This window comes from Streptomyces sp. V3I8, assembly GCF_030817535.1.
In the GTDB taxonomy this organism is placed as follows: Bacteria; Actinomycetota; Actinomycetes; order Streptomycetales; family Streptomycetaceae; genus Streptomyces.
This window is the reverse complement of sequence record NZ_JAUSZL010000002.1, coordinates 3,832,268-3,888,604: the sequence shown is the minus strand read 5'-3', so window position 1 is coordinate 3,888,604 and position 56,337 is coordinate 3,832,268. Positions and strand designations below refer to the sequence as shown.

Genomic DNA, 56,337 nt, shown 5'->3' with positions numbered 1-56,337 from the left:
CACCCGCCACCCGCCGCCCTCCCGCGCCGCGTACCGCAGCCGGTCGTGCAGCCGGTTCTCCCGCCCCTGCCAGAACTCCACCGCGACCGGCGCCACCCGGAACCCGCCCCAGTGCGGTGGCACGGGCACCTGCTCCCCCGCGGGATAGCGCGCCGCCAGCTCGGCGTAGGACGCCTCCAGCCCGGCCCGCGAGGCGACCACCGAGGACTGGGCGCTGGCCCACGCGCCCAGCTGCGAGCCGTGCGGCCGCGTACGGAAGTACGCCGCCGTCTCGTCCCGCCCCGTGCGCACCGCGGTCCCGGTGACGACGACCTGCCGCGCCACCGCATGCCAGGGGAACAGCAGCGACACGTGCGGATTCACCGCCAGCTCACGCGCCTTGCGGGACCCGTAGTTCGTGAAGAACACGAACCCCTGCTCGTCGAACTGCTTCAGCAGCACCGTGCGCGAGCTGGGCCGCCCGTCGGCGTCCGCGGTGGAGACGACCATCGCGTTCGGCTCGTACACCGCCCCCGCCGTCGCGGCCTGGGCGAACCACCGCCCGAACTGCTCCATGGGATGCCCGGCCAGCCCGGACTCGTCGAGGCCGTCGGCCCGGTACTGCTCGCGCATCGACGCGGGGTCGGGCCCGGGGGCGGGAAGGGGATCACGGTCGGTCACCCGGTCATCCTGCCGCATGACCGGGGGTGGCCGAGGGCAGTTGGCGGGCGTGGATTTCATCACTGCGTGGCACTGAGTGCCGCACGCCCTCCCCAAAGGTGGCACCAGGGGATATCGTCCTGCTTCCGAAACGGTCGGGTGACCGCCGGCCGCACGTCGCACACATCATGAGGAGCCGCCTGATGTCCGACTTCGTACCCGGACTCGAGGGAGTCGTCGCTTTCGAGACGGAGATCGCCGAACCGGACAAGGAGGGCGGCGCCCTGCGGTACCGGGGCGTCGACATCGAGGACCTGGTCGGCCACGTCTCCTTCGGCAACGTCTGGGGGCTGCTCGTCGACGGAGCGTTCAACCCCGGCCTGCCGCCCGCCGAGCCGTTCCCGATCCCCGTCCACTCCGGTGACATCCGTGTCGACGTCCAGTCCGCGCTCGCCATGCTCGCCCCCGTCTGGGGCCTCAAACCGCTCCTCGACATCGACGAGAAGCAGGCCCGCGCGGACCTCGCCCGCGCCGCCGTCATGGCCCTGTCGTACGTCGCCCAGTCCGCCCGCGGCCCGGGCCTGCCGATGGTCCCGCAGCGCGAGATCGACAAGGCACGGTCCGTCGTCGAACGCTTCATGATCCGCTGGCGCGGCGAGCCCGACCCCAAGCACGTGGCGGCGGTCGACGCCTACTGGACCAGCGCCGCCGAGCACGGCATGAACGCGTCCACGTTCACCGCCCGCGTCATCGCCTCCACCGGCGCCGACGTGTCGGCCGCCCTCTCCGGGGCCGTCGGCGCCATGTCGGGACCGCTGCACGGCGGCGCGCCCTCGCGGGTCCTCGGCATGATCGAGGAGATCGAACGCACCGGTGACGCCGACGCGTTCGTCAGGCGGGCCCTCGACAAGGGCGAGCGGCTGATGGGCTTCGGCCACCGGGTGTACCGCGCGGAGGACCCGCGCGCGCGGGTGCTGCGCCGCACCGCCCGCGAACTGGGCGCCCCCCGCTTCGAGGTCGCCGAGGCCCTGGAGAAGGCCGCCCTCGCCGAACTGCACGCCCGGCGCCCGGACCGCGTCCTGGCGACGAACGTCGAGTTCTGGGCCGCGATCGTCCTGGACTTCGCCGAGGTCCCGGCCCATATGTTCACCTCGATGTTCACGTGCGCCCGTACCGCCGGCTGGTCCGCGCACATCCTGGAGCAGAAGCGCACCGGACGCCTCGTACGGCCCTCCGCGCGCTACACCGGCCCCGGCGTCCGGGCCCCCCGCGAGATCGAGGGCTACGGGGACATCGCCCACTGACCCCGCTGCCTCCGTACCCGTACCCGTGCACGGAACGCGGACGACCCGCGTGCTCTGGTCCCCTCCGAGGAGGGAGCCGGCCGGACTCACCGGCGAGCACGCGGGTCGGGTGACTGCTGAAGATTGGGCCGGCCGCACGCTCGTCTCACGCGCTGGTCCGGCACCGCACTGTGTGTGGTGACGGGCCGCTAGCCCGCAGCCACCTCGCTGGTCCGGGTTTCAGACATGTACCCGATCACCTCCTTTCGGCGTGCGACCCACACTAAGAAGCATCACGCCGGCGCTCAAGTGATTTTCCGGGACGTCGACGCGTCGACGGGACCGGCGGGGGAACCGATCTTGTGGGACCGACGATTTCCGTAATCTTGCGGGAACCAGATGTGGGGTGTGTCACGTTCGAGTTGAATGACAGCCAGTGAGTGATTCGTAGTGAGTGGACAGACGCGCGGGCGCACCGCGCAGGACACGCCGACACGGCCTGCAGGGGGTGCCAGGTGAGTGCTTCGCGCCGTAGTGGGACCACGGACGAGCTCGGGCCTGACGAGCCGGAGCGGGACGGGGCCGATCTGCTGGCCGCTCTGCTCGACGGGATGGACGCGGCGCTGTGCGCGTTCGACGCCGACGGGGTGGTGACGCACTGGAACCGCGAGGCGGAGCGGATCCTCGGCTGGACCGCCGCCGAGGCGGTCGGGCGGCGCGGGTTCGCCGGCTGGGCCGTGCGGACCGCGGACGCCGAGGAGGTCGGGAGCCGGCTGCTGTCCGCGATGCAGGCGCCGGGACGGCAGGTCCACGAGTTCGCGCTGCTGACCAAGGACGGCGGGCGGGTGCTCGTACGGACCCAGTCGGCCGCCGTGCCGGGGCCCGACGGGAAGCCGGCCGGGGTGTACTGCGCCTTCAGCGAGGTGCACGCGCAGATCGACCTGGAGCGGTCGATCGCCCTGAGCGAGGCGCTGTTCGACGACGCCGCCTGGGGGGTCGTGCTCGTCGACGCCGACCTGCGGCCCGCCGTGGTCAACGCGCACGCGGCGCGGGCGCTCGGCTCGGGGCGCACGGCCCTGCTGGGGCGTCCGCTGGGCGAGCTGCTCGCGCAGGGCGTGGAGGAGCTGGAGGGCGCGCTCACGCACGTGCTCGCGGAGGGCGCGCCGCCGGCTCCCGCCGAGATGTGGGTGACCCTGCGGACCGCCGAGGGCGATCAGCGGCGCTGCTGGCGCAGCGGCTTCGTGCGGCTCGCCTCGCCGCTCGCGGAGGAGCCGGTTCCGCTCGGGGTGGCGTGGCTCTTCCAGGACGTGACGGAGAACAAGCAGACCGAGCAGGAGGCGGCGCTGCTGCGGTTCCGCACCAACCAGTTGCACCGGGCGGCGCGCGCGGCCGCCGAGTGCGAGGACCCCGCGGAGGCCGCCTCCGTCCATCTCGACTTCGCGCTCGCCGGGTTCGCCGACCATGCGCTGATCGACCGGGTGGCGGGCGGTTCGGTGGCCGACGGGGAGGGGCCCGTGCGGCTCGTGCGGGGCGCGGCGACGCCCTCCGGCGCGCCGGGGCCCAGTCTGCCCGCCGAGCGGGCCGGACTGCCCGTCCGGTACGCCGCGGGGCATCCGGCCTTCCAGTGTGTCGAGCGGATCGGATCTGTACGGGCCAGCGCGGGGACGACCGAGGGGGAGCGGACCCGGGAGTGGGCGGTCTCCCGGCAGTGGCCGGCGGACTCCGTGCACGCGCTGTGTGTGGTGCTGCGGAGCCGGGGGCGGACGCTGGGGGTCGTCACGTTCCTGCGCGGCGCGAGCCGTACGCAGTTCGAGCGGTTCGACGCGACGTACGCGGAGGACGTCGCCGTGCGGATCGCCGCGGCGCTGGACCTGGCGGGAGTGGCCGGGGCCCGGCGCCCTTAGCGGCGCGGGCTCAGCGCTGCCGGTAGAAGATGCGGTCGCCGTACCGCTCGAAGACGCGGTCGTTCCATTCCAGGCCGCCGTCCACGTTCCCGGAGCGCAGGAGCGGGGGCTCGATGCCGCGGTCCGCGAGGACGCCCGCCGCCGTGGCCATGACCGACTGGAGGACGGCCGAGGTCACGACCGTGGAGGCGGACGCGAAGGGCGCCGGGACGGTGTCGAGGGTGAGCTCCGCGTCGCCGATGGCGATCTTCGAGTCGAGGACGACGTCGCAGTGGTCCTTCAGGTAGGTCCCCGAAGCGTGCCGGGAGCCCGTCTCGGAGGCGTACGCGACCGACGTGACGCCGATGACCCTGAGGCCGAGGGCGCGGGCACTCATCGCCATCTCGACGGGGAGGGCGTTGCGCCCGGAGAGCGAGACGACCACCAGGAGGTCGCCGGCGCGGGCCGGGCTCGCGCCGAGGACCGCGCTCGCGAGGCCGTCGACCCGTTCCAGCGCGGAGCCCAGCGTGGCGGGCATGACGTCGACGCCGACCGCGCCCGGCACGGCGAGCAGGTTCATCAGCGCGAGACTGCCCGCGCGGTAGACGAGGTCCTGCGCGGCGAGCGACGAGTGGCCGGCGCCGAAGGCGAAGAGCCGCCCGCCGTCCGCGACCGTGTCGGCGATCATCGCCCCGGCGGCCTCGATCGGTCCGGACTCCTCGTCCCGCACCCGCTGCAGCAGGCCGATCGCGGCGTCGAAGTACTGCCGGGCCAACGTGCTGTCGCTCATCGGCGAAGTCCCTTCCGCTGTCGTGTCGCGGATCACGTTGCGGTCTGGACCACAGCTGTGTCAATACGCTCCGCAGGAGCGACACTGGGGGTGCGAGGGCCCCTTCTCCACCCGGTCGGGTGCCGGGCCCGGCCGGTCCCGCGGACACCCGTCGGCACGTGCTTTCCACCGCACGGCACGGTTGTCGGTGGTATGCGTCAGAATTGGTGCCAGGGCCAGCGCACACGCCGGTGAGCCACCCAGCCTCCGGCAGAGCTAATCGAGGGGCACGTATGTCCGGACTGATCGACACCACGGAGATGTATCTCCGCACCATCCTCGAGCTGGAGGAGGAAGGTGTGGTCCCCATGCGCGCCCGGATCGCCGAGCGCCTCGACCAGAGCGGACCGACCGTCAGCCAGACGGTGGCGCGGATGGAGCGCGACGGCCTGGTGGCCGTGGCCAGCGACCGTCACCTCGAGCTCACGGAGGAGGGCCGCCGGCTGGCCACGCGCGTCATGCGCAAGCACCGCCTCGCGGAGTGCCTGCTCGTCGACGTGATCGGCCTGGAGTGGGAGCAGGTGCACGCGGAGGCCTGCCGCTGGGAGCACGTGATGAGCGAGGCGGTCGAGCGCCGGGTGCTCGAACTGCTGCGCCACCCGACCGAGTCGCCGTACGGGAACCCGATCCCGGGCCTGGAGGAGCTGGGCGAGAACGGCGCGGACCCCTTCCTGGACGCCGGCATGGTGTCGCTGGCCGATCTGGACCCCGGTCTCGACGGCAAGACGGTCGTCATCCGGCGCATCGGCGAGCCGATCCAGACGGACGCGCAGCTGATGTACACGCTGCGGCGGGCGGGCGTGCAGCCGGGTTCGGTCGTCAGCGTGACGGAGTCCGCGGGCGGGGTGCTCGTGGGCAGCGGCGGGGAGGCCGCGGAGCTGGAGTCGGGCGTGGCGTCCCACGTGTTCGTGGCGAAGCGGTAGGACCACGGGCGAGGGCCACGGGCGAAGAGGATCACGACCGCGGCAGCGACGGCGGCAACTGACAGGGGTCTGTGCGCTGTGCGCACAGGTGGGGTGCCGGCCCGAAGACCGGTTCCCGGTCGTCGCGGGGGCGGCCGGGCGGTTCCGCGCGTGCCCGGCCGGGCGCCGTCGTGCGCGGCGGCGTGCCCGGGGCGTGTGCCTGCCCGCGCCCCCGACCAGGGCTTCTCGCGGCGGCCCCGCCCGGCTCCGGACCTCGTCGTCAACTGCCGCACCGGACGCCTCAGTTGTTCCCCTCCGGTGTTCCCGCAGAAACAAAGATTCAGTGCGTGGAATTGCAGCGGACGAGCCGTTCGCGTGCAAGGCTGTCGCGAGAGGCATATGACCTGAGGGCTCTTGACCGTGACGGCAGCGGCGCCGGCGCGCGGTCGGGGAGGGGGCGCAAGGATGTGCCGCGGACGTTCGGAGGGCCCCGGCGCCGTGTGGCGCCGGGGCCTGTCCTCCCCTGTGCTGACCCGGAGCCCCGAGCTCCCAGGGTCATCCCCTTCGGACCGTCATCCCCGAGCGGCCCGCCCCCCGTCGGAGATCTCCCCTCGGGGGCGGCGGCCAATCCTTGGGCGACGTCACTCGAAGGAGGGGTGTTACCGCCAAGGAACCCATTTTCGAATACGTATTCGATAGCGTGGGGGCGACGGGACGACCACGGAGTACGCGGGAACAACCAGCAGGAGCAGCGGGCCGGGCCGGCCGAGCGGATCAATGGGGGTGCCAGCGTATGGTGCGGCGCATCGACGTGACCGGTGCGGGCGGGGTGCGCCTCGCGGCCTGGGAGTTCGCCGATCCTCCCAAGGGCGATCCGGGCGCGGGCGCCACCGAGCGGGCGCCCGGTGTGCTCCTGCTGCACGGGCTCATGGGCCGCGCCTCGCACTGGGCGTCCACCGCCCGCTGGCTCGGCGAGCGGCACCGGGCGGTGGCGCTGGACCAGCGCGGCCACGGACAGAGCACGAAACCGCCGGAGTCGCAGTACACGCGCGAGGCGTACGTCGAGGACGCGGAGGCCGCGCTCGAGGAGCTGGAGCTCGCCCCGGCCGTCCTCGTCGGGCACGCCATGGGCGCCCTGACGGCCTGGCAGCTCGCGGCCAAGCGGCCCGACCTGGTGAGCGGGCTGGTCATCTGCGACATGCGGGCGTCGGCGCTCGGGTCCGCCTCCCAGCGGGAGTGGGAGCACTGGTTCAAGTCCTGGCCCGTCCCGTTCGCCACGCTCGCGGACGTGCGGAAGTGGTTCGGCGAGGACGACCCGTGGGTGGAGCGGCCCAATCCGTCGCGCGGGGAGTTCTACGCCGAGGTCATGGCCGAGTACGCGGACGGGTGGCGGCCCGTCTTCGAGCACGAGCAGATGCTCAAGTCCCGGGAGGCGTGGGTGTACGACGCGCACTGGGAGGAGCTGGCGCAGGTGCGCTGCCCCACGCTGGTCGTGCGCGGGCTCGACGGGGAGCTGGGGCGGGCGGAGGCGCAGGAGATGGTGCGGGTGCTGCCCGACGGGCAGTACGCGGAGGTGGTCGACGCGGGGCATCTCGTGCACTACGACCAGCCGGCGGCCTGGCGGGCCGCCGTCGAGCCGTTCCTGGACGGGGTGCTCCGCTGAGGCTGCCGTCGGGCGGGTCCGGTACGCGGGGCTACGCCTTGCTCACCGCTGCCAGGATCTCCGGGAGGCGGGCGGCCGTCCGGGGGGCCGCCAGGCGCAGGCCCGCGAGGGTGAGCGCGGCGCCGTAGGCCGTGCCCAGGGGGAGCAGGATCCAGCTCCAGGTCCCGCCGGTCGCGGTCGTGTCGAGGTAGATCGTGAGGGCGATGACCGGGGCGCACAGCAGGGCCGCCGAGACGATGCCGCCGAAGACCGAGATCCAGGCCAGCCCCGCCTGCCCGGGAGCCACGTTCTTGTAGCCGTCCTGCGGGATCGAGTACGGGAAGCGGGCGGAGGACCAGGCGCCGGTCGCCAGCATCGCGCCGAGCAGCGCGAAGGTGAGGCCGAGCGCCGCGGGCAGGGCCGCCCAGTCGCCGAGCAGCGCCGTCGTCAGGACGGTGACGAGGGTGGCGTACGGGAGGGTGATCAGCAGCAGGGCGAGGGCCCGGCCGCGCAGTTCGACGTACGCGTCCCTGGTCGAGGAGACCGTCATCGCGACCATCCAGAACGCCGACGTGTCCTGCCCGAACTGGTTGTACATCTGGATGCCGAGCATCCCCGCGGCGAAGCACGCGAAGTAGATCGAGCCGGTCCCCTGCAACGCGTTGAACACCGGCACGATCAGGCCGATCCCGAGCGACGTAGCCCACGCCGCCTTCGTCTTGGGATCCCGCCACACGTATCGCAGGCTCCGCTCCATCACCGTGCCCGTGCGGCCCGCCGGCAGCAGCCGGCCGAGGCCGAAGGAACGGCCGGCCCCGTCCCGTACGGGTTCGGCGGCTTGCAGCGTCGAACCGTCCGGCGAGGTCATCAGCCGGGTCAGGCCCCGTTGCCAGTAGCTCAGCAGCGCCGCGAGCGCCAGGCCGCTCAGGGCGAGCTGGAGGGCCCCGGCGGCGTACGAGCCGTGGCTGACGGAGTCCACGGCGCCCAGCGCGGACGCGGGCGGCACCCAGCGCAGTACGTCCGCCGCCGGGCCCAGCGTGGCCAGGCCCGACGAACCGAGCTTCTGCGCGCCGAAGTTGACGACCTGGGCGCCCACGGCGATCACCAGACCGCTCAGCACGGCGAGGTCACGGCCCTTGCGGCTGGTCAGCAGCCGGAGGTTGGCGGTCGCGACGGCCCGGGCGAGGGCCACGCAGACCAGGAGCGCGAGGACAGCCGCGACGACACCGGTGACGTACGCCGCCGGTCCGTGCGCCGTCGCGACGACCGAGCCGGCGAGCAGGAACAGCGCGAACAGCGGTCCGATGCCGACCAGGGACGCCAGCAGCAGCGCGCGCACGAGGGGGCGCGGGCGCAGCGGCAGCATCACCAGACGGGTCGGGTCGAGGGTCTCGTCGCCGCCGGGGAAGAAGAGCGGCATGACGGCCCAGCCGAGGGCCAGTACGGCCGTCAGCAGCACCGTGACGTTCACGGCGTGCGCATGGCCGCGCAGCGCGATCAGGCCGATGAGCTGCAGGGCGGCGAGGAGCAGCAGGAGGACGAGCGACGCGATGTACGCGGCCCGCCGCCCGGCGGACCGCCGCAGACCGTTGCGCAGCAGGGCCAGCTTCAGCCGTACGACGACGGGGGTGACGGACGCCGTGGCGGCCTGTGCGGTGTTCACCGGGCACCGCCGCCCAGCCAGTCGAGGTCGGAGGCGGCGCCGCGGCCGTTCGCACCGACGAGTTCCAGGAAGGCCTGCTGCAGGGAGGGCGCGGCGCCGCGGACCTCGGCGAGCGGGCCGTGGGCGCGGATGCGGCCCGCCGCCAGCACGGCGACCCAGTCGCAGAGCGACTCGACGAGTTCCATCACGTGGGAGGAGAAGACGACGGTCGCGCCGGAGGCGGTGTAGCGCTCCAGCACCCCGCGGATCGTCTGGGCGGAGACCGGGTCGACGCCCTCGAACGGCTCGTCGAGGAACAGGATCTCGGGGTTGTGCAGCAGGGCGGCGGCCAGGCCGATCTTCTTGCGCATGCCGGTGGAGTAGTCGACGACGAACTTGTGCTGCGCTCCGGCGAGGTCGAGGACGTCGAGGAGCTGGGTGGCGCGTTTGTCGACCTCCGCGCCGGGGAGTCCGCGCAGGCGGCCCGTGTACGCGAGCAGTTCGCGTCCGGAGAGCCGTTCGAAGAGGCGGAGCCCCTCGGGCAGGACGCCGATGCGGGCCTTGACCTCGGTGGGGTCGTGCCAGAGGTCGTGGCCGACGACCTCCACCGTTCCCTGGTCGGGGCGGAGCAGGCCGGTCAGCATGGAGAGGGTGGTGGTCTTGCCGGCGCCGTTGGGGCCGACCAGTCCGATGAACCGGCCCGCGGGGAGGTCGAGGTCGATCCCCGCGACGGCCGTCTGCTCCCCGAACCGCTTCCAGAGCCCGCGTACCCGGACCGCAACCGCGTCGACCGTCATGCGCGGCACGATAGCCCCGCCGGGCCGCGGAGGGTGAACATCCGCGGGTCCGCCGTGGCTGATCGCGCGGTTCCCCGCGCCCACCGGACCCGCACCGGCCCGATCCGCCCGCCCGATCCGCCCGCCCGATCCGCCCATCCACCCGCCCGGCGGGGCTACCGGCGGGACTACCGGCGGGCGTCCCGGCCGCAGGCGTACGCCAAGGGGGAGATCAGTTCCTCCGCGTCGGGGAGCCAGCGGTTGGCGGGGGTGGGCCGGCAGGCCCACTGGACGGCCCCCCGCGCACCGAACCGGGTGGGCGGCGCGGCCACGTACGCCCCCTCGCCGAGCACGTCGAGGTCGAGGGAGGCGAGCGGCCATCCCAGCCTGCGCACCAGATCCGGCACCTTCGCCCCGGCCCCCGGCAGGACGAAGAACTGCATGCGCCGGTCCGGCGTACAGGTGACGGGCCCGAGCGTCAGTTCCATCCGCCGCATCCGCGCCAGCGCGAGGAACCCCGCGGTCTCGGGTACGTCGATCGCGTCGAACGTCCGCCCCGTCGGCAGCAGGATCGACGCCGTGGGCTGCTTCGCCCACAGCCGGCGGGCGACGGTCGCGCTGCCCGTCGCCACCGTCGCCCAGTCGTCGCGCGCCGGGTGCGCGCCGGGTACGGCGCACGCGGACTCCCCGCAGGAGCAGCGCTGCGCACCGTCGACGGCCTCGAGCCAGGTGCCGGGGACCACGTCCCAATGGCGCTCCTCGGCGTAACGCACGGCGGTGTCCTGCAGCGATTCGCCGCGCTGCTGCGGGATCTGAGCGGTCTCGGTGCCTGCGATCGTCTCTTCCACGTCCACTCAACTCCCTCACCCATCCGTGGTTACGGCCCCCGCGCGCGCGGGGGAGGAGCACCGATTCCATACGTGGGGCGCATGGGTGCATCTGTGGGGGCGCGCACGGGAGGCGGCAGCGGGGGGTGGGTAGCCATGTGAGGGGCAGGCAGAAGCCTTTACCCCGGCAATCCTCGCATGTCTCGCATCTTCGGTATGTCCGCGGGGCATTGATCTTCGAGGCCGGAACTTTCCCTCTCCCGTACGGGAGCGTGAGGTCCCCGGTCGCTGAGAGCTCGTCAACTCGGTGCGTGTGGGCGGCACCGCAGCCACAGGGGGTTAAGCCAATGGCCGCAAGGCCGCTCGTCGCGCGGCAGCCGAACGAACGACTGCAGGCGCTCATTCAGGAAGCGGGCTGTTCGAATGCCGGTCTGGCCCGCCGGGTCAACATGTGCGGCGCGGAGCACGGTCTGGACCTGCGCTACGACAAGACGTCCGTGGCGCGCTGGCTGCGCGGGCAGCAGCCGCGGGGCCGGGCGCCCGCGATCATCGCCGAGGCGCTGGGCCGCAAACTGGGCCGGACCGTCACGATCGACGAGATCGGCATGGCGAACGGCAAGAACCTCGCCTCCGGCGTGGGACTGCAGTTCTCGCCGACGGTCCTCGGCGCGATCGAGCAGGTCTGCGAGCTGTGGCGCAGCGACGTGGGGCGCCGGGACTTCCTGTCCGGCTCGTCCGTCGCGGCCTCCGCGCTCGTCGAGCCGAGCCGGGACTGGCTGATCTCCTCGCCGGACGCGCAGGTCTCGCGCTCGGCGGGCCCCCGGGTCGGGCAGTCCGACGTGGCGGCGGTGATCGCGATGACCCAGGCGCTCGTCGACCTCGACCACCAGTACGGCAGCGGGCATGTGCGCCCGGTGGTCGTGCACTACCTGAACAGCGTCGTGTCGGGGCTGCTGGCGGGCTCGTACCGGGAGGCGGTCGGGCGTGAACTCTTCGCGGCGGTCGCGCGGTTGACGGAACTCGCCGGCTACATGGCCATCGACACCGGGCAGCCGGGGCTCGCGCAGCGTTACTACATCCAGGCGCTGCGGCTCGCCCAGGCGGCGGGCGACCGCGGGTACGGCGGGTACGTGCTCGCCGCGTCCATGAGCCATCTGGCCGCGCAGCTCGGGAATCCGCGGGAGATCGCGCAGTTGGCGCGGGCGGCGCAGGAGGGGGCGCGCGGGCGGGTCACACCGCGCGCGGAGTCGATGTTCCACGCGGCGGAGGCGCGGGGACACGCGTTGATGGGTGACGCGCGCTCGGCGCAGGTGGCGTCCGGCCGGGCGGTGTCGGCGCTGGAGCAGGCCGATCCGGAGTCCGGGGACGACCCGCGGTGGATCGCGCACTTCGACGAGGCCTACCTGGCCGACGAGTTGGCGCATTGCCACCGGGACCTGGGGCAGGCCGAGGCGGCGGCGCGGCGTGCGCAGGAGTCCCTCGCCGGGCACCCCGAGTCGAGGGCCAGGCGGCGCGCGATCGGGTACGTGCTGCTGGCCACCGCGCAGGTGCAGCAGCGCGAGGTGGAGCAGGCCTGCCACACGGGCCTGCGCGCGGTCGAACTGCTGGGCACGCTGCGGTCGAACCGGGGCGCGGAGTACCTGGACGACTTCCAGCAGCGCCTGGAGCCGTACCGGGACGAGCCGGTGGTCCGGGAGTTCGGGACGCGGATGGATCTTCAGGCGGCGGCCTGAGGGACGTTGACCGGATCGCCTCGGGTCCGGGACCCGGCCGGATCGCTCCGGCCCGGGTGCCGCGGGCCCGGGGCGGTCCGGTCGGGCGTCCGCCCCCCCCGGCGCCCCGGCGACTTCGGGCATGAACGTGTTCGGACGGAACGTGTGAGGAATGAAGCACATGGTGGGAAAAGCGGCGTGAAACAGGGGCTCGAACGGGGCCCCGGGGGCGGTTTGTCACCTGCTGTCCCCGGTGCCGGAGGTCACGTCCCGTGCTGCGTGGCAGCGGCCCTCGGGGACCCGGTAGCGTGAACCGACGATTCCGAAGGTCCCCCATTCGTAGGAGTCCCGGTGACGCACAACGGACAGGGCGACGAGCCCTCGGCGCGACCCGCGCGCGAAGGCATCGTGCTGCCGTCCGACGGCGGCGAGCCCCTCCTGCCCGGCCAGACGGGCGACCGCGCGGTCCCGGCGGGCGGCCAGGCCTGGGACCAGTCGTGGGGCCCGCGTTCCGCTCCGCAGGCTCCCCAGGAGCCCGGTCAGGGCTGGACGCCCACGGACGAATGGGGCAGCGGCGACCAGAGCCAGGGCCAGGGACACGCACAGGGACACGCACAGGGTCAGATGCAGGGTCAGGGCCAGGACCCGCAGATATCCAGCTGGAGCGCGCCGCCCCGGGACACCGGCGGCCAGGGAGCGCGGACCCCGGGCTGGGACGGCTCCCCGCAGGGACAGATCGCGCAGTACGGCGGGTCCCAGGACCACCAGGCCCCGTACGGGGCGCAGGACCCGGGCGGCCGGTGGGGCGACCCGCAGGCGTCCGGCGGCGCGATACCCCAGGGCGGCCACGGCTACCCGGACGCCTCCGGCGGGGCGGGCCCGGGCGCGTTGCCGCCCGCCACGCCCATGGACGAGGGCGCGACCCAGTTCCTGCCGCCCGTCGCCCCGAACGCGTCCCTGCCCGGGGCACCGTCCGCGGACGAGGGCGCCACGCAGTTCCTCCCGCCGGTCGGGCCGGGTGCGCTGCCGCCCGAGATGCCCGCCGGGGGTGCGCCCCCCGGCGCGTCGTCCGCAGAGTCGACCCGCTACCTCGGCCGCGTCCCCAAGGACGGCCCCGGGCAGCAGTCCGGCGGGAACGGCGCGGGGCCCCTGCCCGCGGCCGTGGACCCCGACGCCCAGCCCACCCAGTTCATGGCGCCGGTGCCCGCACAGCCCGGCGCGCCCGGTCCCGGGGCGGGAGCCGGGTACGGGGCACGTGCCGACGGGCCCGAGGACCGGCAGCAGCCGCCCGCCGAGTTCGACAGCCTCTTCCGGACGGACGTCCCCGGCGACGCCGGGGGCTCCACCCAGCAGCTGCCCCGGTTCGACCAGCCCCGCTCGCGCCGGCAGCAGGGCAGACAGCAGCAGACCGCCGCGTCGCCCGAGTTCGGCACCCCGGCGGGCTTCGGTACGCCGTCCGGTTTCGGCGCCCCCGGCGGTGCCGGTGCGCCGGCGGCCCCCGACGGCCCGGGCGGGCACGGTGGACGCCGGGGCGCCGCGGACGGTGACCACGGCCGCGGTGGCCGGTCCCGTTCCCGCGTACCGCTGATCGCGGCCGTCGGCGTCGGTATCGCCGTGCTCGGCATCGGCGCAGGCGCCCTGCTCAGCGGGGGCGGCGGGGACGAGGACAAGAGCGACGGGAACACGACGGTGGCGGCGACCGCGCCCGCCACCGACGCCTCCGGTTCCGACTCCGCCTCGGTGGGACCGGAGGAGGCGCAGGCCGTGGCGCTGGACAAGCTCCTCGCGGACAGCGGCAACAGCCGCGACTCGGTGGTCAAGGCCGTCGACAACGTGCGCAGGTGCAGCAATCTCGGCCAGGCCGCCACCGACCTGCGTGACGCCGCCAAGCAGCGCAACGCACTGGTCACCCGGCTCGCCGGCCTCTCCGTCGACAAGCTCGACAACCACGCGCAGCTCACGGCGGCGCTCAACAGCGCGTGGAGGGCCTCCGCCGCGGCGGACACCCACTACGCGGCGTGGGCCGACCAGGCCGCGGACAAGAAGGGCTGCCGCAAGGGGCAGGCCCGTTCCACGGGCCAGACCGCCGCGGGCAACCGCGAGAGCGGCACCGCGACCACGCAGAAGGCCAGGGCCGCGAAGCTGTGGAACTCCATCGCGCAGACCTACGGGCTCACGGAGCGGCAGCCGGGGCAGCTCTGAGCGCCGCGGGCCGGCGCGGTCACGCGTCCGTCTTCTCCAGGACCTCGGACACGTTCACGAAGCCCTTGCGTTCCGTGACCAGCCGGCCCCCGCGCACCACCTGGAAGGTCACGTCCGCGTTGACCATCCGCGGGAAGTCGCTCGCCACGAGCAGGTTCCGGAAGCTCCAGCTCAGCGTCGGCGTCAGCCCGCCCGTCGTGACCTTCAGCCCGTTGTCGAGCGTGCGCCGCAGGGTGCGCGCCGACACCTCGCCGCCGCCCAGTGACTCGATCGTCCTCCTCAGGACGGTGTACGCCACCCAGGTCGTCTGGGCACCGGGATCGCCGACGTCGATGCGGTTGTCGCCGAAGGCCTCCTCCTCGACGACCGCGCGCATCGGCTCCCACCGCTCGTCGCCCGCCGCCGGGTACCAGCCGGTGACGTACGCGCCCTCGTACGTGCTGCCCGTCGCGTCGACCGTCGACTGGTCGACGCTGCCCAGCACGGAAGCCGTGTGCACCGTCGGATAGTTCTTGCGGGTCCGCCGGAACGAGTCCATGAAGATGTCGGTGCGGTCGCCCAGGGCGGGGATCACGCACCCGGCCTCCTGCGGGTCCGCCGAGACCCGTTGCAGCGCCCGCAGGGCGTGTCCCGCGTACTCCGAGGCGTCCTCGGCGGCCCGCTGGTCCACGGAGGCCGCGTGGCCCGCCGCCGTCAGGCCCGAGTCGAGCAGCACCGGCAGCTCGTCGCCCGCGGTCGTGTCGGGGCGGACGAGCGTGACCGGACCGCAGGTCCTGGCGAGCTGCCGGCCCAGGCCGGCCAGCAGGGAGGGCTGGCCGCCGTTCACCGGATAGGAGAGCGGGCTCCTGAACTCGTCGTCCGTGACGCCGTAGCCGCCCAGGTAGGGGATGCCGGCCGCCTCCAGCGGGGAGAAGAAGGAGCGGGCGTGCTGGCTGTACGAACCGACGACCGCGACGACGTCCTCCTCGACCGCGCGGCGGGCGCAGTTCGCGGCGGCCACGGTGTCGTTGTGGTCGTTGCAGGTGAGGACCTGGAGCTTGCGGCCGTTGATGCCGCCGTGCCGGTTGACCCAGCGCGCGTACGCCTTCGCCATGGCGGGCATTCCGGGCTTGTCGGTGGTTCCCGTCCTCTCGGGCGCCCACGTCATGACCTTGACGGTGCCGTCCCCCGGACCCCCCGCGGTACCGGGGACGACCCCGCATCCGGCGACCATGGACACACACGCCGCCAGCGCGCCGGCGGACAGCGCTGCGGCTCCGGTGCGGGGGAGGCGCCGACGGAGGGCGGTGCGGAAGGTGTGGAGGTGTCGCCTGCCGGTCATGGACACGCACGATTCCCCCACACCGCTACGGCCGGTGTGACTCTCGGTCGACGTGCGGTGACGTCCGGGTGAACACCGGGGTGCGGAACGGGCCGCCGCGGCGGGAACGTACGATCGGTGACCGTGCAAGGTTCGGAGAACTCTTCCCGTCGCGGGCGTCGCTCATCCACCATGGGCGGCATGCCACTGAACGACATGCCGTGGTGGCGCTGGCGCAGCAATGTGCGCTCCGCGCTGCACATGCTTTCCGACACAGAGTTCCAGCGGGGGATCTGGCTCGCGGGGGTCGACGGGTACGGGGACGTGACCGACGCCGTCTACCGCCTCGTCGAGGACACCTGGCTGGACAACTGGTCCGCCGAGAAGTACATCGGGACGATCTTCCGCGATTCGCAGGAGGCCGCGCTCGTCGACTCCGCCGTGCTGCGGGTGCTGCGGATCATGCACCAGGTGGGGCCCGACGCTCCCGTCTCGGCGTACCTCGACCACGCGGGGTGGCCGGAGGCCGTGCGGGCCGCCCGGGACGCGCATGTGCGGATGGCTGTGAGCGACGGGGAGGAGGCGGACGTGCCGCCCCGGACGCTCGAAGTCCTGCGGATCATGACGCGGTCCGCCTGAGGTCCGTCGCCCGCCGCGGGGAACCGCGCGCTCGGCCCCCGCCGGCCCGCAGGCTCCGTACGGCCGTCCGGGATGCGGGCGCGTGCGTGGGCGCGGGGTCCGATATGGGACCCTGGCGCACATGAACGAGCAGTACGTCCTGACGCTTTCCTGCCCCGACAAGCAGGGCATCGTGCACGCCGTGTCGAGCTACCTCTTCATGACCGGGTGCAACATCGAGGACAGCCAGCAGTTCGGCGACCACGACACGGGGCTGTTCTTCATGCGGGTCCACTTCTCGGCGGAGCTGCCGGTGACGGTGGAGAAGCTGCGGGCCAGTTTCGCGGCGATCGGCGACGCCTTCGAGATGGACTGGCAGATCCACCGGGCCGACGAGAAGATGCGGGTCGTGCTGATGGTCAGCAGGTTCGGGCACTGCCTGAACGACCTGCTGTTCCGGGCACGGACCGGCGCGCTGCCCGTCGAGATCGCGGCCGTGGTGTCCAACCACACGGACTTCGCCGAGCTGGTGGCGTCGTACGGCGTGCCGTTCCGACACATTCCGGTCACCAAGGAGAACAAGCCGCAGGCCGAGGCGCAGGTGCTCGACCTGGTGCGGGAGCAGGGCGTCGAGCTGGTGGTGCTGGCGCGGTACATGCAGGTGCTGTCGGACGACCTGTGCAAGCAGCTGAGCGGCCGGATCATCAACATCCACCACTCGTTCCTGCCCAGCTTCAAGGGCGCGAAGCCGTACCACCAGGCGCACGTACGGGGCGTGAAGCTGATCGGCGCCACCGCGCACTACGTGACGGCCGACCTCGACGAGGGGCCGATCATCGAGCAGGAGGTCGAGCGGGTGGGGCACCAGGTCACGCCCGAGCAGCTGGTCGCCGTGGGGCGGGACGTGGAGTGCCAGGCGCTGGCCCGGGCCGTGAAGTGGCACGCGGAGCGGCGGATCCTGCTGAACGGGCGGCGGACCGTCGTGTTCGACTGAGGTCGCGGGGCGGGACGGCGCCGTGCCGGTGCGCCGGGCCGCGGATGGCCGCCGGCCTACATGCGGCTCAGTGACGCCGCCGCGAAGAGGACGTCCCTGATCGCCTCCCGGTCTCCCACCTGGCCCGCCGCCGCCTCCTCCGGGGAGACGTGCCCCGCGGCGAGCTGGCAGAACTCCACGCCGTCCAGCGCCACGTGGGCCACCTCGTCGTCGGCGGCGGGCGGGGCGGCCGGGTCGTCGAGGGGGATGAGCCACTCTCCGCCGCCCAGGCCCTCGATCTCCAGGCGCAGGCTCCGGGACGGCCGCCGGCGGGCGGGGGCCGCCAGACCTGCCTGGCGGCGGGCCGCCAGGGCCGAGGGGAGCATACGGGCGCCCAGGTCGATCATCGCGTGCAGATGGCGCGGGGCGGGCGGCTGGTAGGGGTAGTCGACCGCGTCCGCGATGTCCCCCGCGTGGACCCAGGTCTCGAAGGCGCGGTCCAGCATGGAGTCGCGCAGGGGGAGCTCGAAGTCGCCGTAGGAGACGGGGAGCCGGCCGGAGCCCCCGCCCGCGAAGGCCGCCGTGCGCACGAGGTTGTGCGACTGCTCGCGCCACGGGCCGCGTACGGAGCGGGTGGGCGGGAAGCGGGCCGCGCCCCAGAAGGCCTCCGTGCGGGCCGCGGGGGTCGGGGTGTGCGCCGCGGCGTCCAGGGGGTCGTCGAGGCCGAGGGACAGGGCGACCAGGCCGTCCACGGTCAGGAGGTGCGCGAGGACTCCGGCGACCGTGGTGCGGCGGCTCGTCGGCTCCTTGCCGTCGAACCAGCGCAGGCGCACCGGGGCGTGCCACTCCACGTCGCCGATGTCCTGGAGCAGCTGGTCCAGGCGGGCCGTCTCCGCGTCGTACGGGGTCGCCCAGGCGGGCACCGGGATACGGGGCGGGCGGCGGCCCAGGCAGGCTTCCAGGACGCGGGTGCGCAGGGCCGGGTCTAGGTCGAGGCTCTCCGGCGGGTGCAGGAGGCCCACCGCGCCGCGCAGGCGCAGGGCCTCGTCCGCGCAGTCGCCGCAGTCGCCGAGGTGGTCCTCCACCGCCGCCGTCTCCTCGGCCGAGCAGGCCGCCAGCGCCCAGGCGCCGAGCAGGGACTTCAGGACCCGGTGCTCCAGGACCAGGGGCGGGGCGGGCAGGGGCCGGCCCGTGTCCTCCACGGACATGCGGGGCAGGGGTATGCGCGGAGGCGGCCCGGCGGGGGCGCCGTGTCCGCCGGGAGTGCCGTGTCCGCCGGGCGGGGGCGTGGGGCCGCCCGGCGGATGCCCGGGCTCGTCCCCGCCCTCCTCGTACGGGCCGAAGGGGTTCGCGCTGTTCACCGGGTACCCCCGTGTTCGGGCGGCGTCCCGGAGGGGCCGGCGTCCTGGGCCGTGGAGAGGAGCTGGAGGCCCAGGCGCAGTCGGCGGCGGGCCTCGTCCTCGGTGACGCCCAGGTCGGCGGCGGTCTGGCGGTAGTCGCGGCGCTGGAAGTAGGCGAGTTCCAGGGCGCTGCGCAGCGGGGCCGGCATGGACGTGACGATGTAGTCGGCGCGGGCCGCCACCGAGGCGCGGCGGACCTTGCGCTCCAGCTCCTCGGTCTCCTCCGTGCCGCCCGTGCCGCCCGTGCTGTCGTGGGCGAGCGCGGCGGTCTCCGTGGTGCGCAGGCGCTGTACGGCGAGGCAGTGGGTCAGTGTGGCGACCCAGGAGCGCAGGGGGCCCTGTCTGGGGTCGTACGACTCGGGGTTCTCCCAGACGTGGGCGAAGACCTCGCGGGTGATGCGGTCGGCGGACCGCTCATCTCCGAGCACGCGGTGGGCGAGACCGTGCACGAGCGAAGCGAACCGGTCGTAGAGCTCGCCGAGCGCGGCGGCCTCTCCCCGGGCGAGCCGCTGCTGCATCTTGCGGTCCCAGCGGGGTGGCGCGTCCTTCCTGGCCATGCGGCCCCCTCGCCCCCGTCCGTGCCGTGCGTCTGTCCCTGTGTCCACCGGATTCTCCTCTCCGGCTTCCCCTCGAATGTAGTCGGCACCCTCGACCGCGCACGCCCCTTTATGGCAATGCGCGCCCCGGGAGGCGGCGGGGATGGTAGGGCGTCGACCGCGTGGGGTACGCGATCCCTGACGCTGTGTGTGTCCCTGTCCCGACTTGTCCCGGCCGTGTGTGACCGGACCGGAGCGGTGGCGACCGGAAGCGCTTGTCCCGGGTGCGTTTCGGATCGGCTTTCCGTGTTTCGTGCCGCGCGGGGTGGGGCAGCCACGGTCCAGGAAGCGTAGGAACGGCTTCCGTTTCCCGGGCCGGTCTCCGGGCCGTCCGGGTCCGACATCGTCGAGCGAGGGACAGGCGCGTGACGCTCAGGGTGACCGAAGGCGAGCAGCGCGGGCTGGGCCGTCGTGCACGTCTCGGGCGAGATGGATCTGGTGACGTCGCCCGTGCTGCGGCAGCGCATGCACGAGGCGGTCGCCGACGGGCGGCGGGATGTCGTGCTCGACCTGTCGGGAGTGCTGTTCTGCGACAGCAGCGGGGTCGGGGTCCTCATCACCGGGCGCCGGCTGATCCGGTCCTGCCAGGGGCGCCTTCGGCTGATCCTTCCCGGGCAGGGGGCGGACGGGGGCTCCTCCCGGCCGGGCGAGACCGGGATCGGGGGCGGCTCGCACGTGAACCGGGTCCTCGGGGCGCTCGGGGTGCGCAGGCTCTTCGACGTCTATCCGGACGTCGACGCCGCCGTCGACGACGAAGCCACCCCCCTGCCGGCGTGAACACCGGCGCGCACGGGGAAGAGGATCGTCCGTAGGTCCGTGACGGCGTTGTCGCGGATTTCCCCCTGTCTTGGCACAAGCGTCGTTTTCCCGTCCCGGAGAGGTCCGGCCGTCGTACGCTCCGTGCCAGACGCACCTACGTGAGGTAAGGCGGTCCGAAAGACATGGTCAGTACCGAGTACGAGCGGAAGATCGCCGACCGGTTCGCCGGATTCGACCAGGACGGCAACGGCTACATCGACCGCGAGGACTTCAACACGGCGACGAAGGCGCTGCTCGCCGAGTTCGGCACGACGGCCCGGTGCGACAAGGGCCAGGCCCTGTACATCGGCGCGGAGGCCTTCTGGCAGGGCATGGCCGGGATAGCGGACCGGGACGGCGACCAGCGGATCACCCGCGAGGAGTTCGTGAACGGAGCCGTGAAGCGGCTGCGGGACAACCCCGAGCGGTTCGCCGAGATCGCCCGCCCCTTCCTGGACGCGGCGCTCGCCGTCGCGGACGGCGACGGGGACGGCTCCGTGACCGTCGACGAGACCACGCGCATCCTCAAGGCCCTCGGCGTGCCCGCGGAAACGGCGGGCGTCGCGGCGGGCGCGCTCGACGCGGACGCCGACGGCGTCGTCACCGAGCCGGACATCGTGAGTGCCTTCGCCCGTTACTTCACGGTCCCCGAGTAGCGCTCCCTGAGCCGGTACTTGAGCACCTTGCGCAGGGCCTCGTTGCGCGGAAGGGCGTCCACCACCTCCAGTTGTTCCGGCAGCTTGTGGGCGGACAGCCCTTCGGCGCGCAGATGGGCGGACAGTTCGTCGAGGGTGAGCGGCGGGGCTCCGGCGCTCTGTTCGACCACCGCGCACACGCGCTCTCCGCGTCCGGCGTCGGGGAGGCCGATCACCGCGACGTCGGCGACGCCGGGATGGCGGTGCAGCAGCTCCTCCACCTCCTTGGCGGAGATGTTCTCGCCCTTGCGGATGATGACGTCCTTCAGGCGGCCCGTCAGGACGAGGTGACCGCCGGGGGTGAGGTGTCCGAGGTCCCCCGTGATCAGGAAACCGTCGTCGTCGAAGGCCTCCGCGGTCTGTGCCGGGTCCAGGTAGCCCCGGCAGACGGCTTCCCCGCGCAGGCGCACCTCCCCGTCCGTGACGCGGATCTCCATGCCCGCGGGAGGCCTCCCCTCGGTCGTCGCAAGGTCCTCCTCCGTGTCGTCCGGTGAGCCCATGGTGATCATCGGGACCTCGGTCATGCCGTACCCGTGGGTGAGACGGACCCCCATCTCGCGTACGACCGCGTGGTGGAGCTCGGGGGGCTTGGGCGCGCCGCCGCCCGCCAGCAGGCGCAGGGTCGGGATGAGCCTCGTGCCCGGCTGCTTGCGCTGTTCGGCCAGGAACATCGAGTAGAAAGCCGTGGAACCGCCCGCCACCGTCACCCCGTGCCTGCGGTAGCCCTCCAGGGCGTCCGGCAGTGCGAACTTCTCGAAGAGGACGGCCGGGAACCCGTACAGCAGGAGCATGACGAGGTAGTCGAGGCCCCCTATGTGCGCGAAGGGGAACGCGATCGAGCCGACGTCGTCCGGCGACAGGCGCAGCGCGTGGGCCAGGCAGGAGCCGCCGGCGATCAGCGAACGGTCCGTGTGCAGCACGCCCTTGGGGTCGGACGTCGTGCCGGAGGTCCAGTAGATCCAGCGCACGTCCGTTCCGGCGGAGGGTGGCGCGGGCAGCACCGACGGGTCCCCGTCGGGGAGCGTGCCGTACGCCTCGAACACGCCGCGGGCGGCCAGGCGTCCGGCCATCGCGGTGTGGTCGAAGCCGCGCCAGATGCCGGGTACGGCGAAGAACGCCGCCCGCGACGCGCGCAGCGCGAAGGCGACCTCGCGGTCGCGGTAGAAGGGGATCACCGGGGACTGGACGGCGCCGAGCCGGGCCAGGGCCGTCGCGAGGAGCACGGTCTCGATACGGGTGGGCAGCTGCCAGGCGACCACGGCCCCGGGGCGTACGCCCATGGCGTGGAGGCCGGCCGCGGCCCGTTCGGCGCCGGAGCGCAGCTCCCCGAAGGTGAGGACGCGGTCGTCCTGGAGGAGGACCGGACGGTCGGGGGTGAGCGCGGCACGGCGCTCGACGAGCTCCCAGAACGTGCGGGAGGCGCCCAGCGCGTGTGCGGTGTCGTCCGGCATGCCCCTGCTCCTCACGGCTCGTGGACGGAGACGGCTTGAGCTGACGGTCAGTCAGATTGTCGGGGGCCCGGGCTCTGCCGTCAATCGCCCGCCGCCGGCGCTCGGCCGTCGTCCCCGGCGTTCTCGCCCGGCAGGAACCTCTGGCGTGCCCAGAGGCTCAGCAGCGCAGTCCCGCCGACCAGCAGCGGCACCGGGTCGTGGGCGGGGACGGGGGGAGCCAGCGCATAGCCCAGCGCCGTGACCGTGAAGACCGTCAGGGGGACGAACGCCGCGGCGCCCTCCATCCCGCCTCGCAAGGCCGGCCGGGCCGTGTCCAGGACGCTCGCCCCGCCGGGCACCCAGGGGCCGACGGCGATCACCAGCAGGCCCACGGTGTTGCAGATGTCGGTCAGCTGCCAGGACATCACCTCGGGGCCGTGCGGACCGGCCACCCACAGGCGCAGGGTGTCGCCGATCAGCACGAGGGACAGCCCCGCGATGCCGACCCACAGGGTGACTCCCCGGTCGCTCCGTACGAGACGGCGCAGGGCGAACAGAACGCCGAGGAACACGACCTCCGCGGTCCACAGGGCACCGACCGGCCCCGTCCCCGGCCGCCAGCTGTCACCGGCCCCCCGCAGCAGAACCCATCCCGTCATGAACACGGCCCCGGCTGCGACGAGTCCGTCGAGCACGCGCCGCAACAGCACCTGCCGGCCCCGGCCGGCATCGGCTGCGATCACCACACCGGCCATCCCCAGACCGATCGCCAGCGTCACCCCGGCCGTCACCACCGAACCGAGCGGCGACCGCCCGTCCCGTCCCGGATCCGCGGGGTGGAACGGCAGCACGGTGACCGCCCCCCGGTACACGCCCCCGGCCACCGCCGAACCGGCCAACAGCAGCAGACGCGTCCGCACCCGTCCGCCCACCCCCCACGCACGGAGCGCCAGGGAGGCGGCCAGCCCCCAGCAGCCGGCCGACGGCCCGGAAACCGCCATCCGCACCGCCACGCTCCCGGCCGTCCACGGCCCGCCGAGAGTCAGCGCCGCTCCCACGAGACAGGCCACGCCCGCCACGCCCGCCGCGCCCCATGCCCCCGCCCACGTCGTACGACGGCGGTCCTCCCGGATCCCGGGCACGTCCGGCGACTTCCCCAACCCCGACAACAGGTGCGCCCTTCCGCCGGCCCTTCCGCCCGCAGGGCCCTTCCCGCGGCCCCCGGATCCGCTCGGAAACCCTAGAAGACCCGGCACCCGCCCCGAACCGAAGAACCGGCTCATTCACCCGTACCGCGTAAGAGGGAAAAGATCGCACGGCCGTCCCTCACCGGGGGATGCGCACCCGGCGAAGGCGACGCGATCCGCCGTGCGGTCGCCCTCGGGGTACCGGGGCCCCGTGCCTTGTCGGTCCAGGGCCTCGGGGCTAGCCTGATTTCTGACGGGTCATCAGATACGTGTCATCGGATTTGCCGAGAGGGCTGGACTCATGACCGAACTGCCCCGGATCATCAGCGTCGACGACCATGTGATCGAGCCCGCGCACCTCTTCGAGACCTGGCTGCCGGCGAAGTACCGGGACCGCGGTCCCAAGCCGCTGACGGCCGGCATCGGTGAACTGGCCTACGTGGCCGGCAAGTACCGGATCACGATGGACCCGGACGGGCCGCCGACCGACTGGTGGATCTACGAGGACCTGAAGTTCCCGTACAAGCGCAACATCGCCGCCGTCGGCTTCGACCGGGACCGGATGACGCTGGAGGGCATCACCCGCGAGGAGATGCGGCCCGGGTGCTGGGACCCGGCCGAGCGGCTCAGGGACATGGACGCCAACCACGTCGAGGGGAGCCTGTGCTTCCCGACCTTCCCGCGGTTCTGCGGGCAGACCTTCGCCGAGGCGCACGACAAGGAGGTCGCGCTGGCGTGCGTGCGCGCGTACAACGACTTCATGGTCGAGGAGTGGTGCGGCGACAGCGGCGGCCGGCTCATCCCGCTGTGCATCATCCCGCTCTGGGACATCGACCTCGCCGTCGCCGAGATCCGCCGCAACGCGGCCCGGGGCGTGAAGGCCGTCACCTTCTCCGAGATCCCCACCCACCTGGGGCTGCCGTCCATCCACTCCGGCCACTGGGACCCGTTCTTCGCCGTCTGCCAGGAGACCGGCACGGTCGTCAACATGCACATCGGCAGCAGCAGCCAGATGCCCGCCGCGTCCCCCGACGCCCCGCCCGCCGTCCAGGCGTCCCTGAGCTTCAACAACGCCATGGCGTCGATGATGGACTTCCTGTTCTCGGGCGTGCTCGTGAAGTTCCCGCGGCTCACACTGGCGTACAGCGAGGGCCAGATGGGCTGGATCCCGTACGCGCTGGAGCGGGCCGACGACGTGTGGCAGGAGCACCGGGCCTGGGGCGGGGTGCGCGACCTGGTCCCCGAGCCGCCGTCCACGTACTACTACCGGCAGATCTTCTGCTGCTTCTTCCGCGACAAGCACGGGATCGCCTCGCTGGACGTGGTCGGCCGCGACAACGCGACCTTCGAGACCGACTACCCGCACGTCGACTCGACCTTCCCGCACACCAAGGAGGTCGCCCTCGACCATGTGAAGGGCCTCGACGACGAGACGGTCTACAAGCTGATGCGCGGCAACGCCATCCGCATGCTGGACCTGGATCTCGACAGGTGATGGACCTCTCGTACCCGGCCGAGGACGAGGAGTTCCGGGCGCACCTGCGCGAGTGGCTCGCCGGGGTGCTGCCCGCACTGCCGCCGAAGCCCCCGCCCGAGGACTGGCCGGCGCGGCGCACGTACGACCTCGGGTGGCAGCGCCGGTTGTACGACGCCGGGTACGCGGGGCTGCACTGGCCCGTCGACGCGGGCGGCCGCGGGGCCACGCCCACCCGCCACCTCGTCTTCCTGGAGGAGACCGAGCGGGCGGGCGCCCCCTATGTGGGCGCCAACTTCGTCGGGCTGCTGCACGCCGGGCCGACCGTCGCGGCCGAGGGGAACGCCGCACAGCGGGCCCGCTGGTTGCCGCCCGTGCTGCGCGGCGAGGAGGTGTGGTGCCAGGGGTTCAGCGAGCCGGACGCCGGCTCCGACCTCGCGTCGCTGCGCACGCGCGCGCGGCGGGACGGCGACGACTACGTGGTCAGCGGTTCCAAGATCTGGACCTCGCACGCCGAGGTCGCCGACTGGTGCGAACTCCTGGTGCGCACCGATCCGAAGGCGCCGAAGCACCGGGGGATCAGCTGGCTCGCGATGCCGATGGACGCCCCGGGGATCACGGTACGCCCGCTGCGCACCCTCGCCGGCTCGGCCGAGTTCGCGGAGGTCTTCCTCGACGAGGTGCGGGTGCCCGCCGCCAACCGGGTCGGCGAGGAGAACGACGGCTGGCGCGTGACCATGGTGACGCTGTCCTTCGAGCGCGGCACCGCCTTCGTGGGCGAGGTGGTCGCGTGCCGGCGCGTCCTGGGCGACGTGGCCCGTGAGGCGCGCGAGAACGGCCGCTGGGACGATGTGCCGCTGCGCCGGCGGCTCGGCAGGCTCGACGCCGAGTTCCGGGCCCTGTGGCGGCTGACGCAGTGGAACGTGAGCGAGGCGGAGCGCGGCGGGGTACCGGGGGTGGGCGGCTCGGTCTTCAAACTGCGCTACTCGCAGGTCCGGCAGGAGCTGTACGACGTGGCCGCCGAGGTGCTCGGGCCCGACGGGCTCGACCTGGACCGGCAGTGGACGGCCGACCGGCTCTCGTCGCTCTCGTACACCATCGCGGCCGGGACCTCGCAGATCCAGCGGAACATCGTGGCCGAGCGGATCCTGGGCCTGCCCAAGGGACGGTGACCGAATGGACTTCCGACTCACCGACGACCAGCGGGCGTTACGGGCCGGGGTGCGCGAGCTGCTGGTGCGGCGGTTCGGGCGGGAGCGGCTGCGGGCCGCCGTGGACCCGCCCCCGGAGACCGGTTCCGACGGGCGGGCGGGCCCTCCCGGTCCCGCGGGCCCCCGCGGTCCCGCGGCCCGCCTCGACCGTGCGCTGTGGCGGGAGCTGGGCGAGGCGGGCTTCTTCGCGCTGCGGCTGCCCGAGGCGCGGGGCGGGGTCGGACTGGGGCTGCCCGAAGCGGTGCTCGCCTTCGAGGAGGCCGGACGGGCGCTGCTGCCCGGCCCGCTCGTGGCCACCCACCTCGCGGCCGGGGAGGTGCCCGGGGCGGCCACCGGCGAGTGCGTCGTCGCCGCCGTCGACGGACGCCTCGTCGAGTGGCTGGACGAGGCGGACGTCGTACGCGGAGACGTCACGGAAGCCGTCGCCCTGCGCCCGGTCGACCCGCTGACCCCCCTGCACCGGGTGCCCCGGGCCGCGCCCGGCGACCCGGTGGCCGCCTTGCTGACCGCCGCCGAACAGCTCGGCTCGGCCGGCCGCACCTGCGCGCTGGCCGTGCAACACGCCCGGACACGTGAGCAGTTCGGTCAGCCGGTCGGCGCCTTCCAGGCGGTGAAACACCTGTGCGCCGACATGCTCGTACGCGTGGAGATGGCGCGTTCGGCCGTGTACGCGGCGGCCGTCACAAACGATCCGCTCGACATCGCGGCGGCCCGCCTGCTGGCCGACGAGGCCGCCGAACGCGGGGCCCGCGACTGCCTCCAGGTGCACGGCGGGATGGGCTTCACCTGGGAGTCCGAGGTGCATCTGCATCTCAAACGGGCCTGGTCGCGAGCCCGTCGCGGCCCCTGCGCCGCGCAGGCGGAGGAAGCCCTCGCGGCCGGTCTGCTGACGTGGGCCGAGCGGCACGGGGCGTGAACGCGGTGCGTCGGCCGCCGCCGGACCGCCGTCGGCATGTCACCGATCGTGGCATTTCCGGAGGGGTCCCGGAGGAGCCGGGAGGAGGCAGGAGGGGTGGACGGCGCGGAACGTGGCATACCGGGTCACCGAGCGTCGATACCGGGTTGTGTCCGATGCGTGACTCGTCACGGCCCGGAGTCGGCGGTGTGCTCCGGTACCTTGTGTGGGATGCGAGTGGTTCTGAGGCCGGGCCATCACGGTGTTGCCCCCGGGGCAGCCCCGGATCCGGCGGTGCGCGCCGCTCGCAGGGCAGGAAGCAGGACCGTTCCCGCCTGTTCGACTCCCCGTGGCGAGCGTCGCACAGTATGCCGCACGCGTACTCCTTCGCGCTGGAATATGCCCGAAGCGCTTGTTGGGGTGACTGTACGTCAACCATGCTGTCTCTCTAGGGAATCACGTTCCGTGAACCCTTTTCTGACCACGATCGTGGCCCTTGCGAGGCGCGAGGCGATGTGTCCGCCGGTTCGGATGGTGTGAGCGGTGCAGGTGCTTCAAGTGCAGCTGGAGATCCGGCCCGACCCCGCGGAGGTGGGGCGAGCCCGGAGATGGGCCCGTTCGCGGCTCGCGGGGTCCGGGATAGAGGCCGACGAGACGCTGGCCGAGACGCTGGTCCTGCTCGTCTCGGAGCTGGTCACCAACGCGGTGGTGCACACCGGCCGCCCCGCCGTCCTGCGCCTGTCGGTGCCGGCCGCGGCGGGCGGGCCGACCGCCGGGGAACGCGCCCTCGGCGAGGTCGTCGCCACGGTCCGCCTGGAGGTGGTCGACGCCAGCACCCGGGCACCCCGTCCGCGCTGCGCGGACGGCGGTGACACCAACGGCCGCGGTCTCGCGCTCGTCGACGGTCTCGCCGACCGGTGGGGCTGGAGCCCCGAGGGCGCCGGCAAACGCATCTGGTGCGAGGTGGACCGGTGTTCGTCACCGGGCACGGACACCGCGGCCTGCGACGCGGCGTCGGTGGGGTACGGAGGCCTGGCGTACGAGGCCGTGTGACGCGAAGCTCCGGATGTGCGGGATCGCGCAACGCGCGGGAGCGGGCGCTCGTGCAGCGGGCGCGCCCGCTGGCGCACGGAGGGCACGGGGCCCGGACTCCCCGCGTCCGGTCCTGCCGTGTGCGCCGGGCCGTGCTTCCCTCCAGGTGGGTGACAAAGGGTATTTAAGGCGTGAACCCTTGGGTGGGCGTTGACGCAGCGTGTCCGTTTCCTCACGCTTGTGGTCAGTGGTTCGCCGTGAGGGGACGGCGAGGTCTCCGGTGACAGGAGCCCTCGCCGAGTGCGGACCGCGATGCGGCGCCGGCTCCGGGGGTCAGGGGTGGAGCTGGTGCGGCGGAGGGCCGGTCGGCGGCGCGTGGGGGAGACGCGCCGTCCGCCGGTGCTCGTCGCGCGGGTGTCGGCCCCCGTTGCGGCACCCCTCAGAGGATCGCCACCGGCGCCACGGGGGTTCCGGTGCCGCCGACGAACGGTTCGGGCATCGCCGACAGCAGGAACGCATGGCGCCCGGCGTGTCCACAGGCTGTGGACAACTCTTCGAGATTCCAGTTCTGACCCTGCGGCATGCCCATCTCGACCAGGTCGAGCGCGTGGACGGGCAGCCACATATCCTCCGTCTCGGGAGGAAATATCTCAAAGGTGAGGGTGTCGTTCGCGACCGCCGCGACATCACGCGCGTGGAACCACTCCGGAGTACGCACGGACAGACCGGGGGACGGGAAGGCGTACCCCTCCCTGTCGCCCGCCAGGTAGAGCTGCATCTGGCCGGTGCGTACGAGGACGATGTCGCCCGGGCCGACCTTCGTCCCGCCCAGTTCCTCGGCCGCCTCCAGGTCCTCCGGGGTCACCGCGTGCCCGCCGTCGAGGCGCTCCGTGCCGAGCGCGCGGGCCACGTCCAGCAGGACACCGCGCGAGACGATGTGCCGGGGCTTGTCGATGCCGCCGAACCCCGCGCCCCCGTGGGCCGTGACGGTGTCGGCGGAGCGGCCGTTGTAGAGCCGGCCCGAGTGCGAGACATGGGCGAGCGCGTCCCAGTGGGTGGCCGCCTGCAGGCCCATCGTCACGGCGTCGTCGCTGCAGGCGACCGTACCGGGGCCGAACAGCTCCTGGTTGATCTGCACCATCGTGTGCAGCGGATTGACCCGGCCCGGGATCATCCCCGTCTGCACACCGTCCTGCCGCAGGGGCAGGGCGAGCGGTACGCGACGGCCGCTGAGGACGCTCGCGGCGGCCCCGCGCACGACGTCGTCGGTGATCAGGTTCAGGGTGCCGATCTCGTCGTCGGCGCCCCAGCGCCCCCAGTTGTTCACGCGCTTGGCGATCTCGTGGAACTCGGCCGGCAGTGACATGAGTCCTCCCCGGGGCTTGTCCTCAGGTGTCCGACGGGTCGTAGAATCGAAGCAAATCTAACGGACCGTCAGAAACCGTGGGAAGGGGCCGGGGCGTGGGGAACTTCCTGGCAGGCAGGGTCGTCGCCGTGACCGGGGCGGGCCGGGGCATCGGACGTGCGGTGGCGCTGGCCGCCGCGGCCGAGGGCGCACGGGTCGTCGTCAACGACTACGGCGTCTCGATCGAGGGCTCGGCGCCGAGCAGTTCGGTCGCCGACGCCGTGGCCGAGGAGATCGGGGCGGCCGGCGGCGAGGCGGTCGCGGTGGCCGACGACATCTCCACCATGGCGGGCGGACAGCGGATCGTCGACGTGGCCCTGGAGGCGTACGGGCGGCTCGACGGGGTCGTCTGCGTGGCCGGGATCCTGCGTGAACGGATGCTCTTCAACATGACCGAGGACGACTGGGACCCGGTCATCGCCACCCATCTGAAGGGCACGTTCACCGTCTTCCGCGCCGCCTGCGCCGTGATGCGGGGGCAGCGCTCCGGCACCCTCATCGGGTTCACCAGCGGCAACCACCAGGGGTCCGTCTCGCAGGCCAACTACAGCGCGGCGAAGGGCGGGATCGTCTCGCTCGTCCGGAGCGCGGCGCTCGGGCTCCACAGGTACGGGGTCACGGCGAACGCGGTCGCGCCGGTCGCCCGTACCCGGATGTCGGCGAACGTGCCGATGGAGCTGACGGAGATCGGCGAACCCGAGGACGTGGCCGCGCTCGTGGTCTACCTGCTGTCCGAGCGGGCCCGGGAGGAAGGGATCACCGGGCAGGTGTACACGGTGGCGGGGCCGAAGATCGCGGTGTGGGCGCAGCCGCGGGAACTGCGCTCGGCGTATGCGGAGGGGCGGTGGACGCCCGAGCGTCTCGCGCGGTTCCTGCCGGGGGCGGTGGGGGTGGATCCCATGCCGTTGCTCGGGCGGGTGGAGGAGATGGCCCGTGCGGCCCGCTCCGCGAAGGAGGCGCCGTAGGAGGCGGCCGGACGTGGGGCCGTGGGTGGGTGCGGGTCCGCTGCGGCTTGTCGCGCAGTTCCCCGCGCCCCTGGAAGGAAGGCCGTTGGAGGACAGGTGGATTTCGGGTGCACGTCGGAGGACGAGGCGTTCCGCGTCGAGGTACGGGGGTGGCTGGACCGGCATGTGCCGGCGGTGGGCGACGGGGACCGCAGGGCCTGGGAGCGGACGCTCGGGGCCGCCGGGTGGATCGGGATCGGGTGGGGGGCGGAGGGGTACGGGAACCGGGCGGTCGGGATCGGGCGGCAGGTGGTGTGGGCCGAGGAGTACGCGCGGGCCCGGGCTCCCGCCCGCAGCGGGCACATCGGGGAGAAGCTGCTGGCCCCCACGCTGCTCGCGCACGGGAGCCAGGAGCAGAAGGCCCGCTTCCTGCCGCCCGTCGCCGCCGGTGACGAACTGTGGTGCCAGGGGTACAGCGAACCCGGGGCCGGGTCCGACCTCGCGGGAATCCGTACCCGGGCCGTGCGGGAGGCGGGCGGGTACCGGATCAGCGGTCGGAAGATCTGGACCTCGCTGGCGCACGAGGCGGACTGGTGCTTCGTCCTGGCGCGCACCGAGGCCGGGTCGCGCAGGCACCGCGGGCTGAGCTTCCTGCTCGTGCCGATGGACCAGCCCGGCCGGATCGACGTACGGCCGATCCGGCAGCTGACCGGGACCAGCGAGTTCAACGAGGTCTTCTTCGACGGGGCCCGTGCGCGCGCCGAGCACGTCGTCGGCGGTGAGGGCAACGGCTGGCGGGTCGCCATGAGCCTGCTCGGCTTCGAACGGGGCGTCTCCACCCTGGCCCAGCAGATCGGCTTCGCCCAGGAGCTGGGGCGGGTGCTGGAGGAGGCCGTCGCCACGGGGGCGGCCGACGACCCGGTCGTCCGCGACCTGCTCGTACGCCAGTGGGCCGAGCTGCGCACCATGCGGTGGAACGCCCTGCGGACCCTGGGGAGTCCGGGTGTCCCGGGCGCGCCCAGTGTGGCCAAACTGCTGTGGGGCCGCTGGCACCAGCGGCTCGGCGAACTCGCGGTGCGGGTGCGGGGCGCCGGCGCGGCGGTGGGGCCGGCGGACTGGACGGCCGCGGCGCCGTACGAACTCGACGCGTCGCAGCACCTGTTCCTCTTCAGCCGGGCCGACACGATCTACGGCGGCTCGGACGAGATCCAGCGCACGATCATCGCCGAGCGCGTGCTCGGCCTTCCCAGGGAAGCGAAGGGCTGAGATGAGCGCGATGCCGGGTGCGACATGCGAGGCGTGATCTTCGACGGCAGGCAGACGCGGGTGGTCGACGACCTGGAGGTGCGGGGTCCGGGGCCCGGCGAGGTGCTGGTCGAGGTCGAGGCGGCGGGGCTGTGCCACAGCGACCTCTCCGTGGTGGACGGCACCATCCCCTTCCCCGTGCCCGTGGTGCTCGGCCACGAGGGCGCGGGCGTCGTGGCCGAGGTGGGGGCGGGGGTGACCCATGTCCGGCCGGGGGACCACGTCTGCCTGTCCACGCTCGCCAACTGCGGTGTGTGCGCCGAATGCGACCGGGGCCGGCCCACCATGTGCCGCAAGGCGATCGGGATGCCGCAACGGCCCTTCGCGCGGGGCGGGGAGCCGCTGTACCAGTTCGCGTCCAACTCCGCCTTCGCGGAACGCACGGTGGTCAAGGCCGTGCAGGCCGTACGCATCCCCCAGGACATCCCGATGGCCTCGGCAGCCCTCATCGGGTGCGCGGTCCTGACCGGGGTCGGGGCCGTGCTGAACCGGGCCCGGGTGGACCGCGGGGACAGCGTCGTCGTCATCGGCGCGGGCGGGATCGGGCTCAACGTGCTGCAGGGCGCGCGGATCGCCGGGGCGCTCACGGTGGTGGCGGTCGACTCGAATCCGGCGAAGGAGGAGGCGGCGCGGCGGTTCGGGGCCGGGCACTTCCTCACCTCCGTGACGGGGGTGCGGGACATCCTGCCGAACGGGGCGGACCACGTCTTCGAGTGCGTGGGGCGGGTGGAGCTCGTACGGCAGGCCGTCGACCTGCTCGACCGGCACGGGCAGGCCGTGCTGCTGGGGGTGCCGGCGGTGGACGCCGAGGCGTCCTTCCTCGTCTCGTCGATGTTCCTGGACAAGTCGATCCTGGGGTGCCGGTACGGGGCGTCGCGGCCGCAGCGGGATGTCGCGCTGTACGCGGAGCTGTACCGGGAGGGGCGGTTGCTGCTGGACGAGTTGGTGACGTGCACGTATCCCGTCGAGGACTTCGAGAAGGCGGCGGCGGAGGCCGCCGCCGGGCGGGTGGCGCGGGGGGTTCTGACGTTCTGACGTTCCGTCCGACATTCCGGTCGACGCCGGGCCCGCAGGCGAACACGGCGGGTCAGCGGAACGTCCGGCGGTAGGACGTCGGGGTGACCCCCAGGGTCGCCCCGAGATGCTGCCGCATCGACTGCGCCGTGCCGAAGCCCGCGTCCGCCGCGACCTGGTCGACCGACAGGTCCGTGGACTCCAGAAGGTGCCGCGCCCGCTCCACCCGCTGCTGCGTGAGCCACTGCCCGGGACTGACCCCCACCTCCTCCCGGAACCGCCGGGTGAACGTCCGCACCGACATCGCCTCCCGCGCGGCCATGTCCCGCAACTGGATCGGCTCGTGCAGCCGGCCCAGCGCCCAGGCCCGCGCCGAGGTGGTCGTCGCGGACTGCGGCTCGGGCACCGGCCGGTGGATGTACTGCGCCTGCCCGCCGTCCCGGTGCGGCGGCACCACCGTACGGCGGGCCACCTCGTTGGCGACGGCGGTCCCGTGGTCGCGGCGCACGATGTGGACGCACAGGTCGATGCCGGCCGCGACCCCCGCGGAGGTCAGCACGTCCCCGTCGTCGATGAACAGCACGTCCGCGTCGACCCGCACCTTCGGGAAGAGCCGCTGGAAGTGCTCGGCGGACGCCCAGTGCGTGGTCGCCGGACGCCCGTCGAGCAGACCCGCGGCGGCCAGCACGTACCCGCCCGTGCAGATGGAGACGAGGCGGGTGCCCGGCCTGATGAGCGCCAGCGCCGCGGCCAGTTCGCCGGTGAGCACGCCCTCGTCGTGGACCGGGCCCAGTTCGTACGAGGCCGGGACGACGACGGTGTCGGCGGTGGCCAGTGCCTGCGGCCCGTTCTCGACGGACACGGAGAAGTCGGCGTCCGTCTCGACCGGGCCCGGTGGCCGGACGGAGCAGGTGACGATCTCGTACAGCCTGCGGCCCTCCGAGTCCACGGCGCGGCTGAAGATGCGGTGCGGGATGCCCAGCTCGAAGGGGAGCAGGCCGTCCAGCGCGAGGACGACGACGCGGTGCGGACGGAACGGGCTGTGCGGCATGTGCGGACCCATGGCCCGATCCTAGCGAACACTGTCCCTCGGGCCACTCGTCCGGGCAGGGCGCGCGACGCAGGCTCTATGACGTGACACAGACAACCGACGCAACCGACGCCGCGGGCGACGCGGCACCCGTGGCACCCGTGGCGCCCGCGAAGGACCCCGGAACCGGGCGGCGGCACACGCGGGTGCACCGGGCGTGGTTCGTGGCCGCCGTCACCTTCGTGACGATCATCGGCGCGGCGGCCTTCCGCTCCCTGCCCGGCCTGCTGATCGACCCGCTGCACGACGAGTTCCACTGGTCACGCGGCACGATCGGGCTCGCGGTCTCCGTCAACCTCGCGCTGTACGGGCTGACGGCGCCGTTCGCCGCCGCGCTGATGGACCGGTACGGGATCCGGCGGGTCGTCGCGCTCGCCCTGGTCGTGATCGCGGTCGGCTCGGGCGCCACGGTGTGGATGACCGCGGCCTGGCAGCTGCTGCTGTGCTGGGGGCTGCTCGTGGGCCTCGGGTCCGGCTCGATGGCACTCGCCTTCGCCGCGACCGTCACCAACCGCTGGTTCACCGAGCGGCGGGGGCTGGTCACCGGCATCCTCACCGCCGCCTCGGCCTCCGGCCAGCTGATCTTCCTGCCCGTACTGTCGTGGATCGTCTCGGAGCACAGCTGGCGCCCGGCGGCCGTGACCGTGGCCCTGGCGGCGCTCGCGGTCGTGCCGTTCGTCTGGCTGCTGCTGCGCGACCATCCGGCGGACGTGGGGCTCGCGCCGTACGGGGCGACGGAGTTCGTCGAGAAGCCGCCGCCCGTGCCGGGGGCGGCCCGCCGGACGGTGAAGGTCCTGTCCTCCGCCGCGCGCACGGGACCCTTCTGGCTGCTGGCGGGGACGTTCGCGATCTGCGGCGCCTCCACCAACGGCCTGATCCAGACGCACTTCGTGCCCGCCGCCCACGACCACGGCATGCCGATCACGGCGGCCGCCTCGCTCCTGGCGGTGATCGGCGTCTTCGACGTCGTCGGCACGATCGCCTCCGGCTGGTTCACCGACCGCTTCGACCCGCGCCGCCTGCTCGCGGTCTACTACGCCCTGCGCGGCGTCTCGCTGCTCTTCCTGCCCCTGCTCATGGGCCCCTCGGTGCACCCGCCGATGGTCTTCTTCATCGTCTTCTACGGCCTCGACTGGGTCGCCACCGTGCCGCCCACCATCGCCCTGTGCCGCGAGCAGTTCGGCGACGACAGCGCCATCGTCTTCGGCTGGGTCCTCGCCTCTCACCAGGTCGGCGCCGCCCTCGTCGCCTTCCTCGGCGGGGTCGCCCGCGACGCCTTCGGCTCGTACGACGTGATGTGGTACGCCTCCGGGGCGCTGTGCGCGGCGGCCGCGCTGCTGGCGCTGGTGATCCGGCGGCGGCGGGAGCCGGGGGCGCCGGACGCGCTCATCCTCGCGCAGGGCGTCAGGCCGTGAAGCCGCCGAAGCGGCCCCGGTGGAACAGCAGGGGTGCGTCGGCACCGTCGGACGTGCCCAGGGCGTCCACCCTGCCCACCACGATCAGGTGGTCGCCACCCGGGTGGACGGCGTGGACCGTGCAGTCGGCCCACGCCGTGGCACCGGCCAGGCGCGGCGACCCGGAGACCGGGGCCGGGGTGTGGCCGACCCCGGCGAACTTGTCCCCGCCGCTCACCGCGAAGCCGCGGCACAGGTCGCCCTGGTGCGCGCCGAGGACGTTCACGCAGAAGACGCCCGCGCGGGCGATGCGGGGCCAGGTCGTGGACGTACGCGCGACCATGAACACGACCAGGGGCGGATCGAGGGAGAGGGCGGCGAAGGACTGGCAGGCGAAGCCGGCGGGGCCTTCGCCGGCGGCGGATCCGGCGGGGTCCGGGGCCGGGTCCGGGGCCGGGGCCGGGGCCGTTATGACGGTGACGCCCGTCGCGAAGTTGCCCAGGACGCGGCGGAACTCGACCGGGTCGACCGGTGCGCGTTCGTCGTCGGCGACCGCGCGCAGGGCAGGCCGTGGGAGCGGTTCGACCGGCCCGGCCGGGGCCGGACCGCCGGCCGTCCTCAGGTAGCGGACGGCTGTCGCGGCCATTCCTGCGTGTCCCATCACACGTCCATTGAACCTGACGGGCCGTCAGGTGGGAAGGGTTCCGGTCGCCGCTCAGCGGCCCTCGAACCGCGGGGTACGGCGTTCGGCGTATGCCGTCACGCCTTCGGTGGCGTCCTGGGTCGTCATGTTGAGTTCCTGGGCGATGGCCTCGGCGGTGAAGGCGGTGGCGCGGTCGGAGTCCAGGGAGGCGTTCACCAGTTGCTTGGTGAGGGCGAGGGAGCGGGTGGGGCCGGCGGCGAGGCGGTCGGCCCAGGTACGGGCCGTCTTCTCCAGCTCGCCGTCCGGTACGACGCGGTTGACCAGGCCGAGGCGGTGGGCGTCCGCGGCGGTCAGGGCGTCGCCGAAGAACATCAGCTCCTTCGCCCCGCTGCGGGCCGATCAGGCGGGGGAGGAGGTAGGCGCCGGCGCCGTCGGGGACGAGGCCGCGGCGGACGAACACCTCGATGAACCTGGCCGATTCCGCGGCCAGGACGAGGTCGCAGGCGTAGGCGAGGTGGGCGCCGAGGCCGGCCGCGGTGCCGTTCACCGCGGCGAGGACCGGTTTCTCGCAGTCCAGGACCGCGGTGATGAGGCGGTGGGCGCCGGTTCTGATGAGCCGGGCGACGTCTCCGGGAGCGCGGTCCGGGGCGGGCGGGCCGCCGCGGAGGTCGGCGCCGGCGCAGAAGCCGCGGCCGGTCGCCGTGAGCACGACGGCGCGGGTGCCGGGGTCGGCGGACGCCTCCTCCAGCAGCCGGATGAGGTGGTCGCGGTGTTCGGGGGCGAGGGCGTTCATGGCCTCCGGCCGGTTGAGGGTGATCCAGGAGACGTGGTGGTCGAGGGTGCGAACTATCACCGGGGGTCCGATTCGTCGGGGTGAGTGGGTGAGTGAGTGGGTGGGCGAGCGGGGGAGTGCGGGTGGGTGGGGGCGGGCCGCGCAGTTCCCCGCGCCCCTGACGGGGCTGCGCCCCTGGGGAAGGCGCAGCCCTTCCAGGGGCGCGGGGAACTGCGCGACCGGCCCCCGCCGGTCCGCAGCCGACGACGCACCCCCCGCTGACGCTGACGCCCCGCGCAGCGGATCAGCGGCATACCGCCAGTGCGTCCAGCGCCACCGCCCCCTGGCCCCGGGGCAGGACCATCAGCGGGTTGATGTCCAGCTCGGACAGCTCCCCGTCCAGTTCCAGCGCCATCCGCTGGACGCGCAGGACGACCTCCACCAGCGCGTCCAGGTCCGCCGGAGGCCGCCCCCGGACACCGTCCAGCAGCGCCCGCCCCCGCAGTTCGTCGAGCATCGAGCGGGCCTGCTCCTCGCCGAACGGCGGCACCCGCACCGCCGTGTCCCGCAGGACCTCGACCAGGACGCCGCCGAGCCCGACCGTCACCGTCGGGCCGAAGAGGTCGTCGTGCGTCACCCCGACCACCATCTCGACACCGGGCTCCACCATCTGGCACACCAGGACCCCGTCGAGCGACACGTCCTCGTAGCGGGCCGTGTCGGTCAGCTCGCGGTAGGTGTCGCGTACCTGGCTGGCCGAGGTGAGACCGACCCTGACCAGCCCCAGTTCCGTCTTGTGGGCGATCCGCGCGCCGGACGCCTTCATGACGACGGGGTACCCGACGAGCCCGGCCGCCCGTACGGCCGCCGCCGCGCTGGTCACCAGCTGCTCCCGCGGCACCCGGATCCCGTACGCGCGCAGCAGCTGTTTCGCCGCGTGCTCGCTGAGTCTGCTGCCCGGCTGCATGAGGGCTTGCGCCTTGCGGAAGGAGGGGGACAGGGTGCGGGGGGCCTCGTCGAAGGGGGAGCGGTAGGAGGCCGTGAAGCGGGCGTGGTCCAGGTGGGCGCGTACCGCCGTGATGCAGTTCGCGAACGTGCGGAAGGTCGCGACGCGGGACGAGCCGAGGAGGGTCTCGCGGTACGCGGACTCGGTGCCGACCGGCGACCCCCACACCACGCAGACCAGTTTGTCCGTCTCCTCGGCCGCGTCCACCAGGTCCCGCGCGAGCCGGTCGCTCATGGGCGGGAAGGGGCCCGTGATCGGGCAGATCAGCACCCCGACGGCCGGATCGGCGAGGATCGCGTCGATGATCCGGCGCCCCCGCCAGTCGCCGACCGGATGGCCGCCGTTGTCGATCGGGTTGGTGACGTCCAGGTACGCGGGTATCCACTGGTGCAGTTCGGCCTGCTTGGCGGCGCAGAGGGCGGGCAGGCGCAGTCCCGCCCCGGTCGCCAGGTCGGAGAAGTGCGCGCCCGTACCGCCGGAGATCGAGTAGACGGCGACCCCGTCGGCGGAGGGCGGCCGGGCACGCGCCAGGAGGGCGGCGGTGTCCTGCAGCTCGTCGAGGCCGTCGACGCGGACGACCCCGTACTGGCGCATCGCGGCGTCCACCACCGCGTCGGCGCCGGTCAGCTTGCCGGTGTGGGAGGCGGCCGTACGCGCGCCCGTCTCGGTGCGGCCGACCTTGACCGCGACGACGGGGACCCCGCGCCGGGCGGCCCGGTCGGCGGCGAGGAGGAAGGAACGGCCGTCCTTGAGGCCCTCCAGGTAGCAGGCGATGGCGCCCACCTCGGGCCGCTCGGCGAAGTACGAGATGAAGTCGGCGCTCTCCAGGTCGGCCTCGTTGCCGGTGGGCGCCCAGTGGGAGAGCCGGATGCCCAGTTCCTGCAGGGTGAAGACCGGGCGGCCCTGGTGTCCCGACTGCGTGATCAGCGCGATCGCCGGGCCGTCCAGGTCCTCGCGGAACTCCTCGAACGCGTTGAGGTTGGTGTTCGGGCCGAGCAGCCGGAGCCCGGAGCGCGGTCCTGAGCGCTGCAGGGAGCGCTGTACGGCGTCGGCGAGACGGGCCTGCGCGGCGGCGCCCTCCGCCCCCGTCTCGGCGAACCCGGACGCGAAGGCGACCGCGAACCGCACCTTGTGGTCCGCGAGCCGCTCGATCACGGGGAGCGGATCGGCGACCAGCAGCACGGCCAGGTCGACCTGTTCGGGCAGGTCCGCGACCGAGGGGACGCAGGGCAGGCCGAACACGGACTCGCGGGTCGGGTGCACCGGGTGCAGCCTGGCGCCGACCCGCCCGGCCCAGGCGAGCAGCTGCCGGGTGACGCCGGTGTTCGGGCGGCCCTCGGTGTCGGAGGCGCCGACGACGGCCACCGACTCCGGGCGGAAGAAGCGGTCCAGGTCGGGTACGCCGGCGTACAGCGGCCGGCCGCTGACGTCGAGGTCGTCGGTGGCGGCCGGTCTGCCGTGCACCGCGGGGGCGGGTTGCCCGCCGCAGGCGACGACCCCGGTCCGGCGGGAGTCGGTGGTGAGGGTGCCATGGGTTGATCCAAGCATCGGTCCGCCCGCTCCTGTATGGCTGCCAATAACTGACGAACTGTCAGGTTACTGAACTGACGCACTGTCAGGAACGGTTCTGCGGGCAAAGATGTCGTGGGGGTCACGGCCGGTCGGTCGCACGGGCCGCCGCCGGATACCGCGCCTCGGGGACGACGGCGGCCTTGCCGGCGACGGTGCGCGACTCCGCGACTCCGTGACTCCGCGGGGTCCGTGACTCCGTGACTCCGCGACTCCGTGGGGGCCGCGGGGTCCGCGGGGGCCGCGGGGTCCGCGGGGTCCGGTGCTGGCCGGAGTCCGGTGCCGGCCGGAGTTCGGGGCCGTAAGGCGAACGCCCATAAGTTTTCCGCTGTAAGGTCACTTGTATGGGAGACGACACTTCGGCGACCTCGGTCGCGAGACCCGCCCGCGTGCGGAACCGCCGCGGGGAGGGCGCTCGGCTGCGCGAGGAGATCGTGGACGCGGCGGTCGAACTGCTCGACGAGACCGGCGACGAGAGCGCCATCACCCTGCGCTCCGTCGCCCGCAAGGTGGGCATCGCCGCCCCCTCGATCTACCGCCACTTCCCCGACCAGCCCGCCATCATGCTGGCCGTGGTGCGCAACGCCTTCGCCGAGCTGGACGGGCGGTTGGGCGCGGCCGTGGACGCCGCCGGCGACGCGCCCCGCGCCCGGCTCACCGCCCTGTGCCGGGGCTACCTGGACTATGCCGAGGCCCACCCCGGGCGCTACCGCACGATGTTCGGAGGGCTCTGGACGCCCGACCCGGACGCGAGTTCCGTGACGGCGCAGGACCTCGGCACGCTCGGCGACGCGAGCCTGCGGCGGCTCGCCGAAGCCCTCCAGGACTGCGTCACGGCCGGCTGCGCCGTCAGCACCGACGTGCCCGCCGACGCGGTCGCGCTCTGGCTCGGCCTGCACGGGCTCGCCCACCAGCGGGCGGTCTCCCCTTCGTTCCCCTGGCCGCCGGGCATCGCGGAACGGGTCGTCACCGCGCTCGCGCACCTCACGGACGGGCAGGCGGAGGGCGAGTAGGCAGGAGGGGCGAAGGGGGACTGCTGTGGGTGGGGTGGGAGTGTGGGTGTGGGCGGGAGACGCCGTCAGTGCGCGAGGCGGGACGGGTTGCGCCGTCCGGCGTCGCGCGCGACCGCCTTCGCTATCTTCTCGGCGTCGATGGCCAGTTCGCGGAGCATGCCGCTGATCGGGTTCGTGAAGCCGGTGAAGTAGAGGCCGGGGGCGTTCTTCGGTGTGCGGGCACCGTGCACGACCGGGCGCCCGCGTCCGTCGAGCACGTCCAGATGGCCGACGACACCCTCCAGGGCGCGCCGGTAGCCGGTCGCGGCGATCACCGCGTCCGGGCCGACGCGGTCGCCGTTCGCGAGGACGACCTTGCCGTCCTCGAAGCCCTCGACCGCGGACACGACCTCGACCCGGCCCTTGCGGACGGCGTCGATGAGACCGACGTCCTGCACGGGGATGGCTCCCTCGTTCACCCGCGAGTACAGCCCGGTGTCGGGCCGCGGCAGCCCCTGCGCGGAGAGGTCCGGAACGCTGAGCTTCGCCAGCGGCCGCGCCATCCGGTCCACCAGCGCGCGCGGCAGCCGCCGGCAGAGCACCCCGGTGTACTGGGCCGCCCACCCGGCCGTCGACCGGCGCACGATGTGCGGCGCGGTCCGCACGGAGAGGCGTACGCGCGAGGCGCCGCCCTCGACGAGGTCCACGGCGATCTCGGCGCCGGTGTTGCCCACGCCGACCACGAGGACGTCCTTGCCGGCGTACGGGGCCGGGTTGCGGTACTCGCCGGCGTGCAGGAACTCGCCGGTGTACGCGTCGAGGCCGGACCACCCGGGCACGTACGGCGTGTGGTTGTGGCCGGTGGCGACGACCACCGCGCTGCCGGTCAGCTCACGGCCGCCGGTGGCGTGCAGCAGCCAGCCGGTGCCGTCGGCGGAGGGCTCCACGCGCGAGACCTCGACCCCCGTGACGATCTCCAGCCCGTGGTGCTCGGCGTACTTCTCCAGGTAGCGCACCACGTCGTCGCGTGCCACCCACCGCCCGAACGAGCGCGGCATCGCGAGGCCCGGCAGCGCGGACAGGCGCCGGGTGGTGTGCAGCCGCAGCCGGTCGTAGTGCCGCCGCCAGGACGCCCCGACCCGGTCGGACCTCTCGAGCACGACGGCCCGTACGCCCCGCGCGCGCAACGCATACGCCACCGCGAGACCGCCCGGCCCGCCCCCGATGACGTACACGGGCCGGTCCTGCTGCGGTGCGGATGTCCGTGCGGACACCTGCGCGGACGTCCGCCCGGACGTCTGCTCGGACGTCTGCCCGGGTGCTGGCGGGGACGCCGGTGGGGATGCCTGCGCGGAGGTCTGGGGCGTCGGGTCGGAAGAGTCGGCCATGTGCCGAGCGTATGCATGTCGTACTTTGATGGGTCTCGGTCAAGCCCGGAATCGGTTGCGAATCGATCACGGCTGCGGGAGGGGCGTATGGACTCCGTGTCGTAGCTCACACGCGCAGCGCCGCCCGGGCGGGTGCCCGCGCCGGGAAGGGGTGGCGTAGGCATCTTGCGCACCCCGCGCCCGGTGCGTAGAACTGACGTACCGTCAGATGCGCGGTCACTCGATCCGTTCGCGGGAAGGGCGTGGGGCATGGACGCGATCTGGCTCACCGGGGCCGAATGGGTCGCCGTGCTGCGCGTCGGTCTCGGGCTCTGGTGGCTGGAGAGCTGGCGGCACAAGGACAGGAAGGGCTGGTTCGAGCGGGGCACCGGGATCGCGTGGGCGGCCGACGTCGCCGCGAAGCACCGGTGGCACGCGGTGCGCAGCGGCTTCGACGCGGTGGTCGCGCCCCGGCCGCGCACGATGGCGTACGTCGTCGTGTACGCGGAACTCGCCCTCGGGCTCGGTCTCGTGGCGGGCTTCCTGACCCCGGTCGCCCTGGCCGGCGGCCTGCTGCTCAACCTCCTCTACTTCGTGCTGATGATCCACGACTGGGCCGAGCAGGGGCAGAACGCGATGATGGCGCTGATCTCCCTGGTGGCCCTCTTCGGCATGTCCTGGCAGACGTGGTCCCTGGACAGCGCGCTGGGACTCTTCTGATGGCGGCCCGCTTCGACGTACCGGAGATCGACGCCTTCACCCGGCCGTACTGGGACGCGGCCGCCGGCGGCCGTCTGCTGCTGCGCCGGTGCGGCGCGTGCGGGCGGGCCCACCACTACCCTCGCGAGTTCTGTCCGCACTGCTGGAGCGAGGCGGTGACCTGGGAGCGGGCGAGCGGCCGCGCCACGCTCTACACCTGGTCCGTCGTCCACCGCAACGACCTGCCGCCCTTCGGGACCCGCACGCCGTACGTCGCCGCCGTCGTCGACCTCGAAGAGGGGCCGCGGATGATGACGGAGGTGGTGGACCGCGGGGAGGAGGAGCTGCGGGCGGGGATGGCGCTGGAGGTGGCCTTCCGTGCGCAGGGCGCGGAGGACGCGGAGAACGCGGAGAACGCGAAGGACGCGAAGGACGCGAAGGACGTGGAGGACGCTGAGGGTGCCGCGGGGGGCGTCGTGGTCCCGGTGTTCAGGCCGGCCTCTCGTGGCCCGGCCTCCCCGTAGCCGAACTCCCCGTAGCCGAAATCCTCGTAGCCCGGCAGCCCGGCGTTCCGGCGGTCATTGTTCAATGGCTGCATGACCGACCCGTACGAGTCCTCCGGCTCCCTCCCGCTCCCCGAGATCCACGGCCACGGACTGTGGCTCCGGCCCTGGGACGCGGACAGCGAGGGGGACGTCCAGGCGTGGCTGCGGGGGTACGCCGACCCGGAGTTCCAGCGGTGGAACACGCCGCTCAGGGCGATGACGGACCTCGCCGACGCACAGGAGTCGCTGCGCGTGCGGGCCAAGGCGGCCGAGGAGGCGGTGGGCGCCTCCTTCTGCGTCACCGATGCGACGGACGGCGTACCGCTCGGGCACATCGGCGTCAACGACATCGACCACGTCATGCGGGTCGCCCGGGTCGGCTACTGGGTGCTTCCGGACGCGCGCGGCCGTCAGGTCGCCACGCGCGCGCTCGACCTCGCCTCGCGCTGGGCCTTCGGCGAACTCGGCCTGCACCGGCTGGAACTGGGCCACGCCCTCGGACACGAGGCGTCCTGCCGGGTCGCCGAGAGGTGCGGATTCCTGTACGAGGGGACGCTGCGCGGGGCGATGTTCGAGGCGGGCCGCGCGGACGCCTTCCGGGATGTGCACCTGCACGGGCGGCTGGCCACGGACGCAGGGCTGTCGGTGCCGTAGCGCCGGGGGCCCCGGCAGCGGCCCCTCAGGAGACCGCACCGCTCAGGGCCACAGCAACTCCTTGCGCCAGGTGCGCGGGGTGCGCAGGCCGTCTGGCCCGCCATCGGTTCCGCCATCGGGCCCGCCATCGGCCACCTCGTCGGCCGCGCCGTCGGTCCGTCGGTAGGTGAGGCGTACGTGCCGTCGGCGTGCGTCGCCCTGGAAGAACTCCACCTCGTCCGGGTCCAGGACGTACACCGTCCACGACGGCGCCGGCGCGTCCGGTTCCCGCCGGGCGCGGTCCCACGCCGCGTCCGAGGCGCGCTCCAACTCCTCGTACGAGTCCAGCACTTCGCTCTGCCGGCCCACCAGCGCGGAGGCGAGCGCGCCGGTCGAGCGTGCGTGCAGGTCGGCCAGCGCGACCTCGGGCGGGCCGAGCGTCACAGGGCCGTGGACCCGGACCTGACGGCCCTGGACGGGCCAGTAGAAGCCGAGGGCGGCGTACGGGCGGGACGACAGGTGGCGGCCCTTGCGGCTGCCCGCGTGCGAGGCGAAGTGCCAGCCGTCGGCGTCGGCGCCGTGCAGCATCACGGTCCGTACGTCGGGCCGGCCCTCGGCGTCGGCCGTGGCCAGCGACATCGTGTGCGGTTCGGTCTGGCCGGCGGCCACGGCCCGGGCGAACCACTGCTCGAAGAGGGGGAGCGGGTCCGTGGGGGCGGCGTCCGGGGCGAAGTCCGGCAGCTCGGTGTCCCAGACGCGCTGGGACCGCAGCAGCCGCGCGAACTCGGTGGACGGAGCGGGGGTGTCGGCGTTCATGCCCCGATTGTCACGCGCCGACCGGGCGGAACACCGCCGGGCGGGGGTGTGGCGCAGGACGGGGGTAGTGCTGGCACCACCATGGATCCGGGTGCGGACTCTCTCGTGGGCGCGGGCGGACGACGGCATTGTTGAACCCAGTTGATCGCAGGGGTTCAGCGCCCCTCACCCGGAAGGACGTTCCCATGAGGTCGCAGCGTGCGGCGGAGCCGGAGATGGAGACGGCGGCGGCCGGTGGGGCCGTGCCCGGGCCGTTCGGCTCCTTCGTACGGTTCGTGGTGTGCGGCGGCGGGGTGGGGGTGCTGTCCAGCGGGGCGGTGGCGCTGCTGGCGGGGTCGATGCCGTTCGTGGTGGCGAACGCGGTGATCACCGTCGTGTCGACGCTGCTGTGCACGGAGTTGCACGCGATGTTCACCTTCGGGACCGGGGGACGGGCGGGGTGGCGGCGGCACTGGCAGTCGGCCGGTTCCGCCGCGGTGGCCTACGCGATGACCTCTCTGGCGGTGCTCGTTCTGCACGCGGTGCAGGCGTCGCCCTCGGCGCTGGCCGACCAGGCCGTGTACCTCGGGGCGTCCGGGGCCGCGGGGGTCGGACGGTTCCTGGTGCTGCGGCTCGTGGTGTTCGCAGGAGGCGGGACGGAGCGGGGTCTGACCGTGGTGCCGGTACGGATCACACCGACGCGGCACGCCCCGCTGACGCTGGGCGTCTGACTGACGGCCAGGGCCCCGTCAGGGCGCGGGGAACTGCGCGACAAGCCCCCACGGCCCCGCAGACGAAAGCCCGCCACCGCCCTCCGGGGCTGCCGCCTCCCGGGGCCACCGCCCTCCGGGGCTACCGCCCCAGCACCACCGTCCCCGAGGAGCAGAACCATCCCCCCGTCCCCGACGCCACCGCCAGTTCCGGCAGGCGCCCGCCGCGGCGGTGTACCTGGCGCGTGCCCGCCTCCCCGCGCAGCTGCCGCACCGCCTCCACCAGCAGGAAAAGCCCCCGCATCCCCGGATGCTGCCCCGACAGCCCGCCCCCGTCCGTGTTCACCGGCAGCTCCGCCTCCACCACGAACGCGCCCCCCTCCCCCTTCCCGCAGAACCCGAGGTCCTCCAGCGTCACGAGCGTCATGTACGTGAACGCGTCGTAGACCAGCGCCAGGTCCATCTCCCGCGGCCCCACCCCCGCCCGGGAGAACGCGAGCGGCCCGCTCACCGCCGCCGGCGACACCGTGAAGTCCGGCCACTCGGACATCGTCGTGTGCGAGACGTGCTCACCGGTGCCGAGCACCCAGACGGGGGCCGCACGGCAGTCCCGTACGTACGGCTCCGCCGCCAGCAGCACCGCCGCCCCGCCGTCGGACCGCAGGCAGCACTGCAGTTTGGTGAAGGGGTCCGCGATCATCGGCCCCGACAGCACGTCGTCGACCGTCACCGGCTCCTGGAACATCGCCTCCGGGTTCAGCGCGGCGGCGGCCCGCGCGCGCACCGCCACCGTCGCCAACTGTTCGAGCGTGGTCCCGTACTCGTGCATGTGACGGCGCGCCGCCATCGCGTACTTGGCGATCAGCGAGTGCCCGTACGGCACCTCGAACTGCGCCGGCCCGCGCGCCCCGAACGACAGGTTCCCCGTACGGCGGCCCGCCCTGACGTCCGCCCGGGCGGTGGACCCGTACACCAGCAGGACCACCTCCGCGTGCCCGGCGGCGATCGCGTCGGCCGCGTGCGCCGCCATGACCTCCCACGTCGATCCGCCGACGGACGTCGAGTCGACCCAGGTCGGACGCAGCCCCAGGTACTCCGCCACCTCGGCCGGGGCCAGCGTGCCGAGGCCCGCCGAGGCGACGCCGTCGATCACCGACCGGTCGAGTCCCGAGTCCGCCAGGGCCCGGCGCGCGGCCTGGGCGTGCAGCGCGTACGGCGTCACCTCGTCCAGGCGCCCGCAGTCGGCGAGGGCCACTCCGACGACGGCGACCCGCCGCCGTCCTGACGTCACGATCGGAGCCGGGGTCATGACATCTGACGGTACATCAGATCCTGAGAGGACCGCAGTGGACGTCACGACCCTGTGCATCCGCCGGTCGCCGCTCTAATATGACGACCCGTCAGATCAGGGGTCCGGGGGCCGGGCGACCGCTCGCAGGGAACCGGCCGCCGGACACCCGCCCGGCCCGGGGAGGAGCCCGCCGATGGACGCCACCTTCACCGCGGAACAGGACGAGATCCGCCGTACCCTGCGCGAACTGCTCCTCAAACGCTGCGGCCCGGAGGACGTCAGGGCCGCCACGGGGACCGCGGACGGCTACGACCCCGCCCTCTGGGAATCCCTCGCCCAGCAGCTCGGCCTGCCCGGACTCGCCCTCCCCGAGGCGTACGGGGGAGTGGGCTGCACGACGACCGAACTCGCCCTCGCCGCCGAGGAACTGGGCCGCTCCCTCGCCCCCTCGCCACTGCTCGCCACGGCCGTTCTGTGCGCGCCCCTCGTCCTGGCGCTCGGCACCCCGGCCCAGCACGCCGCACTGCTGCCCCGTATCGCCTCCGGCGAACTCACCGCCGCCCTCGCCGTACCGGGTGCGGCCCTGACCACCGCCCTCGGCCTGACCGGCGGCAACCACGGTGACTGGGCGGGCGGCGGGCGCGCGGGCGGCGTACAGGCGCGGCAGGCCGACGGCGGGTGGCGGCTGTACGGGCAGGTCGACCAGGTGCTCGACGGACACCACGCGGACCTGCTGCTCGTCGCCGCGCGCACCGGGGGCTTCGCCCGGCCGCGCACCCTCTTCTTCCTCGTCGGTGAGGGGGCCATCCGCGCACGGCTGACCACCCTCGACGGGACCCGCTCGCAGGGCCGCGTCCAACTCCGCGACGTGGCAGCGCAATTGCTGGGCGACGACGAGGACGCCGACGTCGCCGCGGTCCTCGCCGCCGTGGGCGACTCCGCCGCGACCGTCCTCGCGGCGGAGGCGGTCGGCGCCGCGGACCGCGTACTCGGGCGGACCGTGGAGTACGTGAAGCAGCGCGAGCAGTTCGGGCGGGCGATCGGGTCGTTCCAGGCGGTGCAGCACCGGCTGGCCGACCTGTACGTACAGGTGCAGGGCGCCCGCTCGGCCGCCTACTACGCGGCCTGGGCGACCGTCCGGGGCCACGAGAGGACCGGTGGGCTCGCCCTCGCACAGGCCCTGGAGGCGCTGCGCACCACCGCCTCCGAGGCCGTCCAGCTGCACGGCGGGATCGGGTTCACCTGGGAGCACGAGGCGCACCTGTACTTCAAGCGGGCGGCCGGCGACGAACTCCTCTTCGGTCCGGTGCACCGGCTGCGCGCGTACGCGGCGCGGGAAGCGCGGCTGTTCGACGGCGGGGAGGTGACGGTCTGATGCCCCCGCCCCCGCCCCCGCTCCCGTCCTCGCCCCCGCCCCCACCTTCGTCCCCGGGTCCCGAATCGTCCTCCGGGGCGGGCCGCTCCTGGTCCCCCGGGGTGCGGCTGGTCCAGAAGGTGTCCTCGACGCGCGGTTTCGCGAAGGTCGCACCGCATGTCGTGCCCGCGCTCGACCGTGCCGTGCACCGGCTGAGCCGCGGGAAGGTGCTGCTCAGCGCCCAGCTGCTGCCCGGTGTCGTCCTCACGGCGCGGGGCGCGAGGAGCGGGCTGCCGCGCCGTACGCCGCTCGCCTGCATGCCGGAGGGGCGTGACGGCGGCGGAGCGCCCGGGAGCTGGCTCCTCGTCGGGTCCAACTTCGGACGCACGGACCACCCGGCCTGGACCGGCAACCTGCTCGCCCAGCCCGAGGCGCGGATCAACTGGAAGGGCCGGGACGTCCCGGTGACCGCCCGGCTCCTGCGCGGTGCGGAGCGGGACGCGGCATGGGCGGCGCTGCTGGAGTTCTGGCCGCCGTACGCGGCCTACCAGGCGCGGGTGGACCGGGAGATCCGCGTCTTCCGGATCGTACGGAGATGATCGTACGGAGATGACGGACGCGCGGGAGCGGGCCCGGGGCGGGGCGGGACCGGGGATGCGACAGGCGGCAGTCCACCGGGGTGGACTGCCGCCTGTGTGACAGGACGTGTACCGGGAAACGTGCGCGAGGGCTATTTCGTCGGCTTCTTGCCCGTCACGCCCAGGTAGACCAACTGGGCCAGGTTGGGCCTCAGTTCGGCCTGCTTGACGCCCCACGTCTGGAAGCCCTTCTGGTGCGAAGCCACCGCCGCGAGCATCGCCACCAGGGAACCGGCCATCGCGGCCGGGTTGACGTCCTTGTCGACCCTGCCCTTCGCCTGGAGCTCCTTGACCGTGTCCGTGAGGGAGTTGTTCACGGAGTTCAGGATCTTCATACGGATCTTGTAGAAGCGTTTGTCGCCCTCGGCGGCGCCCAGGTCGACGACCCGCAGGATGGCATCGTTTTTGCGCCAGAACTCGAGGAACCCGTCCACGAGTTCCTGCGCGGTCTGCCAGCCCGCCTTGCCGACCCAGGAGCGCCCGGCGAGGAGCTCGGTCAACCCGGCCCCCTCCGCCGCCATTTGCTCGGCGATCTCCAGGACGGCGCCCTCGACGTCCGGGAAGTACTGGTAGAAGGTCGCCGGTGAAGTGCCCGCTTTCCGTGCGACGTCGATGACTTTGACGTCGCGGTAGGGCGAGGAGCTGAGCATCTCGCTGAGGCAGTCGAGCAGCTTCTGCCGCGTCGCCTGCCCGCGCCGACCGGCCACACGGCCGTCGACGGTACGCACTTGTCCTGTCATGCCGGTCAGCTTACCGAGGGGTGATCGGAGCGCTATTCGGCCGACTGCAAATGGGGTGCGCGGCCTCGGGGGCGGGGCCGCCGCCCGCCCTGCGGGATGTGTGGAACGCCGTTAACTTGGCCGCATGGCTGGATCTGAAGGCTCTGCCGCGTTCGCCGAGGGCGTCCCCTGCTGGATCGACGCCCAGCTGCCGGACGTGGAGGCGGGCAAGCGCTTCTACGCCGAACTCTTCGGCTGGACCTTCGCCCCCGCACCCCCGAACGCCCCCGCGACCCCGAACGGCCCTGCGCCCCGGAGTGACCCCGCGGCCTCGAACGACCCCGTCGGCGGAGCGGCTCCGACCGGCCTTACGGATCCTGGCGACCCCACTGGCCCCGCCGGTCCCACGGACCCGGCGGCGGGTGCCACCGCCCCTGCGGATCCCTCCAGGAGCGGGCATCGAGCCGAAAGCGGACCGCAGGCCGGAAACGGGCCGCGGGCCCAGGACGGGCCTGCGGCCGAGGGCGGACCGCAGGCCGAGGGCCGGCACCGGGCCGACGACGGCCTGCGGCCCGGCGACGGCCGGCTGGCCCAGGGCGATCACCGGGCCGACGGCGGACCGCAGGCCGAAGCCAGGCTTCGGGCCGAGGGTGGCCGGCGGCCCGATGAGGGACTCGGGACCCAAGGCGGGCACCAAGCCGACAGCGGGCCGCGGGCCGAAGGCGGACACCCGGCCGGAGGCCGGCCGCAAAACGAAGGCGGACCGCAGGCCGAAGGTGGGCACCAAGCCGACAGCGGGCCGCAGGCCGAAGCCAGGCTTCGGGCCGAGGGTGGCCGGCGGCCCGATGAGGGACTCGGGACCCAAGGCGGGCACCAAGCCGACAGCGGGCCGCGGGCCGGAGGCAGGAACCCGGCCGGAGGCCGGCCGCAGGGTGAGAACCTGCGGCCGGGCGAGAACCTGCGGCCGGGCGGGAGCCGGCAGGCGGGCGGGAGCCGGCCGCAGGACGCGAGCCGGTGGCGGGACGGGGACGGGGACGGGGACGGAGGCGGGGAGCGGGACCGGGACCGAGGCGGGGAGCGGGACGCAGGGGCGTATCGCGGGGCCGCGTGGGCGTGTCTCGACGGCGAGCCCGTCGCCGCCCTCGTGCCGAAGCGGGACGGGCGGATGCCCACCGTGTGGACGGTCCACTTCGCCACCCCGGACGCCCGCGACCTGAGCGACCGCATCCGCGAAGGAGGCGGCCAGATCGTCACGGCACCCGTGCCGGTGGGCCCGTACGGGACCAGCGCCCTCGCCGCCGACCCCGAGGGCGCGGTCTTCGGGCTCTGGCAGGCCGGTACGCACCCCGGTTTCGGCGACCGGCGCGAGCCGGGCGCCTTCACCCCGGGCACCTTCGGCTGGGTCGAGCTGTACGCCCGCGACACGGCGGCCGCCGACGCCTTCTACCCCGGCCTCTTCCGCGACGCCCTCTTCGGGCCCGGCGTCACCCGCGAATTCGGCCGCGCCCCCGTCACCGACGTCTTCCCGCCCGAGATGCCGCCCCACTTCCTCGTGCATTTCGGCGTGCGGGACTGCGAGGCCGCGCTCGCGGCGGTGACACGGCTCGGCGGCCGCGTCCAGGCGCCGCCCTTCGACACGTCGTACGGCCGCGTGGCCGTCGTCAGTGACAATCAGGGGGCGTCCTTCGCGCTGATCCAGCGCCGGGGCACGGCCTGAGCCGTGCCCCGGCACGGAATTTCAGGTTTCTCGACGGCCGCGACGGGCGCAGCTCAGCACTGAAACCCGTACGACATGCTGCGAAAGGCGGCGAAAAGGTCCCGGCCTACGCTGGAAAGCAAGGAACGGCCGGTCTTTTTGCCCGAGAATGGCGGGAGACATCCCGATTCGGTCCCGGGTTCGCCACCGGAGCCCCGGCCAGGAAGAATCGGGGTGCGTGCCGCCGGAGCGGTTCGGTGGTGAGACGCTGCGCAGTGGCCGGAGCTGCGGCAGGGGCGATGGCTGGAGCGGTGGCTGGAAGCGCGGCCGCGTACGGGGAGGTGGCAGGCAAGTGGTGGATCAGCTGACACAGCACGATCCGCGGCGGATCGGGCCGTTCGAGGTGCTGGGACGGCTGGGCGCCGGCGGCATGGGGCTGGTCTATCTCGCGCGCTCGGCCTCGGGCCGGCGGGTGGCGATCAAGACCGTCAGGACCGAGCTCGCCGAGGACCAGCTGTTCCGCGTCCGCTTCTCGCGCGAGGTCGAGGCGGCCCGCGCCGTGTCCGGCTTCTACACGGCGGCCGTGGTCGACGCCGACGCGCGCGCGGCCGTGCCCTGGCTGGCCACCGCCTACGTGCCCGCGCCCTCCCTCGAGGAGATAGTGACCGAGTGCGGGCCGCTGCCGGCCCAGGCGGTGCGCTGGCTCGCGGCCGGGGTCGCCGAGGCGCTGCAGTCCATCCACGGCGCGGGCCTCGTCCACCGCGACCTGAAGCCGTCGAACGTCCTCGTCGTGGAGGACGGGCCGCGCGTCATCGACTTCGGTATCGCCTCCGGCGTGTCGAACACGCGTCTGACGATGACGAACGTCGCCGTCGGCACCCCCGCCTACATGTCACCCGAGCAGGCGAAGGACTCCCGCAGCGTCACCGGCGCGAGCGATGTCTTCTCGCTCGCCTCGATGCTCGTCTTCGCCGCCACCGGGCACGCGCCCTATCACGGCGCCAATCCCGTCGAGACCGTCTTCATGCTGCTCAGGGAGGGCCCGAACCTCGAAGGCCTGCCGGACGAGCTGCGTCCGCTGATCGAGTCCTGTATGCAGATGGACGCGACGGCCCGCCCCAACCCGGCCGACCTCCAGGCCCAGCTGGCACCCCACCTCTTCAACTCCGGCTCCGACGACAGCGGTACGGCGTCGGCGTGGCTGCCCGAACGGGCCGTCAGCCTGATAGAGACCCGGCGCGGCGGGCGTCCGACGCCGAAGCCGCCGTCCGGCCCCGGCCGCAGCGGCGGCCGCGGGGTGGCCGTGGTGCCGCCCCCGCCGCCCCACGACCCGCCCGTGCCCCCCAGGCCCGCCGTGCCGGTCGGCGCGGGAGCCGGCCGGCACGGCGGCGCGCCCGACACCGGTCCCGTGCGTCTGGCCGGCGCCCAGGTGCCGATCGGGCCCGGGCCGCGCGTCGCCGACGCCCGCGCCGCGGCCGTGCAGGCGCCTCCCCCGGAGGCCGGGCTCGCGGCCTCCTGGTCCCGGCCGCGCCCCGGTGTGAACGGCGCCGACTCGGCGGGGCCCGGCCCCGTCCCCGTACCGGCGCCCGCCGCCGGGCCGGACGGCGGTGCGTCCTGGCGGCCATGGCGTTTCCGCATGTCGAACGATGTGTGGGGGACGCCCGCCGTCGCCGGCGACCTGGTCTACGTCACCTCCTTCGAGGTGCACGCGCTGGACGTCGCCACCGGCCGGCGCCGCTTCAAGACGCGCGACGTCGCCTGGTCGATGGCGGTCGCCGACGGCCGCGTGCACGCCTCCGACGGGCCGACCCTCTTCGCCCTGGACGCGCGCACGGGCACCGACCTGTGGCGGCTGCCGACCGACGCGTGGGTGTACTCGCTCAAGGCCGACCGCGGCACGGTCGTCACCGGCACCCGCGGCGGCGGCGTACAGGCCTGGGAGGCCGCCAACGGGCAGAAGCTCTGGGAGATCACCGGCACCCAGACCGACTTCGAGTCGCCCGAGGCGGGACCGGCCGTCCACGACGGCACGGTCTACGTCTGGAAGGACGCCCGGCTGCGCGCCCTGGAGGCCCGTACGGGTGAGGAGCGCTGGTCGTACCCCATCGGCGACGCGGCCTCCTGCGGCGGCGTACCTGTCCGGGTCACCCACGCCGACGACGGATACGTGTACGTGTCGGCCGGGACGCGTGTCCTCGCCGTCGACATCGCCGGCGGGCACGTCCGCTGGCACTTCGAGGCGCCCGCCGTCTTCCTCAGCCCGCCGGCCTTCGTGCCGGGACCGGCCGTCACGGGCGGCGGGGTGTACCTCGCCGACTACCTCGGCACGGTGTACGCCCTCGACGCCACCGACGGCCGCGACCGCTGGCGCATCGCGACCGAGGCCCGCTCGTCCATCGACCCTGTCCTCGTCTCGGCCGGGCACGTCCACGTGGGCAGCGGCAAGGGCCTCTACACACTGGACGCGGTCACCGGCACACCGAAGTGGCGCTTCCAGGCGGGCGGCGACCTGGTGGGGGCGCCGACGGTCGCGGAGGGCCGGATCCACTTCGGCTCGACGGACCACCTCCTGTACACCCTGAAGGCCGACGACGGCCGCCTGCGCTGGAAGCTCGCCACCGGCGGCGAGATCACCGGCCCCCCGGTCGTCAAGGACGGAGTGGTGTACGCGTGCAGCAAGGACCGCTGCGTGTACGCGCTGGACGCGGAGAAGGGAACGGGCACGGCCCGCTCCTGAACGGGGCGCGGCCTGTCCGGAGGCCGACGGACCGTTTCCGGGCCGGGGGCGCAGGGGACGTGAGCGGGACAGGCGGAACGCGATCAGCCGCGCCACCTGTCGCACGGCCACGCCGGCTCAGCCTGCCTGTTCCGCGACGTACCCGACGAACGTCCCCCGGACATCCGGTGCGACGGCGAGCCCGGCGTGGTCATCGCGTCCGCGAACGCCGGAAGTCCACCGGACCGGTGGCGTGACGACCGCCACGCGAGAGCTCAGGCGGCCGACCGGAGCCGATCGGCCCGACAGTCCGCGCACCGGGCCCTGGGGTCGTGCGACCGGAAGCCGCGGTCGCAGCCGTCGCAGTTCGTCATGGGCGCCGGGCGCCCGACGGGCGGCCCCTCGGGTGGCGTGGCCGTACGGACGGGCAGCGGAGGCGGCAGCAGCGCTCCGAGGCGGTGTTCCAGGAGGCGGCCCGGGTGGTGGACGGGGGTGGAAGCGGGCGGGAGACCCGCGGTGAGGGTACGGACGATCTGCGCGGCCGTCGCCGAGCGCGCGAACCAGTCCTCGACCGACGGAACCAGTCGCCGTACGTCCCGCTCGGACAGCAGGAGCCGCGAGTCGACGAGCCGGAGCCCGGCCAACAGGTCGGCTGCTGGACCGCCGGGCGCGGGTTCGGCAAGCGCGGCGGAAACCGCGTCCGGGGGATCCGGGGCCCGGGGCGCATCCGGGGTCGGGGGCGGGAAAATCCGCCGTTCGGAAGGCGTGCGTGCGGTATCGGCCTGCGGCACATGCACGGGGCGCGAGGACTCCGGACGCGGCACGCGCGCCGGGACGGAGCCGGAGAGGGTGTCGGAGCCGCCGGGGCACTCGTGGAACACCGTCCGCGTGGCGATCCGTCCGCCCCCGAGCGGCACCCGGCGCCGGACGAGATACCCCTCCCGCTCCAGTTCCCGCAACGCCCTGCTGATCGTCACCTCGCCCTCCAGGAAGCGCAGCGTCAGCGCCTTGATCGTGACGGAGGCGCCGTCGGGGAGGGACTGGATGTACACACCGACACCGATCGCCGCGGCCGACAGGCGGGGATGCCGGGCGAGGTGGTTGCCGACGACCGTGTACCGCTCGGTGTGCCGGTGCCGCACGTGCAGGACCCCGGCGCGCGGCGCATCCGGAGGGAGCGCGAGAGGCACGGGTGGCGTGGGCGGCTCGGGCAACTGGTGCGCGGGCAGGGCAGCGTTAGACTGCGGATCAGCCATCGGGAAGGTCTCGTCTTCTTGGTTGGTCAGGCCCTCGTCGAGAGTGGAGTCTCGCCGGGGGCCGACTTGTCTGTGGTTGTTTGCGGCGACCGTACCCCACCGACCCGGTCACCTGACGCCCTCCTCACCCGAACGAGTGGCACCGCAACTCAGGCTCCTGCGGCGGGGTTTGGCGGGGTTGGTTCTTTCCCTCAGGGATTTAAAAGACGTCGCGCACCACCGGGGCACGGAATCCCGTGTCCCGGTGCCGAGCTGGGCACATACCGGGGCACAGGGTGGGTCATGGGCGGGTCATGGGGCGACCGCGCGGACGAGGAGTGTCCCGATGTGCCCGGGGTGCGGCGCGTCCAGGACCCGCGCGTCGGCCGTGGCGAAACCGGCCCGGGTGAGCAGCCGTTCCCACACCGCCGGACGGTAGCTGTAGCGGTAGGTGAACATCGCCTTGCCCGCGAAGCCGCCCTTGTACATGCCCTGCGGCCCGTACGCGCCCGGGATGGCCGGCGGCTGCGAGAAGACGAGGACGCCGCCCGGCCGCAACCGCCGTCGGACGAGCGGGAGGAGGCGGCCCGGATCGGTGAACCAGACGGCCCCGAACATCGAACAGACGGCGTCGTACGTCTGCTCATCCGCTCCCAGGTACTCCAGAACCTCGGCGCACACGAACTCCGCCCCGGTGCCGGCCCACTTCGCGGAGGCCTTCGCGACCATGACGGGAGACAGGTCCACCCCGCGGGCGGTGACACCGCGCCGAGCGAGGTGCGCGAGGGCCCGCCCCGTGCCGCAGCCGATCTCCAGCACGGAACGCGGGGCGTCGCCGAGCAGTTCGGGCCCGGGCCCGTGACCGGCGTACTGGGTCCAGCAGAAGCCGGGCTCCGCGTCCTCCTTGAAGGCGGAGGCCGCGTAGGCGTCCCACAGCTCGGTCTCGGCGGCGATGTCGTGGTGTGCGGGCACAGGGGCGGTTCCTTCCGGCGGGGGCGGGCCTCTTGTCCTCGACCTCCCGAGGACAAGAGGCCCGCCGGGACGGTTCAGTGACTGTCGGGGACCTTGTTGTCGCACGGCGAGCAGTCCGCGCCGTCGATCGCCCACAGCTCCACGTCGATGTCGAACCCGATGGACCGCAGGAAGTCCGCGGTGCGCAGGCACAGCCCGTCGCCGCGCCGCTCGACGAACGGGGCGTGGTGTTTGTAGCGCCCTTCGTTGTACGCGTCACAGAGCGCCCACCACACGGGTGTGTCGAGGATCAGTTGGTGGACACCGATGTCGACGAGCTTGCCGACTCCGAGGTGGACCTCAGGGTGTTCCATGCAGCCGATGGTGTACATGACAGCGTTGCCGAGGATGCGTTCGGCCATGTCGCGGACCATCGTGTGATCGCGCAGCAGCAGGGCGACCTCGCGGTCCCACAGGGTCATACCGCTGTCCAGCACGTTGACCGTCAGGTGCCGCACGCACGGCTGGACGGCGTTGAGCAGTTCCTTCGGGTCGCGTGTGCGGATGCTTGCGGGCCGGTCGAGGGTGGCTGTCATGACGTACTCCTTCGAGGAGGGGGTCGTGCCGGGTCCGAGATCTCTTCCAGGACGGGGCGGCAGGCTGCCGGATCCGTGGCAGCGACTGTAGGAAGCGGCAGTTGTCCAGGGCGAGGGAGGTTCCTCGAAGTTGCTCGACGGTGAAGGGAAGTTGCTCGAGGTTCCCGACACCGGCCTGTCGAACAGGACGGATCGCGTACAGGCAGGGAAATGCTCTCCGCATCGGTCCTGGACGAGAGGAACTGCTCATGGCGCGACGACTGCGTTTCAACGGCACCGGATCGGGCGACGACGGATGCCCGTCGGTACATG

The 56,337-nt window shown here is 73.5% G+C and carries 48 protein-coding genes and 3 pseudogenes (2 of these 51 only partly in view); 29 read left to right on the top strand and 22 right to left on the bottom strand.

Features of this window, described 5'->3' with window-relative positions; translation table 11 throughout:
• Positions 1-678 carry the 5' portion of a pyridoxamine 5'-phosphate oxidase gene (pdxH, locus tag QFZ75_RS17005; protein ID WP_307537879.1) on the bottom strand. It extends 18 nt beyond the left edge of the window, so only the first 678 of its 696 coding nucleotides appear in the window; its start codon is at positions 676-678; its stop codon lies off the left edge, out of view.
• Between the two features lie 164 nt (positions 679-842).
• On the opposite strand from pdxH, the gene QFZ75_RS17000 reads away from it, so the two are divergent.
• Complete coding sequence (locus QFZ75_RS17000) at positions 843-1,943, top strand: citrate synthase 2 (protein ID WP_307537877.1); 1,101 nt, start codon at positions 843-845, stop codon at positions 1,941-1,943.
• Between the two features lie 494 nt (positions 1,944-2,437).
• A complete protein-coding gene (locus tag QFZ75_RS16995; protein ID WP_307537876.1) occupies positions 2,438-3,826 on the top strand; it encodes a PAS domain-containing protein in 1,389 nt (462 codons plus the stop codon).
• Between the two features lie 10 nt (positions 3,827-3,836).
• Here QFZ75_RS16995 and QFZ75_RS16990 read toward each other — a convergent pair whose 3' ends face one another.
• A complete protein-coding gene (locus QFZ75_RS16990; protein WP_307537873.1) occupies positions 3,837-4,595 on the bottom strand; it encodes an SIS domain-containing protein in 759 nt (252 codons plus the stop codon).
• A gap of 272 nt (positions 4,596-4,867) precedes the next feature.
• Here QFZ75_RS16990 and QFZ75_RS16985 point away from each other — a divergent pair, with 272 nt between their 5' ends.
• The gene (locus tag QFZ75_RS16985; protein ID WP_307537871.1) at positions 4,868-5,557 is read left to right on the top strand and encodes a metal-dependent transcriptional regulator; all 690 of its coding nucleotides are present in this window, start codon (positions 4,868-4,870) and stop codon (positions 5,555-5,557) included.
• A gap of 772 nt (positions 5,558-6,329) precedes the next feature.
• Entirely contained in the window at positions 6,330-7,199 is an 870-nt protein-coding gene (locus QFZ75_RS16980; protein ID WP_307537869.1) for an alpha/beta fold hydrolase, read from the top strand.
• A 31-nt stretch (positions 7,200-7,230) separates the two neighbouring features.
• On the opposite strand, the gene QFZ75_RS16975 is transcribed toward QFZ75_RS16980, so the two are convergent.
• The 3 genes from QFZ75_RS16975 to QFZ75_RS16965 form a co-directional block, all read right to left on the bottom strand.
• The gene (locus QFZ75_RS16975; RefSeq protein ID WP_307537867.1) at positions 7,231-8,841 is read right to left on the bottom strand and encodes a transporter; all 1,611 of its coding nucleotides are present in this window, start codon (positions 8,839-8,841) and stop codon (positions 7,231-7,233) included.
• A complete protein-coding gene (locus QFZ75_RS16970) occupies positions 8,838-9,617 on the bottom strand; it encodes an ABC transporter ATP-binding protein (protein WP_307537865.1) in 780 nt (259 codons plus the stop codon). Before QFZ75_RS16970 ends, QFZ75_RS16975 begins: the two co-directional genes overlap by 4 nt.
• A gap of 167 nt (positions 9,618-9,784) precedes the next feature.
• Positions 9,785-10,444 (bottom strand): bifunctional DNA primase/polymerase, encoded by a 660-nt coding sequence (locus tag QFZ75_RS16965; RefSeq protein WP_307537863.1) that lies wholly within the window; start codon positions 10,442-10,444, stop codon positions 9,785-9,787.
• A 326-nt stretch (positions 10,445-10,770) separates the two neighbouring features.
• On the opposite strand from QFZ75_RS16965, the gene QFZ75_RS16960 reads away from it, so the two are divergent.
• Both QFZ75_RS16960 and QFZ75_RS16955 read left to right on the top strand, forming a co-directional pair.
• Positions 10,771-12,156, top strand: coding sequence for a transcriptional regulator (locus QFZ75_RS16960; protein ID WP_307537861.1), 1,386 nt, complete (start codon positions 10,771-10,773; stop codon positions 12,154-12,156).
• 330 nt (positions 12,157-12,486) lie between these two features.
• Positions 12,487-14,337 carry a hypothetical protein gene (locus QFZ75_RS16955; RefSeq protein WP_307537859.1) on the top strand — a complete coding sequence of 617 codons (1,851 nt, stop codon included), beginning with the start codon at positions 12,487-12,489 and terminating at the stop codon, positions 14,335-14,337.
• 19 nt (positions 14,338-14,356) lie between these two features.
• Here the strand turns inward: QFZ75_RS16955 and QFZ75_RS16950 are convergent, their stop codons facing one another.
• The gene (locus tag QFZ75_RS16950; RefSeq protein WP_307537857.1) at positions 14,357-15,658 is read right to left on the bottom strand and encodes an ABC transporter substrate-binding protein; all 1,302 of its coding nucleotides are present in this window, start codon (positions 15,656-15,658) and stop codon (positions 14,357-14,359) included.
• A gap of 117 nt (positions 15,659-15,775) precedes the next feature.
• Here QFZ75_RS16950 and QFZ75_RS16945 point away from each other — a divergent pair, with 117 nt between their 5' ends.
• The gene (locus tag QFZ75_RS16945) at positions 15,776-16,276 is read left to right on the top strand and encodes a hypothetical protein (protein ID WP_307537855.1); all 501 of its coding nucleotides are present in this window, start codon (positions 15,776-15,778) and stop codon (positions 16,274-16,276) included.
• 121 nt (positions 16,277-16,397) lie between these two features.
• Positions 16,398-17,249 (top strand): formyltetrahydrofolate deformylase, encoded by an 852-nt coding sequence (gene purU / locus QFZ75_RS16940; protein WP_307537853.1) that lies wholly within the window; start codon positions 16,398-16,400, stop codon positions 17,247-17,249.
• Positions 17,250-17,305: 56 nt separating this feature from the next.
• On the opposite strand, the gene QFZ75_RS16935 is transcribed toward purU, so the two are convergent.
• Positions 17,306-18,589, bottom strand: coding sequence for a zf-HC2 domain-containing protein (locus QFZ75_RS16935; protein WP_307537851.1), 1,284 nt, complete (start codon positions 18,587-18,589; stop codon positions 17,306-17,308).
• Entirely contained in the window at positions 18,586-19,185 is a 600-nt protein-coding gene (locus tag QFZ75_RS16930) for a sigma-70 family RNA polymerase sigma factor (protein ID WP_307537849.1), read from the bottom strand. The genes QFZ75_RS16935 and QFZ75_RS16930 overlap by 4 nt, the downstream gene beginning before the upstream one ends.
• 468 nt (positions 19,186-19,653) lie before the next feature.
• On the opposite strand from QFZ75_RS16930, the gene QFZ75_RS16925 reads away from it, so the two are divergent.
• A complete protein-coding gene (locus QFZ75_RS16925) occupies positions 19,654-20,001 on the top strand; it encodes an STAS domain-containing protein (RefSeq protein WP_373465890.1) in 348 nt (115 codons plus the stop codon).
• A gap of 164 nt (positions 20,002-20,165) precedes the next feature.
• Positions 20,166-20,678 (top strand): EF-hand domain-containing protein, encoded by a 513-nt coding sequence (locus QFZ75_RS16920; protein WP_307537847.1) that lies wholly within the window; start codon positions 20,166-20,168, stop codon positions 20,676-20,678.
• Here QFZ75_RS16920 and QFZ75_RS16915 read toward each other — a convergent pair.
• Both QFZ75_RS16915 and QFZ75_RS16910 read right to left on the bottom strand, forming a co-directional pair.
• The gene (locus tag QFZ75_RS16915) at positions 20,657-22,168 is read right to left on the bottom strand and encodes a class I adenylate-forming enzyme family protein (protein ID WP_307537845.1); all 1,512 of its coding nucleotides are present in this window, start codon (positions 22,166-22,168) and stop codon (positions 20,657-20,659) included. The genes QFZ75_RS16920 and QFZ75_RS16915 overlap by 22 nt on opposite strands.
• An 80-nt stretch (positions 22,169-22,248) precedes the next feature.
• Positions 22,249-23,289, bottom strand: a complete 1,041-nt coding sequence (locus QFZ75_RS16910; protein WP_307537843.1) for a hypothetical protein — start codon at positions 23,287-23,289, stop codon at positions 22,249-22,251.
• A 346-nt stretch (positions 23,290-23,635) separates the two neighbouring features.
• On the opposite strand from QFZ75_RS16910, the gene QFZ75_RS16905 reads away from it, so the two are divergent.
• The 4 genes from QFZ75_RS16905 to QFZ75_RS16890 all read left to right on the top strand — a co-directional run bounded on the left by QFZ75_RS16905 (position 23,636) and on the right by QFZ75_RS16890 (position 27,967).
• Positions 23,636-24,829, top strand: coding sequence for an amidohydrolase family protein (locus tag QFZ75_RS16905; protein WP_307537841.1), 1,194 nt, complete (start codon positions 23,636-23,638; stop codon positions 24,827-24,829).
• Entirely contained in the window at positions 24,829-25,980 is a 1,152-nt protein-coding gene (locus QFZ75_RS16900; protein ID WP_307537839.1) for an acyl-CoA dehydrogenase family protein, read from the top strand. Before QFZ75_RS16905 ends, QFZ75_RS16900 begins: the two co-directional genes overlap by 1 nt.
• A gap of 4 nt (positions 25,981-25,984) precedes the next feature.
• Positions 25,985-26,935, top strand: coding sequence for an acyl-CoA dehydrogenase family protein (locus QFZ75_RS16895; protein WP_307537838.1), 951 nt, complete (start codon positions 25,985-25,987; stop codon positions 26,933-26,935).
• 537 nt (positions 26,936-27,472) lie between these two features.
• The gene (locus QFZ75_RS16890) at positions 27,473-27,967 is read left to right on the top strand and encodes an ATP-binding protein (protein ID WP_307544555.1); all 495 of its coding nucleotides are present in this window, start codon (positions 27,473-27,475) and stop codon (positions 27,965-27,967) included.
• Positions 27,968-28,385: 418 nt separating this feature from the next.
• Here the strand turns inward: QFZ75_RS16890 and QFZ75_RS16885 are convergent, their stop codons facing one another.
• Complete coding sequence (locus tag QFZ75_RS16885; RefSeq protein WP_307537836.1) at positions 28,386-29,312, bottom strand: cyclase family protein; 927 nt, start codon at positions 29,310-29,312, stop codon at positions 28,386-28,388.
• 95 nt (positions 29,313-29,407) lie between these two features.
• Between QFZ75_RS16885 and QFZ75_RS16880 the strand changes: the two genes are divergently transcribed.
• The 3 genes from QFZ75_RS16880 to QFZ75_RS16870 all read left to right on the top strand — a co-directional run bounded on the left by QFZ75_RS16880 (position 29,408) and on the right by QFZ75_RS16870 (position 32,635).
• Positions 29,408-30,316, top strand: a complete 909-nt coding sequence (locus QFZ75_RS16880) for an SDR family NAD(P)-dependent oxidoreductase (protein ID WP_307537834.1) — start codon at positions 29,408-29,410, stop codon at positions 30,314-30,316.
• A gap of 96 nt (positions 30,317-30,412) precedes the next feature.
• Positions 30,413-31,561 (top strand): acyl-CoA dehydrogenase family protein, encoded by a 1,149-nt coding sequence (locus QFZ75_RS16875; protein ID WP_307537832.1) that lies wholly within the window; start codon positions 30,413-30,415, stop codon positions 31,559-31,561.
• A gap of 24 nt (positions 31,562-31,585) precedes the next feature.
• A complete protein-coding gene (locus QFZ75_RS16870) occupies positions 31,586-32,635 on the top strand; it encodes a Zn-dependent alcohol dehydrogenase (RefSeq protein ID WP_307537831.1) in 1,050 nt (349 codons plus the stop codon).
• A 52-nt stretch (positions 32,636-32,687) separates the two neighbouring features.
• Here QFZ75_RS16870 and QFZ75_RS16865 read toward each other — a convergent pair whose 3' ends face one another.
• Complete coding sequence (locus QFZ75_RS16865; RefSeq protein ID WP_307537829.1) at positions 32,688-33,677, bottom strand: GlxA family transcriptional regulator; 990 nt, start codon at positions 33,675-33,677, stop codon at positions 32,688-32,690.
• A 71-nt stretch (positions 33,678-33,748) separates the two neighbouring features.
• Between QFZ75_RS16865 and QFZ75_RS16860 the strand changes: the two genes are divergently transcribed.
• Complete coding sequence (locus tag QFZ75_RS16860) at positions 33,749-35,119, top strand: MFS transporter (RefSeq protein WP_373465889.1); 1,371 nt, start codon at positions 33,749-33,751, stop codon at positions 35,117-35,119.
• Here QFZ75_RS16860 and QFZ75_RS16855 read toward each other — a convergent pair.
• The 3 genes and pseudogenes from QFZ75_RS16855 to QFZ75_RS16845 form a co-directional block, all read right to left on the bottom strand.
• Positions 35,109-35,759, bottom strand: a complete 651-nt coding sequence (locus tag QFZ75_RS16855) for a flavin reductase family protein (protein ID WP_307537827.1) — start codon at positions 35,757-35,759, stop codon at positions 35,109-35,111. The two genes, QFZ75_RS16860 and QFZ75_RS16855, sit on opposite strands and share 11 nt — an antisense overlap.
• Positions 35,760-35,813: 54 nt before the next feature.
• Positions 35,814-36,534, bottom strand: a pseudogene (locus QFZ75_RS16850) (enoyl-CoA hydratase/isomerase family protein).
• A 283-nt stretch (positions 36,535-36,817) separates the two neighbouring features.
• A complete protein-coding gene (locus QFZ75_RS16845) occupies positions 36,818-39,067 on the bottom strand; it encodes an acetate--CoA ligase family protein (RefSeq protein ID WP_307537825.1) in 2,250 nt (749 codons plus the stop codon).
• 365 nt (positions 39,068-39,432) lie between these two features.
• Between QFZ75_RS16845 and QFZ75_RS16840 the strand changes: the two genes are divergently transcribed.
• Positions 39,433-40,101: a TetR/AcrR family transcriptional regulator gene (locus tag QFZ75_RS16840; protein WP_307537823.1), complete on the top strand. Its 669-nt coding sequence runs from the start codon at positions 39,433-39,435 to the stop codon at positions 40,099-40,101.
• Between the two features lie 65 nt (positions 40,102-40,166).
• Here the strand turns inward: QFZ75_RS16840 and QFZ75_RS16835 are convergent, their stop codons facing one another.
• Complete coding sequence (locus QFZ75_RS16835) at positions 40,167-41,468, bottom strand: NAD(P)/FAD-dependent oxidoreductase (protein WP_307537821.1); 1,302 nt, start codon at positions 41,466-41,468, stop codon at positions 40,167-40,169.
• A 249-nt stretch (positions 41,469-41,717) separates the two neighbouring features.
• On the opposite strand from QFZ75_RS16835, the gene QFZ75_RS16830 reads away from it, so the two are divergent.
• The 3 genes from QFZ75_RS16830 to QFZ75_RS16820 all read left to right on the top strand — a co-directional run bounded on the left by QFZ75_RS16830 (position 41,718) and on the right by QFZ75_RS16820 (position 43,345).
• Positions 41,718-42,167, top strand: a complete 450-nt coding sequence (locus QFZ75_RS16830) for a DoxX family protein (RefSeq protein WP_307537820.1) — start codon at positions 41,718-41,720, stop codon at positions 42,165-42,167.
• Positions 42,167-42,670 (top strand): Zn-ribbon domain-containing OB-fold protein, encoded by a 504-nt coding sequence (locus QFZ75_RS16825; protein WP_307537818.1) that lies wholly within the window; start codon positions 42,167-42,169, stop codon positions 42,668-42,670. The genes QFZ75_RS16830 and QFZ75_RS16825 overlap by 1 nt, the downstream gene beginning before the upstream one ends.
• A gap of 72 nt (positions 42,671-42,742) precedes the next feature.
• A complete protein-coding gene (locus tag QFZ75_RS16820) occupies positions 42,743-43,345 on the top strand; it encodes a GNAT family N-acetyltransferase (protein ID WP_307537816.1) in 603 nt (200 codons plus the stop codon).
• A gap of 42 nt (positions 43,346-43,387) precedes the next feature.
• On the opposite strand, the gene QFZ75_RS16815 is transcribed toward QFZ75_RS16820, so the two are convergent.
• Positions 43,388-44,140: a pyridoxal 5'-phosphate synthase gene (locus tag QFZ75_RS16815; RefSeq protein ID WP_307537814.1), complete on the bottom strand. Its 753-nt coding sequence runs from the start codon at positions 44,138-44,140 to the stop codon at positions 43,388-43,390.
• A 185-nt stretch (positions 44,141-44,325) separates the two neighbouring features.
• Here QFZ75_RS16815 and QFZ75_RS16810 point away from each other — a divergent pair, with 185 nt between their 5' ends.
• Positions 44,326-44,850, top strand: a complete 525-nt coding sequence (locus QFZ75_RS16810) for a hypothetical protein (RefSeq protein ID WP_373465888.1) — start codon at positions 44,326-44,328, stop codon at positions 44,848-44,850.
• A gap of 121 nt (positions 44,851-44,971) precedes the next feature.
• Here the strand turns inward: QFZ75_RS16810 and QFZ75_RS16805 are convergent, their stop codons facing one another.
• Positions 44,972-46,138, bottom strand: coding sequence for an acetyl-CoA acetyltransferase (locus tag QFZ75_RS16805; RefSeq protein WP_307537812.1), 1,167 nt, complete (start codon positions 46,136-46,138; stop codon positions 44,972-44,974).
• Between the two features lie 175 nt (positions 46,139-46,313).
• On the opposite strand from QFZ75_RS16805, the gene QFZ75_RS16800 reads away from it, so the two are divergent.
• Both QFZ75_RS16800 and QFZ75_RS16795 read left to right on the top strand, forming a co-directional pair.
• Positions 46,314-47,495 carry an acyl-CoA dehydrogenase family protein gene (locus QFZ75_RS16800; protein ID WP_307537810.1) on the top strand — a complete coding sequence of 394 codons (1,182 nt, stop codon included), beginning with the start codon at positions 46,314-46,316 and terminating at the stop codon, positions 47,493-47,495.
• A complete protein-coding gene (locus QFZ75_RS16795) occupies positions 47,495-48,073 on the top strand; it encodes a nitroreductase family deazaflavin-dependent oxidoreductase (RefSeq protein WP_307537808.1) in 579 nt (192 codons plus the stop codon). The genes QFZ75_RS16800 and QFZ75_RS16795 overlap by 1 nt, the downstream gene beginning before the upstream one ends.
• Before the next feature lie 131 nt (positions 48,074-48,204).
• On the opposite strand, the gene QFZ75_RS16790 is transcribed toward QFZ75_RS16795, so the two are convergent.
• Positions 48,205-48,840 carry a TetR family transcriptional regulator gene (locus QFZ75_RS16790; RefSeq protein WP_307544549.1) on the bottom strand — a complete coding sequence of 212 codons (636 nt, stop codon included), beginning with the start codon at positions 48,838-48,840 and terminating at the stop codon, positions 48,205-48,207.
• Positions 48,841-48,976: 136 nt separating this feature from the next.
• On the opposite strand from QFZ75_RS16790, the pseudogene QFZ75_RS16785 reads away from it, so the two are divergent.
• The 3 genes and pseudogenes from QFZ75_RS16785 to QFZ75_RS16775 all read left to right on the top strand — a co-directional run.
• A pseudogene (locus QFZ75_RS16785) lies at positions 48,977-49,103 on the top strand (VOC family protein); the annotation flags it as partial.
• 818 nt (positions 49,104-49,921) lie between these two features.
• Positions 49,922-50,548, top strand: a pseudogene (locus tag QFZ75_RS16780) (VOC family protein); the annotation flags it as partial.
• A gap of 331 nt (positions 50,549-50,879) precedes the next feature.
• Positions 50,880-53,264 (top strand): PQQ-binding-like beta-propeller repeat protein, encoded by a 2,385-nt coding sequence (locus QFZ75_RS16775; RefSeq protein WP_307537806.1) that lies wholly within the window; start codon positions 50,880-50,882, stop codon positions 53,262-53,264.
• Between the two features lie 254 nt (positions 53,265-53,518).
• On the opposite strand, the gene QFZ75_RS16770 is transcribed toward QFZ75_RS16775, so the two are convergent.
• The 3 genes from QFZ75_RS16770 to QFZ75_RS16760 all read right to left on the bottom strand — a co-directional run bounded on the left by QFZ75_RS16770 (position 53,519) and on the right by QFZ75_RS16760 (position 56,025).
• Positions 53,519-54,499, bottom strand: coding sequence for a hypothetical protein (locus QFZ75_RS16770; protein WP_307537805.1), 981 nt, complete (start codon positions 54,497-54,499; stop codon positions 53,519-53,521).
• Positions 54,500-54,790: 291 nt separating this feature from the next.
• The gene (locus QFZ75_RS16765) at positions 54,791-55,450 is read right to left on the bottom strand and encodes a bifunctional 2-polyprenyl-6-hydroxyphenol methylase/3-demethylubiquinol 3-O-methyltransferase UbiG (protein WP_307537804.1); all 660 of its coding nucleotides are present in this window, start codon (positions 55,448-55,450) and stop codon (positions 54,791-54,793) included.
• A gap of 74 nt (positions 55,451-55,524) precedes the next feature.
• On the bottom strand, positions 55,525-56,025 hold the full coding sequence (locus QFZ75_RS16760) for a hypothetical protein (protein WP_307537802.1): 501 nt from the start codon (positions 56,023-56,025) through the stop codon (positions 55,525-55,527).
• A gap of 248 nt (positions 56,026-56,273) precedes the next feature.
• Here QFZ75_RS16760 and QFZ75_RS16755 point away from each other — a divergent pair, with 248 nt between their 5' ends.
• Positions 56,274-56,337: the beginning of a DUF6879 family protein gene (locus QFZ75_RS16755; protein WP_307537800.1), read on the top strand. It continues 698 nt past the right edge of the window; the window shows 64 of its 762 coding nt (coding positions 1-64); its start codon is at positions 56,274-56,276; its stop codon lies off the right edge, out of view.

Coding starts and splice junctions, on each gene's coding strand:
- QFZ75_RS17000 (WP_307537877.1), top strand. CDS start 843: ATGTCCGACTTCGTACCCGGACTCGAGGGAGTCGTCGCTTTCGAGACG.
- QFZ75_RS16990 (WP_307537873.1), bottom strand. CDS start 4,595: ATGAGCGACAGCACGTTGGCCCGGCAGTACTTCGACGCCGCGATCGGC.
- QFZ75_RS16985 (WP_307537871.1), top strand. CDS start 4,868: ATGTCCGGACTGATCGACACCACGGAGATGTATCTCCGCACCATCCTC.
- QFZ75_RS16980 (WP_307537869.1), top strand. CDS start 6,330: ATGGTGCGGCGCATCGACGTGACCGGTGCGGGCGGGGTGCGCCTCGCG.
- QFZ75_RS16970 (WP_307537865.1), bottom strand. CDS start 9,617: ATGACGGTCGACGCGGTTGCGGTCCGGGTACGCGGGCTCTGGAAGCGG.
- QFZ75_RS16960 (WP_307537861.1), top strand. CDS start 10,771: ATGGCCGCAAGGCCGCTCGTCGCGCGGCAGCCGAACGAACGACTGCAG.
- QFZ75_RS16950 (WP_307537857.1), bottom strand. CDS start 15,658: ATGACCGGCAGGCGACACCTCCACACCTTCCGCACCGCCCTCCGTCGG.
- purU (WP_307537853.1), top strand. CDS start 16,398: ATGAACGAGCAGTACGTCCTGACGCTTTCCTGCCCCGACAAGCAGGGC.
- QFZ75_RS16930 (WP_307537849.1), bottom strand. CDS start 19,185: ATGGCCAGGAAGGACGCGCCACCCCGCTGGGACCGCAAGATGCAGCAG.
- QFZ75_RS16925 (WP_373465890.1), top strand. CDS start 19,654: ATGGATCTGGTGACGTCGCCCGTGCTGCGGCAGCGCATGCACGAGGCG.
- QFZ75_RS16920 (WP_307537847.1), top strand. CDS start 20,166: ATGGTCAGTACCGAGTACGAGCGGAAGATCGCCGACCGGTTCGCCGGA.
- QFZ75_RS16915 (WP_307537845.1), bottom strand. CDS start 22,168: ATGCCGGACGACACCGCACACGCGCTGGGCGCCTCCCGCACGTTCTGG.
- QFZ75_RS16905 (WP_307537841.1), top strand. CDS start 23,636: ATGACCGAACTGCCCCGGATCATCAGCGTCGACGACCATGTGATCGAG.
- QFZ75_RS16900 (WP_307537839.1), top strand. CDS start 24,829: ATGGACCTCTCGTACCCGGCCGAGGACGAGGAGTTCCGGGCGCACCTG.
- QFZ75_RS16895 (WP_307537838.1), top strand. CDS start 25,985: ATGGACTTCCGACTCACCGACGACCAGCGGGCGTTACGGGCCGGGGTG.
- QFZ75_RS16885 (WP_307537836.1), bottom strand. CDS start 29,312: ATGTCACTGCCGGCCGAGTTCCACGAGATCGCCAAGCGCGTGAACAAC.
- QFZ75_RS16870 (WP_307537831.1), top strand. CDS start 31,586: ATGCGAGGCGTGATCTTCGACGGCAGGCAGACGCGGGTGGTCGACGAC.
- QFZ75_RS16865 (WP_307537829.1), bottom strand. CDS start 33,677: ATGGGTCCGCACATGCCGCACAGCCCGTTCCGTCCGCACCGCGTCGTC.
- QFZ75_RS16855 (WP_307537827.1), bottom strand. CDS start 35,759: ATGGGACACGCAGGAATGGCCGCGACAGCCGTCCGCTACCTGAGGACG.
- QFZ75_RS16845 (WP_307537825.1), bottom strand. CDS start 39,067: ATGCTTGGATCAACCCATGGCACCCTCACCACCGACTCCCGCCGGACC.
- QFZ75_RS16840 (WP_307537823.1), top strand. CDS start 39,433: ATGGGAGACGACACTTCGGCGACCTCGGTCGCGAGACCCGCCCGCGTG.
- QFZ75_RS16835 (WP_307537821.1), bottom strand. CDS start 41,468: ATGGCCGACTCTTCCGACCCGACGCCCCAGACCTCCGCGCAGGCATCC.
- QFZ75_RS16830 (WP_307537820.1), top strand. CDS start 41,718: ATGGACGCGATCTGGCTCACCGGGGCCGAATGGGTCGCCGTGCTGCGC.
- QFZ75_RS16825 (WP_307537818.1), top strand. CDS start 42,167: ATGGCGGCCCGCTTCGACGTACCGGAGATCGACGCCTTCACCCGGCCG.
- QFZ75_RS16820 (WP_307537816.1), top strand. CDS start 42,743: ATGACCGACCCGTACGAGTCCTCCGGCTCCCTCCCGCTCCCCGAGATC.
- QFZ75_RS16815 (WP_307537814.1), bottom strand. CDS start 44,140: ATGAACGCCGACACCCCCGCTCCGTCCACCGAGTTCGCGCGGCTGCTG.
- QFZ75_RS16810 (WP_373465888.1), top strand. CDS start 44,326: ATGAGGTCGCAGCGTGCGGCGGAGCCGGAGATGGAGACGGCGGCGGCC.
- QFZ75_RS16805 (WP_307537812.1), bottom strand. CDS start 46,138: ATGACCCCGGCTCCGATCGTGACGTCAGGACGGCGGCGGGTCGCCGTC.
- QFZ75_RS16800 (WP_307537810.1), top strand. CDS start 46,314: ATGGACGCCACCTTCACCGCGGAACAGGACGAGATCCGCCGTACCCTG.
- QFZ75_RS16795 (WP_307537808.1), top strand. CDS start 47,495: ATGCCCCCGCCCCCGCCCCCGCTCCCGTCCTCGCCCCCGCCCCCACCT.
- QFZ75_RS16770 (WP_307537805.1), bottom strand. CDS start 54,499: ATGGCTGATCCGCAGTCTAACGCTGCCCTGCCCGCGCACCAGTTGCCC.
- QFZ75_RS16760 (WP_307537802.1), bottom strand. CDS start 56,025: ATGACAGCCACCCTCGACCGGCCCGCAAGCATCCGCACACGCGACCCG.